Origin of the sequence: Xanthobacter autotrophicus (assembly GCF_029991245.1) — a bacterium.
In the GTDB taxonomy this organism is placed as follows: Bacteria; Pseudomonadota; Alphaproteobacteria; order Rhizobiales; family Xanthobacteraceae; genus Xanthobacter; species Xanthobacter autotrophicus_C.
Genome location: NZ_JAIVFO010000002.1, coordinates 1 through 54683 on the forward strand (window position 1 = coordinate 1; position 54683 = coordinate 54683).

The window sequence follows — 54683 nt, forward strand, 5'->3', positions numbered from 1 at the left end:
CCCGCGCCCCTGACGCCCGCGCTCCAGAAGCTGCTCTACGACGGCTACCAGCATCAGTTGCGCGGCCAGTACGAGGACGCGGCGCGGCACTACCGCAAGATCCTGCGGGCGGCGCCGGACCAGATGGACGTGGTGCACCTGCTCGGCATCGTCCGCGCCCGCCAGAGCCGGGAGGCCGAGGCCATCGAGCTGTACAAGAAGGTGCTGGCGCGCCGGCCGGACGACGCCAAGGCCTGGCACAACCTCTCCCTCGCCTACGGGGCGCTGGAGCAGACGGCGGACTCGCTGGCCGCCATGGACCGGGCGTTCGACCTCGACCCCAGCCTGCCGCTCGCCGCCAACCTGCTGCTGCCGGCCCGGCGCGCGATCTGGGACTGGCGCGGCCACGACCGTCTGTTCGACAGCATGAAGCGCGGCGGTGTGCTGCCGGACGTGCCGGCCCTGCCCTTCGCTACCCTCTATGTGGACGACCCCGCCCTCCACCTCGCCACCGCCCGGCGCAAGGTGGTGGAAGAGAAGATGCCGGCCCGCCCGCGCGTCTTCGACCATTCCGCCCGGCGCACCGCCTCGGGGCCGATCCGCATCGCCTATCTGTCAGCGGACTTCCGCACCCACGCCACCACCTTCCTCATCTCGAAGCTCCTGGCCCGGCATGATCGCAGCCGGTTCGAGGTGACCGCCATATCGGTCAGCTTCAACGACGGCTCCCCCCAGCGCCAGAGCATCATCGACGCGGTGGACCATTTCCTCGACCGGGAGAAGGCCTCCCCCTCCGCCATCGCCGAGGAGGTCGCCGCCCTCGGCATCGACGTGTTCGTGGATCTCATGGGCCATACCAGCGGCGAACGTCTTGCCGCCTTCGCCGACCATCCGGCACCGGTGCAGGTGAACTTCCTCGGCTATCCGGGCACCAGCGGCGCGCCCTTCATGGACTATGTGATCGCGGACCCGGTGGTGGTGCCGTTCTCGGATGCCGCATACTTCACCGAGAAGATCGTCCATCTGCCGGACTGCTACCAGCCCAACGACTCGGACCTGCCGGTGGGCGAGCGCCCGACCCGGACGGACTGCGGCCTGCCGGACGACGCCTTCGTGTTCTGCGCCTTCAATTCCGCCTGGAAGCTCGATCCGGAGGTCTTCTCCGCCTACATCCGCATCCTCGGGGCGGTGCCCGGCTCGGTCCTGTGGGTGCTGGAAAGCCGGGAGAACAGCGCCGACAACCTGCGCCGGGAGGCCGAGGCACGGGGCCTCGATCCCGCCCGCCTCGTGTTCGCGCCCATGGTGCCGCTGAAAGACCATTTCGCGCGGCTGCCGCTGGCTGACCTCTTCCTCGACACCTTCCCCTACACCGCACACACCACGGCCAGCGACATGCTCCGCATGGGCCTGCCCATGGTGACCCGCACCGGCCGTTCGTTCGCGTCGCGGGTCGCGGCCAGCATCATGACGCAGATGAACCTGGCGGACCTCATCACCACCGATGTGGACGGCTTCGTGACCAAGGCCGTGGCCCTCGCCAACGATCCCGCCGCGCTGGCGGATGCCCGCGCGCGCCTGGTGGCCGCCCGCTCCACCTCGCCCCTGTTCGACATCGACCGCTATGCCCGCCACATGGAACGGGCGTTCGAGACCATGGTGGCCCGCTTCCGCGCCGGACTGCCGCCCGAAGCCTTCGCCGTGGAGCCGCTGCCCCGCGGCTGATCGCGTGGCGTGCTCAGGCCTTCGCGCCAGCCGGATCGGCGGGCGAAGGACCTGCCACCTCCGGCCCGGCGCCGGAATCCTGGCTCGCGCGCGCCTTGTCCGCCAGCAGGGCGTATTCGAGACGCAGGCGCTCCAGCGTCGCCTCGTCCAGATCCTCCAGATCGAGCAGTATTTCGCGCGGCCCGTCGAGACGCGCGATCAGTTCGTCGAGCTTGATCTGGAGCGCCGCCGTATCCCGGTTCTGGCTGTTCTGGATCAGGAACACCATGAGGAAGGTGACGATGGAGGTGGAGGTATTGATGACCAGCTGCCAGGTGTCGTTGAAGCCGAACAGCGGCCCCGTCATCCCCCACGCCACGATGATCGCCATCGCACCGATGAAGGTGGCGGGCTTGCCGGTGTAGCGGGCCGCCATCTGGGAGAAGCGGGTGAACAGCGGGCGCGGGGCGCGGCCTGCCTCCACCCGGCGCCGCAGCTCCTTCATCGATGCCTGTGCACCCATAACATCTCCTCCACACCTTGGAGGGAACGAACGGCCACGGCCGCGGTTCCCGTTCTTGGTGACGCTTGAGCTGGCGACGCGTGAGCTTGAGCTTGAGCTTGCGCGTCCCGCGACGGAGACCCCCATGACGGTGCAGATGATCCTTCTTCCCCTTTTCGTGCACGTGGCGCTGGTGCTCGCGGTGCTGCTGCGCGCGATCAAATCCACCGAGGTGACGGCCGACGGCCTGCGCGCCGGGCTTGCGGCGGTGCTGTTCTACACCCTGACCACGCTGGCCCTGTACACCCGCAAGGCGGACGTGGCGTTCGTGGTGCTGGCCTGGGTCTTCGTGCTGCTGCGCATCATCTCCGCCTTCCCGCACCTGCTGTCCGCCGCGGCGCGCGGGCGCATGAATTTCGGGGTCAGCTTCGACCTGGCGAGCCTCGCGGTGCTGGCGCTCATGTGGGGCCTGTTCGCCTTCGCCATCCTGCTGAGCATCTGATTGCACGGCGGTTGACAGGCGAAGCCGGCCGGTCGAGGAGTTGGACTTTATGCTCCAGCCTTGCGCCTCAGGTGACCTTTGATGACCGACCCCGCCCGCCACCTGTCTTCCATCGGCGGCCGTTCCATCCTGTTCGTGATGGCCACCAGCCAGGAATACGGCCCCCATCTGAAGTCCCGCATCACCCCCCTCATCACCGGGGTGGGGCCGGTGGAGGCGGCGGTGGAGACGGCGCGGGCGCTCGCCCTCCTCGCCCATCGGGACCTGCTGCCGGACCTCGTCTTCACCCTGGGCTCGGCGGGCTCGCGCCGGCTCGACCATGCGGAGGTCTACCAGGTGGCGCGGGTCGCCTATCGCGACATGGACGCCTCGGCCCTGGGCTTCGAGAAGGGGCGCACCCCCTTCCTGGACGAGCCGGCGGTGATCGAGCTGGCCCACCGCATCGCCGGCGTGCCGGAAGCCTCCCTCTCCACCGGCGGCGCCATCATCTCGGGCGCGGCCTATGATGCCATCGCCGAGGACATGGTGGACATGGAGAGCTTCGCCGTATTGCGCGCCGCCCGGCGCCATGGCCTGCCCATGATCGGCCTGCGCGGCATCAGCGACGGCAAGGCCGAGCTGACCGGCTATGGCGACTGGACCGAATATCTCCATGTGATCGACGAGAAGCTGGGCTTGGCCCTCGACCTCTTTGCCCGGCAGCTGGAGGCGGAAGGCCTTCAGCCCGCCCCCGCGCGCGCCTGACGGATAGAAAATGACCCCCGCCGCCCGTATCTCCGCCGCCATCGAGGTCCTCGCCGACCTCATCACCCGCCGCCGGCCCGCCGCCGATGCCCTGAAGGACTGGGGGCTCTCCCACCGCTTCGCCGGCTCCGGCGACCGTGCCGCCATCGCCGGCATCGTCTACGACACCCTGCGCCGGCGCGCCTCGGCCGCCCATGTGTTGGGCTCCGAGGAGCCGCGGGCGCTGGTGCTGGGCATGCTGGTGCTCATGCGGGCGCTGGACGGCGAGGCCATCGCGGCGCTGGCGGACGGCTCCCGCTTCGCCCCGGCGCCCTTGAGCGAGGACGAGCGCACCCGTCTCGCCGACCCGAGCATCAAGGGCGCGCCGCCCTTCGTGCGCGGCGACTATCCCCAATGGCTCCACGCCTCCTTGCGCCACGTCTTCGGCGAGGACGTGGTGGCGGAAGGCGCGGCGCTCGCCACCCGCGCGCCGCTGGACCTGCGCGTCAACACCCTGAAGGGCGAGCCGGAGGCGGTGCGCGCCGAACTCTCCCATCTCAACCCGGCGCCCGGCCGCTTCTCGCCGCTCGCCCTGCGCATCCTGCTGGATTCCGAGGGCAAGGCCCCGCCGGTCTCCGCCGAGCCCGCCTTCCTGCGGGGCGAGGTGGAGGTGCAGGACGAGGGCTCGCAGCTCGCCGCCATCCTCGCCCGCCCGGTGCCCGGATCCCAGGTGCTGGACCTGTGCGCCGGCGCCGGCGGCAAGACGCTGGAATTTGCCGCCCTCATGGACAACAAGGGCCAGCTCTACGCCCACGACAGCGACATCCGCCGCCTGAAGCCCATGCATGAGCGCCTCGCCCGCGCCGGCGTGCGCAACGTGCAGGTGCGCAGCCCGCGCGGCGCCGAGGACGTGCTCCACGATCTGGAAGGCCACATGGACCTCGTGCTGGTGGATGCGCCCTGCACCGGCACCGGCACCTGGCGCCGCAACCCCGACGCCAAATGGCGGGTGCGCCCCGGCGCGCTGGCCCAGCGCACCTCCGAGCAGGCCAAGATCCTGGAAGAGGCCGCCCATTATGTGCGCCCGGGCGGGCGGCTCGCCTATGTCACCTGCTCGCTGCTGGACGAGGAAAACGGCGCGCAGGTGCGTGCCCTGCTCTCCAAGCGGGAGGATTTCCACGTGGTGCCGCCCAACGAGACGGTGCTCTCGCTGGGCGCGCAGGGGGCCGCCCTTGCGGACGCCGCCCTCACCAGCCGCGAGGGCATCCTGATGACCCCCCGCCGGACAGGAACGGACGGCTTCTTCGTCAGCGTGATGAAGCGGGCGGGGTGACTCCAGCTTCACCGAAATGAACCTTCAGCGCGAGCGCAGCGTTGTTGCTGCAATCCTGCTGAAGCGCGCGCGTCGCCAGCCTCCAGACTCCGAAGAAGGAACAAGACATGGGCATTATCCGCCTGCTGCTGATCGCCGTGCTCCTCGTGGGCGGCTACTGGGCCTTCTACGTCTACGCCTCCGGCGAGCCCTATGACGAGATCGGCACCGCCATCAATTCCAAGCTCCCCGCCGATGCCCGCGCCTTCGCCTGCGCCGAGCTGAAGCGCCGCCACGGGGCCGCCGCCGCCACGCCGCCGGCCGGCTGCGAGGCCTATTGGTCCAGCCTCTGATCCGGGCCTCGTCCGGTGCAAGGCCGACCTGCGCCGGCCTTGACTTTTTAAATGGCCGCTTTGCCGCTAAAGGAGGGCACAACATTTCCTCCTTCGCGCGCAAGGTGCCCCTTCATGTCCTCTTCCGCCCCGGATACTGCCGCCCAGGAAACCGTCCTCATCATCGATTTCGGCAGCCAGGTGACCCAGCTCATCGCCCGGCGGGTGCGTGAGGAAGGCGTCTATTCCGAGGTCGTGCCGTTCCAGAAGGCCGCGGAGGCGTTCCGCACGCTGAAGCCGAAGGCGGTCATCCTGTCCGGAGGCCCGGCCTCCGTCCCGGACGGCGACAGCCCCCGCGCGCCACAGGAGGTGTTCGAGGCCGGCATCCCCGTGCTCGGCATCTGCTATGGTCAGATGACCATGGCCGAGCAGTTGGGCGGACAGGTTGAAAGCGGCCACCATCGCGAATTCGGTCGCGCCACCCTGCAGGTCGAGGCCACATCCGACCTGTTCGACGGCCTGTGGCACCCCGGCGAGGGCCACACCGTGTGGATGAGCCACGGCGACCGCATCACCGCCCTGCCCCCCGGCTTCAAGGTGATGGGCACGTCGGCCAACGCCCCCTTCGCCGCCATCGAGGACGAAGCGAGGCGCTTCTACGGCCTCATGTTCCACCCCGAGGTGGTGCATACGCCGGATGGCGCGCGCCTTCTTTCCAATTTCGTGCGCAAGGTGGCCCGGCTGGAGGGCACCTGGACCATGGGCGCCTTCCGCGAGCGCGCCATCGCCCGCATCCGGGAACAGGTGGGCACCGGGCGCGTCATCTGCGGCCTGTCCGGCGGCGTGGATTCGTCCGTTGCGGCGGTTCTCATCCACGAGGCCATCGGCGACCAGCTCACCTGCGTGTTCGTGGACCACGGCCTGATGCGCCAGGCCGAGGCGGACGAGGTGGTCTCCCTGTTCCGCGGCCACTACAACATCCCGCTGGTGCACGTGGACGCCTCCGAGCTGTTCCTGAAGGAATTGGAAGGCGTCGAGGACCCGGAAGCGAAGCGCAAGACCATCGGGCGGCTGTTCATCGACGTGTTCGACGCCGAGGCCAAGAAGGTGGGCGGCGCCGATTTCCTCGCCCAGGGCACGCTCTATCCAGACGTAATCGAGAGCGTCTCCTTTGCCGGCGGCCCCTCGGTGACCATCAAGAGCCACCACAATGTGGGCGGTCTGCCCGAGCGCATGAACATGAAGCTGGTGGAGCCCCTGCGCGACCTGTTCAAGGACGAGGTGCGCGCGCTCGGCCGGGAACTCGGCCTGCCCGAGAGCTTCGTGGGCCGCCACCCCTTCCCCGGCCCCGGCCTTGCCATCCGCTGCCCCGGCGCCATCAGCCGCGAGAAGCTGGACATCCTGCGCAAGGCCGACGCCATCTATCTGGAAGAGATCCGCTATGCCGGGCTCTACGACGTGATCTGGCAGGCCTTCGCCGTGCTGCTGCCGGTGCGCACCGTGGGCGTCATGGGCGACGGGCGCACCTACGACCACGTCCTCGCCCTGCGCGCGGTGACCTCCGTGGACGGCATGACGGCCGACTTCTACCCCTTCGACATGGCCTTCCTCGGCCGCACCGCGACACGCATCATCAACGAGGTGAAGGGCGTCAACCGCGTCGTCTACGACGTCACCAGCAAGCCGCCGGGCACCATCGAGTGGGAATGATTTTGGCCCATCCGGACGTATCCAGAACTACGCTAGGGCACGACACAAGCCATTGAAAACAAAAATTAATTCCTTCTAAGACAGTCAGCAGCTATCGGTACGCAGAGTTTGGCTCTGGCGGCCTGCCTGACGGACCTCCGGTATATTGCTTGGGCGAGTTTTTCAAAGTACCGTCACGGTCAACGAGGCTCGTGACGGTACTTATTTTTCTTTAAGTCATTGAAGATAAAAGAAATTATCTGCCACGAATCCTCGAAATTGTGCTGACGGTACTTTTCAGGAGGCAGTAAGGATGCTGACGGACGTCGCCCTCAAGGCATTGAAGCCAAAAGAGAAAATCTACAAGATTGCGGACCGTGACGGTATGTATGTGCGCGTCATGCCCAGTGGCGCGATCTCGTTTCGCCTGGACTACAGGCTCAACGGCCGTCGGGAGACCGTCTATCTGGGCAGGTACGGACGCGACGGAATCTCGCTCGCCCGGGCCCGAGAGAAGTGCATCGACGCGAGGCGCGCCATTGGCGAAGGACGGTCGCCGGCGATAGAGAAGCAGCGCGATAAGCGACGCCTGAAAGAAGCGAAGAGTTTTGGCGAGTTCGGGGAGAAGTGGCTCACCGCCGCGCCGATGGCCGACAGCACGCGCGCCATGCGGCGTTCCATCTTCGAGCGAGAGCTTCTGCCGGTCTGGCGCAATCGCCTCCTCACGGAAATCACGCCCGACGACCTCAGAACCCACTGCGGCAAAATCGTTGAACGCGGTGCCCCAGCGACGGCTATCCATGTGCGAGATATCCTGAAGCAGATCTACGGATTTGCGATCCTGCACGGTGAAAAGGTCGCCAATCCAGCCGACGATGTCGGCCCATCTTCGATCGCTACATTCGCTCCAAGAGACCGGTCACTATCGCCGTCCGAAATCCGGGTGATGCTGAATCAGATCGAGCATGTCGCGACCTTACCCACGATCCGCCTCGGGATGCGGCTTTACCTCCTGACGATGGTGCGCAAGAGCGAGCTACAGAACGCGATCTGGGATGAGGTTGATTTCGAGAACGCCGTGTGGACCATTCCAAAGGAAAGAATGAAGCGCTCGAAGGCGCACAACGTCTACCTGTCGCGCCAGGTGCTCGACATCATGATCGCCTTGAAGACCTGTGCGGGAAATTCAAGATACCTTCTGCCGTCGCGGTACGACGCAGACGCTCCGATGTCGCGCGCCACCTTCAACCGCGTGACCTACTCCGTTGTCGAAAGGGCAATGAAGGAGGGCATGCCCCTGGAGCCGTTCACGGTCCACGATCTTCGCCGGACCGGATCCACACTGCTCAACGAACTTGGCTTCAATAGTGATTGGATCGAAAAGTGTCTGGCGCACGAGGACGGCCGCTCCTCACGCGGAGTCTACAACAAGGCCGAGTATAAGACGCAACGGCGCCACATGATGCAGGAATGGTCAGATATTGTTGATGCGTGGGTTGCAGGGCGGAAACGTGCACCTGTCCTTATCCCGTCGTCGATGCCGATCTTTGAGCCCGACCCGAGTCTTTGACTGGTCGCGTGCGGCGTTGGTTCACGTCAGGGTGTGGTGCGCGCACTATGGGTGCGGCTCTACGAGAGACCAACCAGGCTTCGACCTCACCCAGGTCCCAGACGACGCATCGCGGCGACAGCGCGAAGCGCCGGGGGAATTCTCCTCGCTGCTCCATTTCGTAAATTGTACTGTCTGCAAGCGGCACCATTTCGCGCAACTGGTGACGGCGGATGGTTCGCTTGATCGGAATGTCGTTTCGATGTGCCATCAGCATTCTCCCAAAAACTCGGATCTGGAGAGAATGAAGACAATAGTTCCTGAAAGGTGAAGACGTAAAATTCGATCGTCGGACAATGGAGCATCGTAGCGTAGAAATAGAAAGTTTGCGTCCACTACATGCGTGGGCACCTCGTTGGGAAAAGGAGGCCAAGATCACATTTGGCTAGGCGCGCCATAGGAGCAGGCTGCGGTTCACCCCCTTCAAAATCCAGTTCCGAAAGGAGTGCCGGTTCGACCCCGACCACCCGCACCAAATCTTCTCAAGTGCCGGACTCTTTCGACTGGTCTTCGCCGCGCCAGTTTGTATCTGAGTGTGAGGAGACCTGATTACTCCGACACCTTCTGAGGCTGCTTCATGGCCTGAAATCGAGCACGTGTACGCGCGTCGGCGCCAGGACCCGGCCTGAAACGCAGATCCCGCGGGCCGACCTCCGCCCCATCGCCGTCAACCAGCTTGACCCTCGGCAAGGGGCGCCCGCGTTGATCCGTCACCACCACGGGCGGGCGGTTCTCGGAGGCGAATTGGTCGCCCCATTGCTGAAGGGCGACCAACGCCGGAGCAAGCGCGCGGCCCTTCTCGGTCAGGCAATAGAGCGGGCGCGCCGGCGTGCCGCCTCGCAGCAGGACACCAGCCGCACAGAGGCGATCGAGCCGATCCGACAGGGTATTTCGCGCCATGCCGAGGCTGCGCTGAAACTCGGAGAACCTCTGCGCCCCCAGGAAAGCATCGCGAATGATGAGGAGTGTCCACCAGTCACCCACGTCGTTGAGCGCGCGGGCAAGCGAGCAGTTGAACGTCGCGAGATCGGTCTTTCCGGGCATGGTTGCAAGTCGGCCTTGTCGAAGTTATGGTCTCACTCTGCAACCATTATGGATACCGGACAAGCATCATGACCGAAGGCAGGCAGGTCGAGACGAAGGACGCCGCAAGCGCCGCGATCCGGATTGGCGGCGTCGGGGTGGTGCTCGGCGCGGTCATGATTGCCATCGTCAGCGGACTCTATGCGGCCTCGCCCACGGCGGCGACGATGCCCGTGGTGACAGTGCGGCTGCCGGAGGCGCTCGAAGCCCTGAGAGCGAGCGACGGCATGCAGCTGTGGTGGATTGGCGTGGTGGGGTTGACGGGGGACGTCATCTTCGCCGCGGCCGCGATGATGGTCGCCTTTGGTCTCGTATTGCGCGGGCAGTCGATCAAGGCGGCGGGATGGCTCGGGATCGCTCTCAGCAACATCATCTTCGTCAGTGTCGACGCGCTCGTTGGGCGAACCTTCGTGACGGCTGCGTCGAGCGGCACTTCGGAGGCCGGGTTCGTCGCGGCCAAGAGTTTCTCCGATGCTCTGTTCATTTCTGGAACCTTCGCCTTCGGAGCAGGGGCATTGCTCGTGTTCGGGCCGGCGCTGGTCCGGAGTGGGACGTCTTCATCGCGCGCGATCTCGTTCCTCGGAACGGCCGTCGGATTGCTCGGTGCAGGCGCCGCGCTGATCTGCCTGTTTGGCGCCGACGCCGGCCAACTGCTCGGCCTTGCGATCGCCGCAGGCTCGGCAATTTTCTTGATCGTTGGTCTGCGCGCGGCGACGCGCGCCGTTGTCTAGGGTGAGGCACGTAGGCCTGGGACGAACCTCAGAATAACTCGTCGAGAGGGCCGTAGATGGCGGGTCGCTCGACGTCCACCGGGGGGCTGTCGCGAATTCTGTGAGCGAGGCCATGATGATGGAAGGGAGAGACTCGTCACATAGCTTCGAATTGTTGACGATAAGCCGAAGCCTGCGCGTCGAACGGCACACCGATGGGCCGGCGTCCATCGGGTGCACGAGGGGGCTGGCCAGAATGAAGACTAAACTTTGGCCCGGATCGCCTGACTGTAATTGCCGGCGGGCGGAGGCGCGCTAGGGGGGCGATAGATTCGGAGACTGCGACCCGCTCCGGCAAACCGTCTCGCACCAGTACTTCAGCACAGCCGGAAGCGAGGGCTGGGATTGTAAAGGCGAAGATGTATCCGATATGCGGACGTTAATCGTCCCTGAAAAGACTTTCCGATAGAAAATAGACGAATACCCTAAGCTTGGGTGATAGGTGTCGGCTCGATGGTCACATGGAGAAGAATTGGCCGAGATCGGCAAGATGCCCGTTGAGCATCGTGCGCAGGCTTCCGCTCTCGACGGCGTTGCGTGTGAGAAAGTCGGGCATATAGCCGATGCTGCCCCCCCGATCGCTGCGCCGCTAAGGGCTTCCATATTTTCCCATCAGGGTTTCTGTACGGTTAGAGACTCTGAAAGAAAGTCGACAAAGGCCTGAATTTTAGGACTTGCCGACCGACGAAGAGGAAAAATCGCATAGACGGGGATTGGAGGGGGGCGAAGGTTTGGAAGAACAGGAACTAGCGCCCTTGTTTGCACGGATTCCTGCGCCAGGAAGGACGGCAACCAACCCACGCCAACGCCCTGGCGAAGCGCAAATGCGACGGCAAGCATATCATTCAGCAATAGTCTTGGCCTGATCGGGATCTGCCGGACGCCCGAGCCGAACTGAACATCCCAAGGTGCGGCGCCGCGCGTCCAGTGCTTGTCCACGATATCGTGATCGCCTAGGTCCGCAACAATCTGGGGAGTGCCACGGCGGGCTATGTATTCGGGACTTGCGTAAAGACCGAGCCTCATTTCAGCGATCTTGCGCGCGGCATGGCTCGAATCATCGAGCGCGCCCGCCGCGAATAATATGTCCCAATCGCGAGTCGACGGGCTTCCATGGTTTTCGAGCTCAAGAATGACATCGACACCGGGAAATCGTTCCATGAACGACGCCATGAGCGGCATGAGCACGCTATACCCTAACACGTAGGTCGCCTGGACGGTGAGCACGCCATGCGGGACGGCTGTGCTTGTCGCAACAGCATCGGTCGCATCCTCGATCCGGGCCAATATCTGCGTTGCATGGTCGGCAAAGAGAGCCCCAGCTTCGGTCAGCACAATCCGACGGCCAACGCGCGACAAGAGGAGCGCGCCGAGGGCCTTCTCCAATCGAACGACATCACGGCTCACGGTCGACTTCGGCATGCCAAGGACTCGCGCTGCCTCGGTGACGCTCAGGGTACGGGCAACCTCGGCGAAGACACGAAGTTGGTTGAGATCGGCAATGGAGGAATGTTCACGCATGGGAACAACATGTTCGATCTGATGGCAATTGTCTAGTGGTGGCAACAACGGCATAATGCGAGGAGATAAAGAGATCGGAGCGGTTTGAATGACCCAGATACTCATAAGCGGCGGCGCTGTTCTCACAATGGATCCGAGCGTTCCGGATCTACAACAAGGCGACGTTCTCATCGACGCCGATCGCATTGTCGCCGTTGGTCGCAACCTCAGCGCCGAAGGCGCAACGCGGATCGACGCGTCGGGATTGGTGGTCATGCCCGGGCTGGTGAATGCGCATCTTCATTGCTGGCAAACGCCTCTGCGCGGCGTCGCCGCCGATTGGACGCTCAAGGACTATCTGCAGAAAGTGCTCGGCGAGTTCGGTCCACGCTTCTCGCCGGAAGACATCTATTGGGCGACCTTGGCCGCGGCTCTCGATCAGATCGACGCCGGCGTCACGACTCTTGTTGACTGGTGCCACAACGCGCCGACGCCCGCGCATGCCCAAGCGGCGCTGGAAGCGTTGCGCGATGCGGGCATCCGGGCGCTGTTCCTGAGGGGCGCCTTCACCTTCCAGCCGGGCGGCTTTACCACTCTAAACGATGGCTCTTCAACAGAAGGTGGTCAATGGAAGGAGATCGGCGTCCCTTCTGGAGCTGACGGCTTGCTTACAATTGGAATGTCGATCCTGGGGCCTGCTTATGCGCCGCTCGAATTGGTACGCTTTGAACTGAATCGAGCGAATGTGCTTGACCAGATCGTGAGTATGCATTTCTCAAGTTCGTCGGACACAGATGTTTTTCGGACACTTGCGGCCGAAGGGCTTGTTACGCCGAAGGTCAACATTGTCCACGGCAATGGATTGGCCGCTGAGGAAGTCCGGGCACTCATTGATTGCGGCGCGACTTTCACTGTTACACCGGAGATCGAGATGCAGATGGGCTTCAGCCCGTGCACTACCGGGCTGATCCGCGCCCACGGCGCTAAACCCTCTCTCGGCGTCGATACCGAATCGTCTTCCTCTTCCGATCTGTTTCAGGTCATGCGCTTCACCTTGCAATTGCAGAGGTATATGGATCACCAACTTGCAAGGGCGAATACTACAGAACCGCTTGAGACCGTATCGATCGGAGCGCGCGAGGCGCTTCAATGGGCGACGATCGAGGGGGCACGCGCAGCCGGCCTCGAAGCGAGCGTAGGCACTCTGACGCCGGGAAAGCGGGCCGATATCATCTTGGTCCGTGTGCCTGAGGTACAGTCGGGCCTCGATCCTATCCAACTCATCGTATCGAGAGCAGCAGCTGCGGATGTTGACACAGTCTTCGTTGGCGGACGGCTGAAGAAGCGATCCGGCCAACGGCTTGGCGCCGCGCGGGATGAGGTCGGAAAGAACCTCGCGCAGATATCGCGTCGAATACTGTCCCCATTGTCGTCGTCCTTGTAGCCAGAGGCATCGCCGCGTCCTGCTGGCACGGCGTTGCCTTCACGGAACTCGCGACCATCGCCGGCATGAACCATGTCGGCGCCGTGCTCGGCCTCGGCAACACCTTCGCCTTCGGCGCTTACTTCCTGACGCCGCTCGCCATTCCGTTCGTCCTGACGCTATCGATCTGGACGGGCGTCTGGCTCACCGCCGCCGTGTCAGATTGATATATGTCAGCTTCAACGACAGGAGAGCCCATGACGCTCCGCCATATAGGATTGATGACCCTGCTCATGGCTTGCGGCTTCCTCATCGTAGGCCAGCTCTATGTAACGATCCCGTTCGTTGGTGATATCACAAGCCGCTTCGGTGTCTCGTCCGGCAGCGCCGCGTTGGCCGGATCGGCCTTCGGCTTCGCCTATGCTGCGGGGTTCCTTGTTTTTGGTCCTCTGTCCGACCGCTATGGCCGACGGCGCGTGCTCGGCTTCGGTTTGATCGCGACCGCTTTGGCGACGGCTCTGGTCGGCGTCGTTCCGGGCTTCGCCTGGATGCTGTTCGCTCGGGCCGTTCAGGGCTTCGCCGCCTCGACCTTTCCGCCGACGGCGCTGTCGCTCGTCGCCGAGACATTGCCGCCCGAGCAGCGTCCCCTCGGCGTATCGCTGATGAGCTTCGCCTTTCTCGGCGCGGCACCTCTCGCGCCGTTCCTCGCCGCCCAATCGGGTGCGGGGCTGGCGACAATCATGCTCGATCTGGCGCCGCTCTATCTGTTGGGCGCCGTCGGTCTGGTGCTTGCCGCTCGCAGCGGCGTCACGAACCAGTCGGCTCCTAGCGGTACGCCCGGCGGAGGAGTCGCTTCGCTGCTTCGTGATCCCGGCATTCTGGCGGCCTGGGGCGCCGCCACCACGGTCCTCTTCGGCTTCGTTTGCTTCCATGCTGGTGCGCAGGCTCTTGGGCCTGCGTCCATCGGTGCCGATCTCCAGACGCTTCGTCTCGTCGGGCTTCCACCCCTAGCCCTGACCTTCGCGGCCGCGCCGCTCACGCGCCGCCACGGCGCGCCGTTCACCGCCCTGGTCGGCCTTCTTCTCGCGGCACTTGCACTCGGGTTCGCTGCGGCGGGGACGCCGATGGTTCTCATAGTGGCGAGCGTGCTCGTCAGCGCCGGCGTCGCGCTAGCCGTTCCCGGCCTGATCGCAATGGTCGCCGGACGGGCCTCCAACACCAATCGCGGCCTAGCGCTTGCCGTCTACAGCTTCACCCTGTTCCTCGGCGCCAGCATCGCGCCGCCGGTGGCGCAGGTTCTGGCGCCGGTTGGAACGGAGCCCTTGTGGCTGTTGCCGACCTTTCTTCTGGTGATCGCCGCCATCGGTCTTTCAATCGCCTGCAAACTGCGACCTGCAACCGCACCATGAGGAGACCGATCATGCTTCGAATAGGAACAGCGTTCGCCACCGTCGTCCTCGGCTTGATCGCCGGGACGGCCGCCGCGGTGCTCGCTGATGCAACGAAAGGAAAGACCATGACCATCGCCGGAACAACGTCCGGACCATCCACGACGCTCGTCGCCCTGCCGATCCCTGAGAACTACAGGATGGTCGACGAGCGCTCGGTCGCCGTCGATGGCGAGGGGATCGAACTCGTCCGCTATGAGCGCATCGATGGCCGCAACGCCGGCATCGGCGGTGAGCATTTCAGTACGGTCGTCGACGGCACGGGACGCCTAAAGGGCTTCACTCGCATGGATCTCGCTGTCGCCGGGGGGCAATTGCCCTCGCGTGACGAGGCCCGCGAGATCGCCATGAGCTTCCTCCGACAGGCTGCGCCCGATCTGCTTCCGGTCCTGAAGATCAGCCGGATCGAGCCGCACGACGAGCCGCTGCAGGCTACCCACAAGGGCCAATCGGAAACAGTCACGCTCACCGGCATGAAGGTGAAGATGCTCAACACGGCGGATGGCCGCTGGTTCTAGATCATCGTCGGCTCCGACCGCGAGATCATGGTGTTTGAGCGCGACATCGCATGGGTGACGTTCCCCGGGCACCGCAAAACCGAGAAACGGCTGCACGATTCTTGGCTGGCCGAACGCGGCGGGTTCGCTAACGCGATTTAACGAAAGGCATCAGAATGAAAATATATCCAGTCAACCCACCCGAGGCGAAAATACCTGGGATTTCGCAAGGTGTGATCATCGATGGTGGCAATCCACTTTTGCTGTCCGGTCATGTTCCGATGCGAAATGATGGTTCGGTAGTCACCTCTCACTCGGAGGCGCAACTGGAACAGGTTTTCAAGAACATTCAGGAAACGTTGGCTGCGGTCGGCCGAGATTTCCAAAACGCGCCTCGGCTGAGGATCTATGTTCGTGACTTTCACCCGGATCATCTGCGAATAGTACGAGCCGTGCGCGATCGCTATGTCGATCCGGCTTGCCCACCAGCCAGTGCGCTCATAGGAGTTGCAAGCCTCTTTCATCCTGACGTTCTCGTTGAAATCGACGCTATCGCAGCAGTTCCAGCCCGCCTTGAGCAAAGATCGGGAACGATAGACGGTTCAGGTACTAATGGGGCCCTGGATGAGCATTGAGCTGCGTCAGCTTCGGTATGTCCTGAAAGCTACCGAGACTGGCAGCTTCCGATGTGCGGCACGGGAGTTAGGCATTCATGAATCGGCAGTGAGCCGACGCATTCGCGATCTGGAAGACGAAATCGGCGCGTCCCTCTTCATTCGACACCATGGCGGAGTATGCCTCACCTATGCGGGACAACGGTTCGTCTCCCGCGCCCGCAAGGCAATCAACCTGATCGGATACGCAAAGAAGGACGCCGGTGTGATCGGCCGCGGCGAAGATGGCGTGGTGCGCATCGGGTTATTTTCGTCTCTCGCTTCCGGCTTTCTCACTGAGCTGCTTCGCGCCTACATGGCCGCGAACCCCGGTGTCCGACCGGATCTCGTCGAGGACGGGCCGAGCGAACACATCGCTGCGGTCCAAAGGCATCAGACGGATGTCGCCTTCCTGACCGGCGAGCCGATCGCGGACGGCTGCGATAGGACGCACCTGTGGAATGAACGGGTCTATGTTACTTTGCCGAGCGATCACGAACTGGCGCCGAGCGACGAAATCTCTTGGGCCGATCTTCGTGACCGGCACTTCATCGTCAGCGAGGCCGACCCTGGACCCGAGATTCACGATTATCTGGTCAAACATCTCGCGGACTTGGGCCATCATCCTAGCGTCGAGCGTCACGGCGTCGGCCGGGACAATCTGATGCACCTGGTTGCCATAGGCCGAGGTCTCACCCTGACCAGCGAGGCGACCACGGCCGCGTGCTTTCCAGGCGTGGTTTACCGGCCGCTGGCCGGCGAAATCCTGCCGTTCAGCGCGATCTGGTCGCCGCAGAACGATAATCCGGCCCTTCGGCGGTTGTTGAGCCTTGCAAGGGTCATGTCCAAGCGTGGCAAGTTCTCGCCGATGGCCGGATCAGCGACTAATCCTTTGGCTGGGCAGGCATAGGTATCGATTGGCGACCATTTTGAGGGTCGCGCCGCGCTTTCGCAAAACCTCGGTCGGTTGCCATGAAGCGCTCGATCATCGGTGAGATCAGCTTCACAGGATCGCCGACAGATCGTCCCGTCTCTCTCGCCAGCACTTCAGCATAGGCGGCAAGATCCCGATGGACGGCCGCCGGCAGATCGATCGACACCTTGACCGGCTTGTCGTCGGCAATGGCCCCAAGTTTCAGCTTCGCCATGGATCACCCCCCATAGGGTTCGAGGACCAGATCGCGGGTGACGATCACGCGGACGGGGAAGCCCGGCCGGATGGTAAGCGTCGGGGCGATGTTGAGCTGTCGGCGGACGATCTGTTGGCCGGCGTCGTTGATGGTGTCCTGGCCGCCGTTGCGGATGGCTTGGACAAGTCGGTCATTGTCGTCAGTAGCCAGTTCCGCGCCGACGCCGAGTAGCGTCGAAAGCGCGGCCGCCTTGGCGATATCCCACCAATGATAGTCGACACCATCCTCCAGGCCGGCAAAGCCCTCGGCATCCGCTCCAGGCTGGCGCTCGAGCACGATGGAGCGGCCATTGGGCAGGATGAGCCGGTTCCAGACCAGCAGAACCCTGCGTTGCCCGAAACCTACGCCATTGTCGTACTGACCGATCAACCGTGTGCCCTGCGGCACCAGCAAGATGCGGCCGGTCGGGCTGTCATAAACGTTTTCCGTCACCTGCGCGGTGATCTGGCCCGGCAGGTCGGATCGAATGCCAGTGATCAATGCAGCCGCGATGACGGCTCCCGCCTGCAGGATGTTGGGCGAAGCGGGCGCGGCCACGCGATCCGGCGAAACCGTTCGACGGTCGACGGCGGCGTTGAGAAAGGCGAGCTGGCGATCCTGTGCCGAAGGCGTCGCCGGTTGCGGCGCGAGGCCAAGACCGGTGAGATCAGGTGTTGGCGGGGGCGCCACCGCCGCGGACCCGGCAGTACCCGCCGACGCGGTGCGGTTTTCCGTTCCAGAAAACAGGCGGCTCGTTCGGGCCGTCTCGATCTCTTGAAGCCGGCGCTGTTCCTCGGCGCTGGGGCCAGCATTTGGCGTCGCGATGCCGGGCGTCGGGATGGGCTGCCCGCGGTTCTGCGCATCGAGGATCGGTCGGCCGAGGTCGCCTGGGAGCGGCGGTCCCAGCCGAGGCACACTGCCATAGTCGCGCGGCAAGCCAGCCAGCCCGTCGGCCGTAGAGCGGTTCTCAGTCGAATAAAGCTCTTCCCTGGTCCCGCTGCCGTCGCGGGTCTGGAGCGCATAGATCAGCGCTCCGCCAAGGCCGACGCTGGCGACCAGACCGATCCCGGCCAGCGCCTTGCGCGACAGCCGGGTGACGCGCGGCGCGTCTGCGCCAAGCCGCATGGGGGCGGCCGCCTTAGCCGCCGATCCGGTGAGCGGCGCATCCTCTTCCTCGTCCGGGATATCATTGTCGCTCACGACGCCGGCCTCCCGTCAGTGCGCACGATCCGGACGCGGCGCTGTGAATCACCATTGCCGAAGCGCAGTTCGGCGGCGGCGAATAGCCGGTCGACGATTATGTGATTGCCGCGAACGCGGTAGTTCACCAACTCGGAGGTGTTGCCCTCCGAACCGACGATGAAGAGCGGCGGCATCTCGCCCTGAGCGATGCCGCGCGGGAATTCGATGAACACCTGCCGGCCGTCGTCATAGGCGCGCAGCGGTCGCCACGGCGCGCGATCGCCTTCGATCGTATAGCGGAAGTTGATGTTGGCGAGATCGACGCCGGTGGCGATGGGCCGTGTGGCCTGAGCCTCTGCGTTCTGCCGGCGCAATGCGATCAACTGGTCCTGTGGATACTGCCAGGAGACAGACGCCATGTAGGTCCGTTCGGTCGAGCGCAGCTCCATATGGTAGGTGCGCAGGTTGGTGTTGATGACGAGGTTGGTCATCAGGTCCGCGCGAGACGGCTTCACCAGGATGTGGACCTGGCGCGTCGCGCCGGAACCGCTTTCGGTGTCGCCGATGATCCAGCGCACGGTATCGCCGGCGGCGACCGGACCGGCGCCCACGAGCTGCTCGCCGGGCTGGAGCGCGATGTCGGTGATTTGACCGATAGCGGTATAGACTTGATAGAGCGCGCCGCCTGTATAGAGATAGACCTGCATGGCGTTGATGAAGCCATCCCGGACGGGCTGAATCCGTGCTGCCGCATTGGCCTGGTTTACGCGGGCCGCCGGATCTGTGGGCTCCGGCGTCCGGCGAGAGGTCTCGACCGGCTTCATTTGACCCGGCAGCGGCAGCGGGCGCGGCAGTTCGACAATGGTGACGGGCGCCGGAGGATCGACCGCGATCACAGCGGGCGCCGCATCGTCGTAGGAGATCTCGGGCGGCTTTTGCGTCGTCGCGCAGCCGGCGAGCGCCGTTGCCGCGAGCAGGACAAGCGGCAACGCGGATTTGCGGAATGTCGGATGTGCGATTGAGGGTAAGGCCGGATTTCCGGCTTTACGGAAAGACGGCTTCATTGCCCAAGCTCCCGTGACCAGTTGATGGCGTTGACGAAGATGCCGAGCGGATTTTTCCGCAGGCGTTCGGCGTCGCGCGGCGGCTGCACGACGACGGTGAGGATCGCGGTCCAGCGCGAGGTTTCTGCAAGCGAGCCGTCCTGATATCGCCGCTCTGTCCAGGCGACCCGGAAGCTGTCGGGCGACGCCCGGATGACGCTGGAGACGTCGACGGCGATCTGCTGTTTGCCGACCTTGGTGAAAGGGTCGTTGGATCGCGCATAGTCGTTGAGCGCCAGCGCGCCGCGATCGGTCGTGAAGTCATAGGCCCGAAGCCAGTTCTGCCGGACGATGATGGGGTCGGCCGGGATCGAGCGGACCTGCTCGGTGAAGCGGGCCAGGTGCCAGGCGATCTGAGGATCGGTCGGGCGATAGTCCGCGACGGCGGGCGCTACCGCCTGCGACTGGCCAAGACGGTCGACCTGCACCACCCAGGGTACGATGTTGCCCCGTGCTGACTGCCAGACGAGCGCGGAGGCGAAGCCGGCCGACAGGATCAGCGAGCCGAAGGCCATCAGGCGCCAGTTCTTTGCCTGCACGCGGGCCGAGCCGATGCGGTCGTCCCAGACCTGGGCCGCCTTCTGGTAAGGCGTGTCGGGTTGCGGCGTCTTGCCGTAGTGGGTTGAAGGTCGTTTGAACATTAGCGGTCACTTTCGGAGAGATTGACGGAAGAGCCGCCGCCATGGGCGTCGCCGGAACGGACGGCGTGGGCCGCGGCCTGGACGCCGTGGGTCATGCTCTGGGAGCGCTTCATGCGCTTGGCCCATGCGGGCGCACCGCTCGCGGCGGCTGACGAAGACGACGCGGCTTCGCTGGCGTCGCCGCCGATGGTGCCCATGGTCGAGGATCCGCCCGTCGCTTCGAAGGCCGACTTGGCGCCTTCCGAGAAGCTGGAGCGCATGCTTTCGCTGGCGCGGGACGCGGCCCGGCGAAGCGGCGACGTGGCGGCGCCGGCTCCGGCGCGCGCGACGCCGCCGAGACCGGACGCAACACCGGATGCGCCGGACTGACCAGCGGAAGCGAGGCTGTAGGCGGTCGAGGCTCCGCCCGCCATCGCAGCGCCGCCACGAGCGGCAGCAGCGGCTCCTCCAGCCAGGGCGGCGCCACCCGATGCGACAGCGCCGACGGCGGCGGCGCCCGCAGCAACCATGCCGCCTGCGGCGAGGCCCGTGCCGATGGCGGCTCCCGCGCCGAGCTGCGGGCCGCCGGAGACGAGACCGTTGGCGATACCTGGACCGAAGATACCGAGGCCGAGCAGCGAGAGCGCCGCCAGCACGATCGCCATGGCCTGGTCGATGGTTGGCGTTGCGCCGCCGAAACCGGCTGTGAACTCGGAGAACAGTGTCGAGCCGATACCGATGATGATGGCAAGTACCAGCACCTTGATGCCGGACGAGATGACGTTGCCGAGCACGCGCTCGGCCATGAAGGCGGATTTGCCGAACAGGCCGAACGGGATGAGCACGAAGCCGGCGAGCGTCGTCAGCTTGAATTCGATCAGCGTCACGAAGAGCTGGATCGCGAGAATGAAGAAAGCGAGCAGCACCAGCGCCCAGGCGAAGAGCATGCAGGCGATCTGGATGAAGTTCTCGAAGAACGACCAGTAACCCATCAGGCTGGAGATCGACTCCAGCAGCGGCCGCCCGGCGTCGAGCCCGGTCTGCGCCACCTTGCCAGGCCGAAGGAGATCGGCCGTGGTGAAGCTGGTGCCGGATGCCTTCAGGCCGAGGCCGGCGAAGCTCTCGAAGATGATCCTGGCGAGGTTGTTCCAATTGCCGATCAGATAGGCGAAGACGCCGACGAACAGGGTTTTCTTGACCAGCCGCGCGAGAATGTCGTCGTCGGCGCCCCAGCTCCAGAACAGCGCGGCGAGCGTCACGTCGATGACGATCAGCGTGGTGGCGATGAAGGCGACCTCGCCACCGAGCAGGCCGAAGCCGCTGTCGATGTAACGGGTGAAGACCTCGAGGAAATGGTCGATGACGCCGGTGCCCCCCACGATGTTATCGAGCCTCGCCGGGTTCGGGCGCCATCAGGGGCGCTGTTTCCTTGCGGATGTGCTCGTCTTCGGCCGGCGCGGCCGGCGCCGAATTCTCGTTCTGTCGGGGCGCCTGCGGGGGCTCGGGCAAGCGCTCGGCGGGGCGTGCGCCGGGGGCGAGGAAGCGCTCGCGGTTTTGTGCCCAGGCGCGCAGACATGCCGCGTCGCGCGTGCCCGCCTCGCCGAGGAACTGGCAACGGATCAGCTCGTCCCGAAGCGGATCGACCGAGACGCTCTCGGTCGGACGCGCGGACGGAGAAACCGGCGCTTCTTCCTTCCGGGTCAGCTCGATCGCGGTCGCCGTAATGGCGACCGCGACGAACACGACAGCGCCGAGCCGGGCGAACATCTTTCCGTCCATCGCTCCGCCCTCAGTTGCCGTTGTTGAACATCTTGGCGTTGCCCGGCTGGTAGCCGGCGCCGGGCGTGAGGAAGCGTTGGCGCTGCTCACGGCCCTGTTCGGCCGCGGCGGCCTGCTCGGCCGATTGCAGCGACTGCGCGCGCCCGTTCGCCGCGACGACCGCGGTGAGGTCGGCAAGTTGCTGCGCCTGGAGCGCGAGGAGCTGGTTGCCGGCCTGGCTCGCCTGCAACGCGCCGGTGGCGCCCTGGCTCTGGCCGATCAGTGCCGACATCTGCGTGCGGTTGGTGTCGATGTTGCCGACGACGCCGGCCTGCACCCGCATGGCGTCCTGCAGCCCGCCCACCGTGTTCTGCCAGCGCTCGCGCGCCTGGGTGACGAGTTGCTGGTCGGTGGCCGAGAGCGACGCGCTCCCATAGGTTGTTTGGAACGCCCGGTCGATCTGCTGCACGTCGAAGGCGATGCTCTGCGCTTGGGCAAGGAGCTGTTGCGTCCGCTGCACCGACTGCTGAAGCTGTTGGAGCGAGGAAAAGGGCAGGCTTGCGAGGTTGCGGGCCTGATTGATCAGGCCCTGCGCCTGGTTCTGCAGCGCGGTGATCTGGTTGTTGATCTGCTGCAGCGACCGCGCCGCGGTGAGGACGTTCTGCGTGTAGTTGGTCGGGTCCCAAACGGTCACCTGGGCGGCAACTGGCTGAACGAGGACCGGCGACAACGCGGCCGGAATGGCGAGAATGGACGCGGCGAGAAGCGCCGCGCGTGAGCGACGGAAAGTCATGACGATATCTCCAGGTTGGTGAGGTCGGGGATGAGGTCGGCGGCCCACGCGACGTCGCGGTGGCGCAGCCAGGCGGACAGGAACTCGTCGCGGCCATGCTCGGCCATGATCCGCGCGATGGCGGTCTGGTCGGTCTTCGACGACGCCGCGCAGAGCGCGAGGGCAACGTCGCCCAGCCCCAGCTCGAACAGCCGGTTGCCGCGGCGCGACTGGCAGTAGTAGTCGCGCTTGGGCATGGCGCGGGCGAGGATCTCGATCTGTCGGTCGTTGAGCCCGAAGCGCCGATAGATCGCCATGATCTGCGGCTCGATGGCGCGTTCGTTCGGCAGCAATAGCCGGGTCGGGCAACTCTCGATGATCGCGGGCGCGATCGCCGAACCGTCGATGTCGGAGAGGCTCTGGGTGGCGAAGATGACACTGGCGTTCTTCTTGCGCAGCGTCTTCAGCCATTCGCGGAGCTGGCCGGCGAAGCCTTCATCGTCGAGCGCGAGCCAGCCCTCATCGACGATCAGCAGTGTCGGCCGGCCGTCGAGACGGTCCTCGATGCGATGGAAGAGATAGGCGAGAACAGCCGCGGCCGCCCCGGTGCCGATCAGGCCCTCGGTCTCAAAGACCTGCACCTCCGCTTCACCGAGGCGCTCGCTTTCGGCGTCGAGCAACCGACCATAGGGACCGCCGACGCAATAGGGTTGCAGGGCGCGCTTGAGCGTCTGCGATTGAAGCAGGACCGACAGGCCGGTCAGGGTGCGCTCGGCGACCGGCGCGGAGGCGAGCGAGGTCAGCGACGACCAGAGATGCTCTTTCACCTCTGGCGTGATGGTGATGCCTTCGCGCATCAGGATCGCGACGATCCAGTCGGCGGCCCAGGCGCGCTCGGGCGTGTCATGAATACGGGCGAGCGGCTGGAGCGAGACGGAGGTTTCCGCGCCATCGGTCAGGCCGCCGCCGAGATCGTGCCAGTCGCCGCCCATGGCGAGCGCCGCCGCCCGGATTGAACCGCCGAAGTCGAAGGCGAAGACTTGGCTCCCAGCGTAGCGACGGAACTGAAGCGCCATCAGCGCCAGCAGCACCGACTTGCCGGCGCCGGTTGGGCCGACGACCAGCGTGTGACCGACGTCGCCGACATGAAGGGAAAACCGGAACGGGGTCGAGCCTTCGGTCTTGCCGAAGAGCAGCGGGGGTGCTGCAAAATGCTCGTCCCGTTCCGGCCCCGCCCACACCGCAGAGAGCGGGATCATGTGGGCGAGATTGAGCGTCGAGATCGGCGGCTGCCGAACATTGGCGTAGACGTGGCCGGGCAGCGAGCCGAGCCAGGCATCGGCGGCGTTGATCGTCTCGGGCATCGCGGTGAAGTCGCGGCCCTGGATGACCTTCTCGACCAGACGCAGCTTCTCGGCGGCGATGCGTGGATCGTTGTCCCAGACGGTGATGGTCGCGGTGACATAGGCTTGGCCGGCATAGTCGGCGCCGAGTTCCTGCAGCGCCATGTCGGCGTCGGCCGCCTTGTTGGCCGCGTCGGTGTCGACCAGGGCCGAAGCCTCATTGGTCATCACCTCTTTCAGAATCGCGGCGATCGACTTGCGCTTGGCGAACCACTGCCGCCGGATCTTGGTCAGCAGCTTGGTGGCGTCGGTCTTGTCGAGCAGGATGGCGCGGGTGGACCAGCGGTAGGGAAAGGCCAGCCGGTTGAGGTCGTCGAGCAGACCCGGCGTCGTCGCCGTCGGGAATCCGACGATGGTCAGCACACGGAGGTGGGCGTTGCCGAGACGCGGCTCAAGGCCGCCGGTGAGCGGCTGATCGGCCAGCAGCGCGTCGAGATACATCGGGATTTCGGGAACGCGCACGCGCTGATGCTTCGTCGAGACGCACGAGTGCAGATAGGTCAGCGTCTCACCGTCATCGAGCCAGCGGCATTCCGGCATGAAGCCTTCGACGAGCTGGAGGACGCGGTCGGTGCGATCGGCGAAGCCGCGCAGGATCTCGTGGGGGTCGACGCCCTTTTCGGCCTTGCCCTCGTAGAGCCAGGTCTCGGCGCGGGCCGCATCCTCGGCCGGCGGCAGATAGACGAAGCTGAGGAAGTAGCTCGACTCGTAGTGCGAGGCATCTTCCTCGAAGTCGGCCTTGCGCTCGGCGTCGACCAGGGCCGATGCGGCGTCGGGGAAGCGGCCGGCCGGATAGGCGTCCACGCCATGGCGCCGCGCTTCGACGAAGATCGCCCAGCCGGAGCCGAGGCGGCGGAAGGCGTTGTTGAGGCGACCGGCCACTGCGACCAACTCGGCGGCGACCGCGGAATCGAGGTCGGGCCCGCGAAAGCGCGCCGTGCGCTGCAGCGATCCGTCCTTGTTGAGCACAACACCGTCGCCGGCGAGCGCCGCCCACGGCAGGAAATCCGCGAGGCGGGTCGAGGTGCGGCGATATTCGGCAAGGTTCATCATGGCAGGACCTTCAGACGCTCAGGTGGCCGGGGATGCGCAGATGCCGGCGCACGACATCGACGAACATCGGATCGCGCTTGGCCGCCCAGACGGCGGCGAAATGCCCAACCACCCAAAGGCCCAGGCCGACCAGCCAGAGGCGCAGGCCTAAGCCGAGTGCCGCGGCCAGCGTGCCGTTGAGGATGGCGATCGCGCGCGGCGCTCCGCCGAGCAGGATGTGCTCGGTCAGCGCCCGGTGAACCGGCACGGTGAATCCGGGGACGGGCTCTTCTCCGGCAAACAGGGCCATCAGACGAGCGCCCCGCCGCCGAAGGAGAAGAAGCTCAGGAAGAACGAACTGGCGGCGAAGGCGATCGATAGCCCGAACACGATCTGGATCAGCTTGCGGGCGCCGCCCGACGTGTCGCCGAAGGCGAGCGTCAGGCCGGTGATGATGATGATCATCACCGCGATGATCTTGGAGACAGGGCCTTCGATCGACTCCAGTATCTTCTGAAGAGGGGCTTCCCACGGCATGGAGGAGCCGGCGGCGTGAGCGGCGGGCGCCATCATCATGCTGACGAAGGTGACAGAGGCGACCGTCGCGATGTGACGACGAAGGCGCAGAGCGTGACGGATCATGAAGGATCTCCTGTGTGGCCGGGGGCTGCGGGGATGACGCGGTAGTCGCCGTCGGGACCGAGGCCGTCGACACGGGCGAGTTCCACGAGGCGGCGGTGCGAGCCGCGGCCGGCGAGGACGGCGACGAGATCGATGGTCTCGGCGATCAGCGCGCGCGGGACCGTGACGACCGCTTCCTGGATCAGTTGCTCCATCCGGCGCAGCGCGCCGATCGCCGAGCCGGAATGGATCGTGCCGACGCCGCCGGGATGGCCGGTGCCCCAGGCCTTGAGGAGATCGAGGGCTTCGGCGCCCCGGACCTCGCCGATCGGAATGCGGTCGGGGCGCAAGCGCAGCGAGGAGCGCACCAGATCCGACAGCGAGGCGACGCCGTCCTTGGTGCGCAGAGCGACCAGGTTCGGCGCGGCGCATTGCAGCTCGCGGGTGTCCTCGATGAGCACGACGCGGTCGTCGGTCTTGGCGACCTCGGCCAGGAGCGCGTTGGTGAGCGTGGTCTTGCCGGTCGATGTGCCGCCGGCGACCAGGATGTTCTTTCGCTCAGTGACCGCGATGCGCAGCGTCTCGGCCTGGCCCTCATTCATGATGCCGGCGGCGACATAATCATCGAGGGTGAAGACGGCGACGGCCGGCTTGCGGATGGCAAAGGCCGGGGCTGTAACGACTGGGGGCAACAGCCCCTCGAACCGCTCTCCCGTTTCGGGTAGCTCCGCTGAGACGCGCGGCGAACCGGCATGAACCTCCGCGCCGACATGGTGGGCGACGAGGCGGACGATGCGTTCGCCGTCGGCCGGGGACAGCCGCTCACCCGTGTCGGACAGACCTTCGGAGAGCCGGTCGATCCAGAGTCGCCCGTCGGGGTTGAGCATCACCTCGACGACGCTGGGGTCTTCCAGAAACCGGGCGATCGCGGGGCCGAGGGCGGTGCGCAACATGCGCGCGCCTCGGAGTGTCGCCTCGGATTGCTGGTGAGAAGCCGCCATGTCGTCCCCTTGCGTTCAGGGACCGTTCGGCCGGCCCGGGATCGGGGATCAGTAGAAGAGGCAGGAAATGGGGCGTTGCAACAACCAGAGTATGGTCATCGTAGCCTGGCGTAGAAATACAGGGGAACGGCGGAACGTCCGAATACTTGAGATCGATTGGGTGAAGACTATTCGGCCTCGTCGGCGCCGGGAACGTCTTCGGAAATCTCCTGCCGGAGCTTCGGGCCTTTGGCGAGTCGGCGGGCGAGCGCGACGACGAAGGCGTCATAGCGCTCGCCCGCCTTGGCGCGAGCGGCGGCCTGCGCGGGTTCCGGCAGCGGCGGGTTGGTGGTCAGCCAGAACCGCACGAACACGGCCAGCGTCTCGACCGAGATGCCGAGGTCGCGTTCCATCCGGGTCATGCGGCGGTCGAGCTGGTCGAGGCGCTTGGTGGTCGCCGCCTCCTGGCGATCTGCGGCGTCCGGCGACAGGAAGGAGGCAATGGCCGCCTCGGCGATCAGCGAGCGCGACTGATCCCGCCGCGCGGCGTAGTCGGCCAGGTTCTTCATCACGTCGGGGTCGACATAGACGGACAGGCGCTGTTTCTTCGGGGTCTTGATCATGGCCGGCCTCATAGATCGACGCCGTCGCCGGGATCGAGCGACGCCTGACGGGCGACCTGGCGCATGGTCCGATCCATCCGGCTGATGCGGGCGGTGTCGTCCTCGATGTCGTCGGCGGGGTCGGGTGAGAACTCGTTGTCGATCGGCTCTCTCTTTTCGATGGTCTTCGCCTTGTTCAATTCGGGCTGGTGGCGACGCTCCGAATCCGTGGGATCGTCGTCATTTTCCCGTGCGTCTCGCGGCTCCTGCTCCTGCTCTTCGATCGCGAGACGCGGTGGCAGCGGCAGAGCGCTCCAGTCGTCGGGTTTCGCGTTCTTCGGTTTGGTGAGCACGGGCGGCGGCAGGATGCGTTCCTGGAGTCTCGCATCCTCGTAGTAGCGCGCCTTCTTCGCCAGGATCGGCGGGGCGCCCGCCACCATGACGATCTCGTCCGCGGGCGGAAGCTGCATCACTTCCCCCGGCGTCAGCAATTGTCGCGCGGTTTCGGAACGCGAGACCATCAGATGACCGAGCCAGGGCGAGAGCCGATGGCCGGCATAGTTCTTCATCACCCGCATCTCGGTCGCGGCGCCGAGTGCGTCGGACACCCGCTTGGCGGTGCGCTCGTCGTTGGTCGCGAAACTCACACGGACATGGCAGTTGTCGAGGATCGAGTTGTTCGGGCCATAGGCCTTCTCGATCTGGTTCAGCGATTGCGCGATCAGGAACGCCTTCAGACCGTATCCCGCCATGAAGGCCAGCGCGGACTCGAAGAAGTCGAGGCGGCCGAGCGCCGGAAATTCGTCGAGCATGAGGAGCACCCGATGCCGATCCGCCCTTGCATGAAGATCCTCGGTGAGCCGTCGCCCGATCTGGTTGAGGATCAGGCGGATCAGCGGCTTGGTGCGGTTGATGTCGGATGGCGGCACCACGAGGTAGAGTGTGGCGGGGCGCGCGGCGCCGACAATATCGCTGATGCGCCAATCGCAGCGCCGCGTCACCTCGGCCACCACGGGATCGCGATAGAGGCCGAGGAACGACATGGCGGTGGAGAGGACGCCGGATCGTTCGTTGTCGGATTTGTTCAGGAGCTCACGCGCGGCGCTGGCGATGACGGGATGCGTGCCGGCTTCGCCGAGATGCGCCGTCTTCATCATGGCGGCGAGCGTGGATTCGATCGGGCGCTTGGGGTCAGAGAGGAAGCCCGCGACGCCAGCCAGCGTCTTGTCGGTCTCCGCGTAGAGGACATGGAGGATGGCGCCGACGAGAAGCGCGTGGCTGGTCTTTTCCCAGTGATTGCGCTTCTCCAGTGAGCCCTCGGGGTCGACCAGGATGTCGGCGATGTTCTGGACGTCGCGCACCTCCCATTCGCCGCGGCGCACCTCCAGCAGTGGATTATAGGCCGACGATTTCGCATTGGTCGGATCGAACAGCAGCACCCGGCCATGCTTTGCACGGAAGCCGGCGGTGAGCTGCCAGTTCTCCCCTTTGATGTCGTGGACGATCGCCGAGCCGGGCCAGGTCAAGAGCGATGGCACCACGAGGCCGACGCCCTTGCCGCTCCTCGTCGGGGCGAAACACAGCACATGCTCCGGCCCGTCGTGACGGAGATAGGCGCGATCGAGCTTGCCGAGCACCACGCCGTCTGGACCGAGCAGCCCCGCGCTCTTCACCTCGTCGGGGCGAGCCCATCGCGCCGAGCCATAGGTCTGGACGTTCTTCGCCTCGCGGGCGCGCCAGACCGACATACCGATGGCGACGGCAATCGAGATGAAGCCACCTGACGCTGCGATATAGGCGCCCTCGACGAAGATCGACGGCGCATAGGCGTCGTAGAAATACCACCACCAGAAAAACGCCGGGGGATAGTAGACGGGAATCCCAATCAGCCTGAACCATGGCTCGCCGAGCTGCGGCTGAAAGCCGAGCTGCCAGGCCGTCCACTGCGTCGCCGCCCAGGTCGTGAACAGCACGATCAGGACGACGGTGAGAACTTGGCCCCAAAGGATTTTCGTGGCGGACATCGTGTTGGTCCCTTCTGTTCCAGATGACGGGCGGGCTACAGTCCCAGCCCGCGTTTGCGGCCGAAGCTCCAGTCGATGCCGCCGTCGCCGCGGGCGATGCCGGAAACGTGGCGACCGAGTTGCTTTTCGAGTGACGGTGACCAGGGCACGAGCTGGAAGCCGAGCCCGTCGTCGATCATCGCGTACCGGCCGGACGCGAGCGCGAAACGCTGCCGATAAGTGCCGGCGACATACTCACCATTCGCGGATCGGCCGAGCGTCCGTCCGGTCTCGGCGGCAAGCTTCTCGCCGAGGGCTTCAACATCGCGGCGACGAAGCGTGTCGATGAGGTTGCGCGCGAAGATCACGCCGCGCCCCTGGCGCTCGGCGAAACCCTGTTCGATCAGATGCTCCGCGCGTCGATCCAGGGCGCCGCTCACCTCCGCCCCGAATCCCCCGCCGCCGAGCGCGACGGGCTCGCGGGCGATCGCCTGCCGATCAAGCCAGGTCGCGCCTGTCGCAGAAATCTGACGTTCGATGGAGAGATCGGAGCGGACTGCGAGCGCCACGCGTCGTCGCCCCTGCGCATCGTCGAACTTGCGCAGTTCGACGATGGAGCCCGGCGCACTGTCGCCAGCGGCGTCGAGGTCGGGCAGCTTGATGTGATGGGTGCGGCCGTCGACGCCGTCGACCACGGCATAGGCCGTGCCCTTCAACTCGTCGTCGAGGCCGCGATCGACCAGACGCCCGATAACCGGATCGTCGAGGCTCTCGCCGGCCAGCACATAGCTCGACGCACCACGTTCGATGCCCCGCTCGGTGAGCCCGCGATGGATGCGCTTGATGATGTCGCCGCGCTCGCCGAGTTCGCGTAGCGTCGCCTCGGCGTTCTCCGCCATCACCCATTGGCCCGGGCCGATCTGGTCGGCGAGGCCGAGGGATTCGAGCTTGCGTAGCCGGCCGACCTTGAGCGCATGGAATTCGTCGGGCTGGCGATCAGCGCGCGGGGCGAGATCGACGGCGCCGGTGCGGTAGCTGTCGCGCGCGAGCTGGCGGTCAAGATTGGTCCAGCGCTCGCTATCGATCTGGCGTTCGAGTGTCCGGCGGATTTCCTGATCGGTGCGCGGACCCAACTCCTGGGTGATCAGATCCTGGGCGCGAGCCCGCATGCCCTCCTTGATGTAGTCGCGGGAGATGACGAGGTCCTGGCCATCATCGGCGCGGCCCCGCACGATGACGTGGATATGCGGATGCTCGGTGTTCCAGTGATCGACGCCGACCCAATCCAGTTTCGTGCCGAGATCCTTCTCCATCTGACCCATGAGGTCGCGGGTGAAGGTCTTGAGGTCCGACATCTCCACCGCATCCTCGGGCGAGACGATGAACCGGAAATGATGCCGGTCGTCCTCGCACCGCTCCGCGAAACCCTTCGCATCGACGTCGTCGGCTTCCGGGCCGAACAGATGGGCCTTCTCTCCATCACGGGTGACGCCTTCGCGCTTCAGATATCCAAGATGGGCGGCGAGCGGCGCGGACCGGGCCGAATGCCGGACCACACGGGTCTTGATGACGGCGCCCCGCGAACGGCTGGTCAGCAGCCGGTTGGCCTGGACGCTGGCGCGCACGCCACGTCCGAAGCGCGAGCGATTGCCGGAGGTGATCTTGCCGGAGCGGGAGACACGGCCGCCGGCCTTCTGGGCGGCGGCGAGCGCCTGGGCGATGAAGGGCCGCGCGCGCTGATTGCCGGATGAGCGGATGCGGCCAGGCCGGATGCGGAAATCGTCCTCGCCGCTCATGGCAGGGAACCCGCACATCGCGCAAAAGCCCTGAAATCCTTATGAAAACGCGGAAGCCGCAGGCTGCGCCAGTCAGGCGTGCCTCGCGAAATCGTCGCGTAAACCCTTGAAAACACACGACCGAACCAAGGCGCACATCGCGCCCTTTTATCCCGCCATCTCCCGGTCGTGTTCCCAGCCTTCCACCTCCGCGCCCTCCATGACACGCCATGACACGCCAGACCCGGAATCCAGGATGATCGACTCATCGCGGACCTTCCTCGCCGGATCGCGCAACGAACATGCCGTTTGACCGCGGCGTGGTGGTGGAAGAATCGCGAACATGTGCCGTAGCCAGATCGTCGCCGGATCGACGATTGGGCTGCTCAGGATCGGCGGTCGATGGGCGTTCGGACTGCCCGACGAAGAGCGGCGCTCGTGTCCACGAAAGCGGGTCGGCGACAGCGACCCTGATAGCGCCGGAAAGATCTTCACCGCCGACAAAGGGCGCAAGTGCGGCGACATAGGCGCGTGTCTCGGCCGGCAGCGCGCGGCCCGTAGCGAGATATTCCTCGTAACGTCCGGACCCTGCATTGTAGGCTGCCAGGAAGCCGGGCGATCCGTAGCGGTCGTACATCTCGCGCAGATACGCCGCGCCCCCGAGAATGTTGTCGCGTGCGTCATAGGGATCGCCGCCGAGCCGGTGGCGGATACGCAGCTCGGCCCAGGTCGCCGGCATGATCTGCATCAGGCCCATCGCACCTGCGGGGGACAAAGCCCGCACCTCGCCGTGGCTTTCAACCCGCATCACCGCGCGAATCCAGCCCTCCGGAATGCCGAAACGCTGCGAGGCCTCGGCGATGATCACCGCGTAAGGGTCGGCGATAGCGGCCCGTTCGATCGGGGCACTCTGCGCCAGCGTGGCGGCAGGCAAAGCGGCGATCGAAAGAAGGCCGGAAAGGAGAAGGAGGGCGGAACGGCGGGCGACCTTGGGACCGCCGGCGGCGGAGCGGTGGTGAGTGATCGGCATGGCGTCACTCCCGCTCGCCGCGCTTGGGCGGACGATTCCAGTGCAGCGACCACGATGCTTTGTCGGCGTCGGAGCGGAACAGGTTGGCGCGGATCGGCTGCATGAAGACGGGATCGTCGAGCAGCAGCGAGAGGTATTCGCCAGCCTTCTCTCCGGTGCGCTTCCAGGCGGCTCCAACCTCTGGGCCGACCTCCGACCCATCGCCGTCGTCGCCGAGGTGAACGCGGTAATCCGGCGCGTTCTCGGCATCGGACGGATCGGCCGGAACGAGGGCGAGCCGCACGTCAAGAGTGAGCGTGCGGACGTGGCCGGAATATCCGGACTTCGTGCGGGTGAACTCTCCGATCTGTGGCATTGGTGTTCCTTTCTGCGGTGGGGTTGATGAAATCCGGGCCAATCAATGGGTCGGAGCGCGCCATTCGTAGCGGCCGGTCCCGTCCTCGTCGGTCCAGAGCGGGGTGGCGCGGCCGATGATCGAGCTGGCTTGAAGCGGCCCGAAGTAGCGGCCGTCGAGGCTGTCGCGGACGTCCCAGTTCATGAGGAAGACCTCGCCGCTGAGGATGCGGCGGCACCCCCGCCAGACCGGCAACGGTCGGCCGAGCCGGTCGCGTTCGAGCGCCGTACCCATCTCGTTGCCGTCGACGGTGATGGCGCCGCCGGTGCGGCAGACTTCTTGCCCGGGAAGGCCGACGACCCGCTTCATCAGCGGCACACCGCGCGGCAGGTATCCGCGTTCAGCCATGAAGCCAGCCAGCGGATCGGGCGCGTCTACGGCGACCAGGTCCGTGACTTCGAGGTGCTCGGCCGGATGGATCGCATAGAGGCCGATCGGCGTACTGGCCGATGCGTTCCAGATCAGCCTCGGCGCGACATGGACAAAGGACAGTCCACCGATCGCGAGCACGCAAAAGTACGTCGTCATGACGTAACCGAAGCGGGTCATGGCGCGACCCTCCGGCGCTGGAGCCAGGCGTCGTGGCGCTCGCGGGTGTAGGCGCGCGGTTCATGGCCGGCGCTCAGACGGTTGTGGACGTGTCGCCAATGATCGGGCGCGGCGTCGATCGGATCGACGCCGAGCGCCTCGATGGTGTCGATGAACTGGAGCACCCGCTCGACCTTCGGCCAGCCCTCGACCTTGAGCAGGATGTCACCGCCAGGTCGGACGAACGGCAGCGTCTGGAACGGCTCGCCGGATCGAACCGCGCGCACGATGTCGATGCGCGAGATGACCGTGCCGAAGTCGTTCGCGGCCCAACGGACGAAGGCGAAGGTCGTGTTCGGGGCGAAGCCGACGATGCGCCTGCGCCGGTCGAGGATCTGTTCGTGAACCTCGCGGCCGAACCTGATCCAGTGCTCGATCTTCTTTTCGAGCCAGGTCAGTTCGACGAGTGTGGTGAAAGGTGCGGCGACGGCCGGCAACGGGCCGCCGCGCACGCGGGGGGCCGCGTTGCCGGTCATGGAGTGCCTCCTTGGCTCTCGGGAAATTCGCGGGCGAGCAGGTCGCGCAGCATGTCGGCGACGGTCTGACCGCGCCCAAAGGCGGTGATCTTGATGCGGCCGCGCAACTCCGGCGTGACGTCGATCGTCAGCCGGGCGGTGAACGTCGAGGCGTCATCGCTTCGACCCGGCGCCGTCCCGGATTCCTTTATCCAGTCCTCGGCGGTGCCGGGACGTGCGGCGAAGCCGCGCTTCGGGGATCGCCCGTTCATGGCGCGATCCTCCCGACCTCGGTGGCGAAGATCGCGATCTCGCGTGCCGCCGGGCTGTCCTCGTCTGTTTCAAAGACGAGGCGGCCCGATCGCGCGGCATCGGCGAAGGCGACGCGCTGGCCGATGGTCGTGGCGAGCAAGGGCGGATCGTGATCGGCGAGGGTCTCGGCTGTTTCGCGGGCGATGACGGTGCGCGTGGCGCAGCGATTCAGCACGAAGCGGGCGGCAAGCTCCGGACGGTAGATCCGCGCCTCCCGGATCAGCGACAGCATCTCGGCTGACGCCCAGCCATCGAAGGGCGACGGTTGTACGGGGATCAGCGCGAGATCGGCGGCGAGCAGCGCCGAGCGCATCAACCCGGCGATACGGGGCGGCCCGTCGATGACGACGTGATCGGCGTCACGCGCCAACTCGGGCGCTTCGCGATGCAGCGTGTCACGCGCCAGGCCGACGACACCGAACAGCCGCGGCAGACCTTCATGCGCCCGCTGTTCAGACCAGTCGAGCGCCGAACCCTGCGGGTCGGCATCGATCAGCGTGACGCGCTTTCCCGTTCTGGCCCATTGTCCGGCGAGGTGCAGCGCAAGCGTCGTCTTGCCGACGCCGCCTTTCTGATTGAGGAGGGCCACGATCATTGTGCCCCCCGCGGTTTGCGGTCGAAGGGCAGTTCGGGAAATACCGGGGCATCGGGGTGCGCGGCGCCGGATTTACTGAAAGACGCGGCGTGCTTGAGTTTGCCCGATAGCCTCGATGTTCTGGCGTTACTGCCACCTTCGGCGGAGTTTTCAACAACGCCGCGCGCTCTATAAGAGTTAGATTCTGTGTTAGATTCTAAGTTAAGGGCGCGATTTCCGCTTGCTGTCGAGGGGCTTAACCCCTGTTTTAGTTCCCGATAGCACGAGCCTGCGGTTCCCGATGGCACGATAGTTCGGGTTCCTGATAGCACGAGGCCGTCCACAGGTTTTCCACAGGGCGATGGTTCGAAGGCGAGCAGCACCCGGCCGCCGATCTGGACCTCGATGAACAGCGTGTATCCGGGCAGCGGTTGGCGGCGGACGATGTCACGCAGCTCGAAGGCAAATCGCTTGAAGGGCGAGAGGCTGCCGGACTTCAGGTAGAGATGGCGGAAGTCGAAGCGCCAGCCGGCGCGCTGGCGGCCGCCATGCTTGCGCACGATCCGATAGAGCCAGCGGTCGAGCCCGCCCGTCAGCGAAAAGTAGGCGCGGTCGATGGTGAGCACGAGGGCATCGTCGAGGACTGCCTGGTAGAACCAGTCGGGGACGATCAGTTCGATACCGGCGGGACGGCCGCGCCGGTCCGTGCGCTCGACCCATTCGTTGATCCAGGAGAAGCGGTGCCGGCGGCCTTCCGCGGGCTGGCGGATCGTCGTCGCCACCGTTGTCGATTGCAGGCGATCGAGCGCCGCCTTGAGGCGCAGGTAGTCGCGAGCGCCGACGCCACGTCCGATGAAGGTGAGGATTTCGTAGGGCGTCGCCGCCATCAGGCGCGAGGTGCGCAGCCCGGCGTCGCGCGCCTCGACGAGCTGGCTCGCGGCCCAGATCAGGATATCGGCGTCCCAGATGGTCGCCATGCCGTGATCGGGCACGGCCTCGACGCGGATGGATACGTCGCCGGCGACGAACTCGATCGGCTGGGTCCGATGGGATTTGGAGAGGCTGAAGAAGGGATAGGCCATGAGATCCTGCGCGTCTCGGGGTGCGAGATCGCCGCCGCGCGCGCGGAACAGTTCGAGCTGTCCACGTTCCGACAGGGGGCGATGGCGCACCGGCATTGAGGGAACCGCCGCGACGGTCAGCGGGCGTGCCGGCCGGCAAAGGCGGGCGGCACGGTCTCTTGGCGCTTGGCGGGCAGGACGGTGCCGCGAGGATCGGAGGTCGAGGTGACGGCGCCGCGGTCGGCCCAGGCCTGCAGGTCGTCGATCGCGTAGACGACGCGCCCTCCGAGCTTGCGATAGCCGGGACCGGTCCCATAGGTCCGGTGCTTCTCCAGGGTGCGGCCGGACAGGCCCAGGAATCGGGCGGCTTCGGGAGTACGCAGGTAGCGTGGCGGCAAGCCGGCGAGATTAGGCGTCATGATCGGGCCTCCATGCGTTTCGCTGGGGCCGCTGGCGGTTAGCGGCGGACGAAGGACATGGTGGCGAAGCAGGACAGCGCAGATGCAGTGGGAAGATTGGGGGGCCTAAATGCCCACACCAGTCGCGTGTCGGGCCTATGATCGACGGCGATGACGCAGAAGTTTGCGATAGCCGCCCGCGACCATGGCAAGGCCATCCTTGATCAGATCCATGGTGGCGTAGCGTTCCGGCGCGGCCTGCCATTCGTCACGGGTGGGTTTTTTCAAGCGGAAGATCACGTCGGCGATCTCCTGTTGGTTCGCGCCGTTGCGATGCCCATCGACTGCCTGCAGCATGCGGCGCGCGCGGGCCAGTTGCTGGCGCGTGAGGCGGGTATCCGGCGGGATGGCGCGGGCGTACAGGGATTTGAGCAGCCGCGTGACGGCCTCGATGCGGCCGAAGCCATCGAGGTCGAGCGGCACGATCGCAGCGAGAGCGCCGTCGGCGGCGGCGCCAGCGAGGCGCACCACATGGAGCCGCTGGCCGTTGCCAAGATCATGCAGGGTGTGAGCGCCCTGTTCGTCGAGATACGCGGCGGCCTCGCTCAGGGTCGCGAGGACGTCGCTATCGGCTGGCAGAATGGGCGGGGCGCTCGTCAGCAGGACGGCGCCCGTATCGTCCTCCGCGGACCAGAACACCGGGGCTTCTGTGGCCTTGAGCGACGGCCTCACCGGGAAATCGCAACCCCCAGCGTTGGCGAGCGCCACCGATCAATCGCTCAAGGTCGCCCGCCGGATGCGCGATTTCAGCGTAGTCGCGCTGATAGTCGTCATTGCGCCGTAGATATTCCCAGCCGACGTCGGACGCCGTCAGATGGTCGAGGTAGTCGTAGGTCGATGAAGTTTGCCACCTGGATATATCAGGGGTCATCTCCGTCCTCCTGGCTCGCATTATTCTTGCGTGTCGAGCCAAGTACGATCCCCGGTTGAGCAATCTGGCGGAAGTCCCCGAACCGGCAACAGGCGATGCCACAGCGGCATCGCGGCCGATCAATGCTGGTGGCTCTCCCGCACGAGTTGGCGGTAGCCGTGCTCGGTCATCCAGCGGGCGCGGGCGAGATGGGTGTCGTGGATATGGCGGGCCCGTTCCGGTTCCCGACCGGGGTCGAGGCCGAACAGGATCGAGACCGCCTCACGCCAGTCGGCGCCGTCCGCCGCGGCGTCAAGCAGGCGCAGATAGAGCTTCCCGTGCTCGCGATCATAGGCCGTGAGCACCGCGCCCTCTGGTGGCTCGTCCAGGAATTTGACGTGCGTCACACCGACCCCCATTGGCCAACCATAATTGCCTTTGAAGCAATTGTTAACTGTATCTCTCTTGACAGACGGAGGCCCCAGGGCCGGGAAAGTCGGACACTACGCCGCGCCCGCGAAAAGGCTTTCGCGAGCCTGATGTCAGGATGAGTGGCTACTTTCGATCTTGGCACGGACAAGCATCACCCCTTCGCCCTGGTCGGAGGTGAGGAAGACGATGCCGTTGCCCTCGAGCACCTTGCTGACTTGATCGCGCGTTGTTTCGTACACCTCGAGCCCGTTCTCGGACTCGAGACGCTTCAACGCGGTCAGCGATACCAGGGCCTTTTCAGCGAGCGTCTCCTGCGTCCAACCAAGCAACGCGCGCGCGGCCCGCGTTTGTCGGGCGGTGATCATGCATGATCACCTCCTACAAACCCAAATGCGCACGCCAGAACTACGGCTAAAATAGTCGTTCTTGACCGATTAGGCGAGAGGAAAGTGCGTCACAGAGCAGGTGTTTGGCGAATCACGGCCGAACTGATTCGGTCGCCCGGCAAAGAGCTTGGCCCCGCCCGGGGGTATCCGGGCGGGGCGTTGCTGTGGTGGCTTATTCGCCCCGGCGACTGGGGCGGGACCAGATGAGGCTGTAGCCTTCGTCCTCGTCGTCGAAGAGGTTGGCGTAGATCGGAGCATTGAAGCTCGGGTCGTCCAGCTTCACACCCAGATAGTCGCGGCCCTCGGTGGAACGCTTGGCCCAAGCGGCGCCGATTTCAGCGCGTCCCACGAAGATCCGGTGGGAAGGGGCGTTCTCGCTGGCCTGGCTGGCCTCGGGGACGATGCGGACGCCCTTGGCCTGGACGCTGAGGGTGACGATCTCGCCGGCGAACTCGTTGGTGCTGGTCTTCTTGAAGGTGCCGATGGTGGCCATGATAAGTCTCCGTTGCTCTCTGTTTCGAGCCCGCGCCCATCGCGGCCTCGATGGCGATCGGCAGGCCGGAGGCGATCGACGGCGCATCGCTTGCGACCGCAGCGTCAGCGGAGGATGGCGACAGGCGACTTTCTTGTTTCGCGAGGAATGACGGCGCAGCCGGTAGGGGAAGAAAGTCGATCGGCGCCGTTGCGTCATAGGCGATCGAGGCTTCAGCCGTCCTTCGGCCAGATCAAGCCGTTGAGAGGCCGCAGGGGAGCGCGCGACCCGACAGAGGACCGTCAAGGGAGCTTGGCCCACCGACCTGACCCGAAAGCGGACCTGGCACGCGGCGCGCGTTGGTGATGCACCCGCTCCCGCCGGAGCCCGCGCCTGCATTGCCCTCTATCCGGCCAGCGCGTCAGACGCCCCCTCGTACCGGGTTGGTAAGCTGGGCACGATGTCGTCGAACCGCCGGGCTTCAGCCTCCACCACTTGCCGTGAAGGTGAGATGTGAAGCGGGTTCGAATCCGATTCATAGCGCCCGACAACCGCTACGCTTCCCAGGACAGGATGATGCGGCGGCGCGCCTTGTCTGGACATGCCCGTCGCCAGGATTGAGGATCAGCGCCGTGCGAGCGCGTGCCCGGATACCTCGGGCGGGGCCATCGCGACCAGGCGCGTCCAGGCTGTTGCGCCTACGGCGACCGCGCCGATCACCGAGAAGGCGATTTGCCAGCCTTCGGAGGGCATGGTGAGTTTGGTGAGGCCGAGCGTGGCGTGATAGCCGGCGACGGCGGCCGGAGCCGCGAAGGCGAAGGCGATCGCCAAGCGGATCCACACTGAACGGACGGACGTGAAGATGAACTGGGCCGTGCCCCACGTCACCCCGGCCGCAAAGGCGCCGATCAGCACCCCGCCAATGGGTCCGGCGCCGGTGTCGTAGGCCCATAGGCCGATGGTGACGCCGGCAAAGAACGGCAGCGCGTAAACGGCGAGCGTGAATAGAAGCCAGCAAAAGAAGCCGATGCCGGCGACTGAAGCAAGAATACCGAGGGCGATCATGAGGGTGGTCTCCGTGACAAAGGTCGAACGGTTGCGCCTCCACCACCACCGCGGCGCAATGGTGAATATAGCCGAAGATGAGCGGCGGCGGGAGCGGAAATCCGGTGGGACTTCCGCTTCCACGGCGAGGCCGGCCCCGGTCAGGGGGCGAAAGGATCGAACTCGTGCACGATGGCGGCTGTATCGCCGTCGTACTCGTTGGCTGGCATGACGCCGAGGCTGCCGTCGCCGGCCTGAAAGATGATGATGGCGACCATGAGGGTGGTGGCGAGGCTGAATGCGAAGGCGTGTGCGTCGTTGAGGGACATTGTTCCGGCTCCTGTCTTGGAGGCGGGGGCCATCCCCCGCGCGACAGGCGCCCGATGTGTCCAGCCGAGGGCCGCGATCACCGCGCAGGCATAGCCGAAGCGGCGGCATGCTCGCATAGCCGACCCTTCACGGGTTGATGGCGTCAGGCCCTCGGCTGGATCAAGGATCAGCGCATTTGGAAGCGGGGGTGGTTTTCCGTCCATCTCAGGAGCCTTGGGGCAGGCCCTCGACGATGCTTCAGTCGGGAGCTGACTTGCTGCGCTCTTGGTCGTGATGTCGCCGTCACGGTTGGCTACAATATCGGCAAGAACAACGGCGGACAGGACGAGTGATGACAAAGCGGTATGAGAAGAACGACCTGCCGGTGGGCCAGGTGCGGCGCTATCTGGAACCGGGTTCGATCGTGCTGGTGTCGTCGGCGTGGGAGGGAAAGACCAACATCATGACGCTGGGCTGGCAGACGGTCATGGAGTTCACGCCTTCGCTCGTCGGCTGCATGATCTCGAGCGGCAATCACAGCTTCCAGATGATCAGAAACAGCCGCGAATGCGTCATCAACCTGCCGACGACGAAGCTCACGGACACGGTGGTCGGCATCGGCAACACGTCCGGCGCCGAGATCGACAAGTTCACGGAGTTCGGCCTGACGGCCGAGGACGCCCATGAAGTCGGAGCGCCGCTGATCCGCGAATGCCATGCAAGCTTCGAATGCCGCCTGCACGACGATGTGCTCGTCGAAAAATATAACTTCTTCATCTTCGAAGTGGTGAAGGCTCATGTCGCGGCGTCGCCGAAACATCCCGAAACGCTGCACTACACTGGTGACGGTGTGTTCATGGTGTCCGGCAAGATCATCAGCCGGAGATCGCTGTTTCGACCGGAGATGTTGTGAGATGACGGCGCTCACGCGCCGCCTCTCTTGCGGAAATCGAACAGCTTGATGCCGAGCTTGCGGGCCTTGTCGGCGAAATTGTCCTGAATGCCGGTGCCCGGGAAGACGATGACGCCGATCGGCAGGACGTCGAGCATGGCGTCGTTGCGCTTGAACGGCGCGGCTTTGGCGTGCTTCGTCCAGTCGGGCTTGAAGGCGACCTGTGGCACTTTGCGCGTGTCGGCCCACTTCGCGGCGATCAGTTCGGCGCCCTTCGGCGATCCACCATGCAACAGAACCATGTCCGGATGCTTGGCGTGAACCTTGTCGAGCGTCTCCCAGATCAGCCGGTGATCGTTGACGTCGAGTCCGCCGGTGAAGGCGACCTTCGGCCCGGTCGGAAGCATCACCTCGGTTTCTGCCCGACGCCTGGCGGTCAGGAAGTCGCGGCTGTCGATCATCGCCGAGGTCAGTGCGCGGTGGTTGACCATCGATCCGGAGCGCGGCCGCCAGGATGAGCGGGTGTGGCGCTCGAATTGCTCGGCGGCCTGGTCACGCATCAGCTCGAAGGCGTCGCGGCGTTCGAGCAGGGTCTGTCCCTCGGCGATGTGGCGCTCCAGCTCGACCGATTTCACCTCGGAGCCATCCTGTTCGCGTTGGCCGCGACGTTGCGCCTGCTCGTTGTCGTCCAGCTCGCGCTCGATCCGGGCGGTGGCGCGGTGGAAGAGATTGACGGTCGACCAAAGGATCTCGTCGAGGTCGGGTTCGAGGCGGGTTTCAGCCATGCTCGTGATCAGGGCGTCGAAGATATCGGCGATGGCGCCGGCGACGACGTTGCCCTCGGGGAGCGGCCTCGGGTCGGGTTCGTCCTGGAAGGGGCGGTAGCCGTAAAGCTGCAGTTCGGACAGGAGGTGGTCGGTGGGGGAAGAAGCGTGGTGAGGTTCGTAGGTGTCGTCGAGATCGGCTGTCATGGGGCTCGTCCTTCGTCGGGTGACCGCGACCGCCGCGGCCTTCATGGCGACGAAAGGCGGCGGGCGGCCCCGACCTGCACCCGGAGCGACGCGCAGGGCCGGAGCGTCAGCGGAGGATGGCGAAGGCCGGCTATTTTGTTTCGCGCTGCAAAGCCCGAAGCCGGGGTCCCCGCGCGGCTTGCCGCGTGGGGTGGAAAGGGCGGCGGAAAATAGCCGGGCGCAGCCATTGCCGGTCGGGACCGCTTGCCGCCCCGATCGCCCTCTCAGAAGGCCGTGGTCGCGGCTCTTTCCGATGGCAGGTGGAGGGGCCCATAACCGATGCGAGACACCGGCCACGACCCTCACTTCACGTCCCCGCTTCGATCTATGCCGCCATCTGCATGAAGCGAGCGACGTCTTCCGGTGCGATCTGAACCCGCACCGCCGCCCGAAGCGCATCGATGCCGAGCGTGCGGAGATCTTCGTTGAAGTCCCCGAGCCGTGGCGACAGGGTGATCGCCTCGATCCCGACCGCCTGCGCCCGTTCGACCAGGCTCGCCATCGCGTTGTCACCGGCCAGATCGTCGTCGCGGGCAATGTAGAGCCGTCGCAGCGTCGCCGGGAACAGGATGGCGGCGAGATGTGCAGCCGAGAGCGCCGCCACCATCGGCATGTGGGGCAGAGTCATTCGCAGCGACAGCATGGTCTCGATGCCTTCCCCGGCCGCCATGACATGCGTCGCGCGGTCGAACCGGACGGCGTTCCCGAGAAGGTCTCCCATCGCCCGCCTCGGCGTGTCGATCGGCGCCTTGCGGCTTCCGTCAGGCGACAGCCAGGTGCGGTGCGCGCCGGTGATCCGGTTGTCGAGATCGGTGACGGACGCGATCATCGCCGGCCAGGTCTCGGTCGGGCTGTAGCTGTCCGGGCGATAGTAGCAGCGTGGATGGAAGCGCAGGGCTCCGGTTCCGTGCAAAGCCGTAATGCCGCGTTTGCGCAGATACGTCTCCACGATGGTGCCCGTAATCGGCTGCGACATGGAAACCAGCCGCCGTGCTGATTCCGGCGATCCCGCCGGTGCGGATGACGGCCGGGGCCGCGGCTGAGGGCCGGGCTCGGGTTGGGGCAGGCTGAGGAAACGTCGGGCCTCGTCGGCGACGTCCTTGAAGTCGAGCAGGCCACAGCTCTCGCGGATAACGTCGAGCAGATCGCCATGGTCGCCGGTGGCGGCGTCGGTCCATTTGCCGGCTGCGCCCTTGCCGGACTCGGTGCCCTTCAGCCGGACGAACATCGAGCGGCCTGGATTGTTCTGGACGTCGCCAACCAGCCAGTAGCGGCCTTCGCGCCGGCCGTTGGAGAGATATTCGCGGCAGACGGCCTCGGCGTTGCGGCCGAGACGTTGTGCAAGGTCGGAAGCGTCACGGGCCATTATACCGCCTCCCGTTCGGCGATCCGCGCGAGCGGATAGCGTTCGAGCACTTTCGCCAGAATGGCGGGGTCAGCGGCGTCGGTCGGCACGAACATGCGCAGCTTCCAAGAGATGATCTCGTGGAACAGGCCATAGGTGCGCAGGCGATCGCGCATCGTGTCGGTGAAGCCGGACAGTTCGATCCGGTTCACGCCCATGACACGGACCCTGCGAAGCTGGAGCCCTTCGGCGAGATCGAGGATCGTCTTGCCATCCATCAGCGCCGTGAAAGCGTCTTCGGGGCTCAAGGTGCTGCTGCCCGCTGCGGTCGCACCCGCGACCCACGCGGATGAGACGCGCCGGCCGACGATGCGTTCGCCGGTGTCGGTCTGGAGCCGATAGACGCGTGTCGATTCATTCGGCAGGCGCTTCCAGATTGGCAGCAGCAGCCCGGAGACGACGTGGATGATGCTGTCGGTAAACGTCGGCACCTCGGTCAGTTCCACCTCCCAGGCGCGAGCGAACACCTGGCGGTCGGCTTCGACCCAATGGGTCTGCGGCATCATCGCCAGCGGCATGGCGGGATGCTCCATCGGTCGGATGAGCCGGACGCGGCGTTCGACCTCGCCGTCGTCGAGCATCAGGCTGCTGGTCGGAACCTGCACGGCGGCGCGGCCCGACTGCCCATTGATGAGCAGCACCGCTCGGGGGTCGGTGAGGTGGTTCAGCGCTTCGTCGAGCGTGACCGGTCGGTTGCGCTCGCGCTGGGTGATGGTGAGAAGCCGGGTCTCGGCGGAGGTGCCCGGATGGGTGTAGATCGCCTGACGGTCGGTGACGACGAAGCTCTCGGCGGTCAGGGTCTCCAGCCCGACGTCATAGACGCCCGACGCGATAGCCCCCTCGATGCGAGACGACAGCAATTGTTCGAACGCCGTGAACAGGATGTTCTGCAATCGAATAGTGAGAGCCAGCAATCGGTTGAGGAAGGTCGTGATCGGCGGCAACTCGTCCTTGATGCCGCCCGAATCCATCAGCGACAGGCCGGTCGCATCCTCGAACATCTGCAGTGAGCAGCCCTCGACCTTGCCCCGCACCAGCAACAGGTAGAGCTGGCGCAGTGCGTCGCGGGCATAGTGGCTCTCCAGATTGTCCTCGGGCCTGAACAGGCCCTGGCCGCCGGTCTGGCGCTGGCCCTTGGTGATGGCGCCGAGCGTGTCGAGCCGACGGGCGATGGTCGAGAGGAAGCGCTTCTCGGCCTTGACGTTGGTCGCGATCGGCCGGAACAGCGGAGGTTGCTGCTGGTTCGTGCGATTGGTGCGACCGAGCCCCTGGATGGCGGCATCCGCCTTCCACCCTGCCTCGAGCAGATAGTGAACCCGCAGCCGGCGGTTCTTCGCCGACAGCTCGGCGTGATAACTGCGCCCGGTGCCACCTGCCTCCGAAAACACGAGGATGCGCTTGGCATCATCCATGAACGCCTGCGTCTCGGCGAGATTGGCGGAGCCGGCGCGGGTCTCGACCATCAGGCGGTCGACGCCACCGGCGCCGGTCTTGCGGATGATGCGGCGCGAGCGGCCCGTCACCTCGGCCACCAGGTCGGTGCCGAAGCGCTGGACGATCTGGTCGAGCGCGCCGGGAACCGGGGTCAGCGACGCCAACCGTTCGATCAATCGGTCACGCCGGGCGACAGCCTCGCGGCTCTCGATCGGTTGGCCGTCGCGATAGACCGGCCGCGATGACAGCTTGCCCTCGCTGTCGGTGAATGGCTCGTAGAGCTGCACCGGGAACGAATGGGCGAGATAGTCGAGGACATACTCCCGCGGCGTGATGTCGACCTGGACGTCGCCCCAATCTTCGGTCGGGATCTCGGCCAGACGCCGTTCCATTAGCGCCTCGCCGGTGGAAACGATCTGGATGACGGCGGCGTGGCCCTCCGCCAGATCGCGCTCGATCGACTGGATTAACGACGGTGTCTTCATGCTGGTGATCAGGTGGGAGAAAAACCGCTGCTTGGCGCCTTCGAAGGCCGACCGCGCGGCGGACTTGGCCTGCGCATTCAGGGTGCCGGTCGAGCCGGTGATGTTCGCCGCCTGCATCGCGGCATCGAGATTGTTGTGAATGATGCCGAACGCCCCGGCATAGGCGTCGTAGATGCGGACCTGCTCAGGCGTCAGCGTGTGCTCGAGCAACTCGTATTCGACACCTTCGTAGGAGAGCGAGCGGGCCGCATAGAGACCGAGCGCCCGGAGATCGCGCGCGAGCACCTCCATCGCCGCGACGCCGCCGGCCTCGATCGCCTCGACGAACTCGGCGCGGGTGGCGAAGGGAAAGTCCTCGCCGCCCCAGAGGCCGAGGCGCTGGGCATAGGCGAGATTGTGGACCGTTGTGGCGCCGGTCGCCGAGACGTAGACGATGCGTGCGTTGGGCAGGGCGTGCTGGAGCCGAAGGCCCGCGCGTCCCTGTTGCGAGGCGGCCTGGTCGCCGCGTTCTCCCTTGCCGCCGGCGGCGTTCTGCATGGCGTGGCTCTCGTCGAAGATGATCACTCCATCGAAGTCGGAGCCCAACCAGTCGACGATCTGTCGGACGCGCGAAACTCGTCCGTCGCGCGCGTCGGACCGCAGCGTGGCGTAGGTGGTGAATAGGACGCCTTCCGCCAGCCGGATCGGCGTGCCCTGGCGAAAACGCGAGAGCGGCGTGACCAGCAGACGCTCCATGCCGAGCGCCGACCAATCGCGTTGAGCATCCTCGATCAGCTTGTCGGACTTCGACACCCAGACGGCGCGGCGGCGGCCTTTCAGCCAGTTGTCGAGCAGGATGCCGGCGACCTGGCGGCCCTTGCCCGCGCCGGTGCCGTCGCCCAGGAACCAGCCGCGACGGAAGCGGACGGCGTTCTCGGCGTCGTCGCGCGCGGCCGAGACGAGGTCGAACGTCTCATCCACCGTCCATGATCCGGCAAGATGACCGGCATGGGACTCGCCTGCGTAGATGACGCTTTCGAGCTGGGCGTCGGACAGCAGGCCGTCGCTGACGACGACGGGTGGCAGGTGTGGCCGATAGGTCGGTGTCGGCGGCGCGACCGAGGCCATGGCCGCCGACTGCACCAGCTTTGTGGGGTGAACCTGAGAGCCGGGAATATGGATCGCCTGCAATCCGTATTCCTCATAAAGCGCCTCGGTGATCCGGCCATCCTCGACCGGCTTCCAGTCGACGGTCTCATAGGCGAGTTCGACGCCTTCTGGCTCCGCCGTTCGCGCTGTACCGGAGGACGGGCGCATCGCGCAGGCGCGCACGGTTCGAGGGATGGCCAAGCCGACAACCGGCGCCACGGTGGCGGCAACAGGCAGCCTCGACGGGACATGATCGGCGACCCAGCCGAGAAGCGTGGCGACGTCGGGTGCGACGCCCGGTGAAGTCGGGAACACGCTCGCATTGTCGGCCGGAGCCTTGTCGATCACGGTCAGGCGGGTGTCGATGGTGGTGCCGTGTTTGGCGTAGACCGCGCCATCGATCGCGGCCGAGAACACGACGCGCCCGCGCTCCTGCAGCCGAATGAAGGCGTCACGCCAGGAAGGGTTGTCGGGGGAAAAGCTCGCCCCGGTGATGGCGACGAGGCGGCCGCCATCGGCAAGGCGCGACAGGCTGGAGGCGACATGGCGCGAGGCGGCGTCCGCCATTCTGCCCTCGACATTGGCCATCACCGAGAACGGCGGGTTCATCAGCACAACGCTCGGCGTGACGCCGGCGTCGAGATGGTCGTCGATCTGCGCCGCGTCGAAGCGGGTGACGCCGATGTTCTGGAACAGGTGGCCGAGCAGCCCGGCGCGTGTCTCCGCCAGCTCGTTGAGGACAAGCGATCCACCGGCAAGCTCGGCCAGAATGGCGAGCAGGCCAGTGCCGGCCGAAGGCTCAAGCACGCGGTCGGCCGGTGTGATCGCGGCGGCAACGCTCGCCGCGAGTCCCAATGCGATCGGTGTCGAGAACTGCTGGAACGTCTGGCTCTCCTCGGAGCGGCGGGTGTGGGTGGGGAGAAGGCCCGCCAGCTTGCCGAGCATCGGCAGCATGGCGGTGGGCGACGCGGCTTTGGCGCGGATCGCCGGGCCAAACTTGCGCAGGAAGAGGACCGTCGCTGCCTCGCAGGCTTCGTAAGCGGTCTTCCAGTCCCAGGCGCCGGACGCGTCGGAGGCGCCGAAAGCGGTCTCCATCGCTTTACGCAGCATGGCTGCGTCGATGCGACGGCCCTGTTCGAGATTGGGGAGGATGAGCCGCGCGGCTGCAAGAATGCGAGCGGCGGGGTCAGCGTCGTCGAGCGCCGCGGGAAGGCGCGCGGCCGGAATGGCGGACGCGGCAGTGGAAGAAGTCGTCATGGTGTGAAGCCTCGGGAGAGCGGGGACGGATCGAACCGCGGGGCGCTCTCTCTCGACCCCGTCGGCTCAAACCCGTCCCGGCATCCCTCTTCCTCTCAGGCTGCGGCGCTGACGCCGCGCCACCACGCGATCCGCTCGTCGCGGCTGGCATTGGCGAGCCGCCGCAGCAGGTCGCCGTGGCAGGCCAGCGGCGCGCAGAAGCAGACGAGGTCGCTACCGCGCAGCTCGTCGAGCGCCCGTAGCAGATGATGCTGATCGGCAAGCCAGCGCTCGTGCTTGGCGATGACGGTGGCGCGATCGCTGTCGGGGCCGATGCGGAACGGATTGCTCCACTTGCTGCCCCGGCCGATGTAGACGGCCCCGGCAGGCACGCCGACCTCCCGTTTGTTCAAAACCCTGCACATCGCCGTCACCTCCTGATCCCGTTGCGGCGACCTGTCGGCCGGGCGCGGTCAGGCGGCGTCGGTCACGCGAGACCGGATGGGCGATGCGGTAACGGCTTGTCCGTTGACCGGCGTTGCGCCGCGTCCAGACAAGAGAGCCGTCATGGGATCGAAAGGGAGGCGAGCGTCAGGGCGAGAGCGATAAGCGGCGTGCCGACCCGAAGGCTATTTCTGTCGCGGGCGCATGGCGGTAGACTCGGGCCTTCATCGCAAGGCACGCGCTTCATCCTGCCCTCGGCCGAGTTGCGTCCGCGCCATCGAGATAAGGCCAGTCGCAAGGAGGCGGACTATGAAGGGTAGCGTGATCGCAATTGCCGTGGTGGCTCTGGTGGTGGGGTTCGCTGCTGGATTTGCTCTACGGCCCGTCCTTGCGCCGGCGGGAGTATCGGCAGCGGCAGCCGCCGGCGTTGCGCAGCCAACGGAAGAGGAAGCGATTGCGGCAGTTCGGCGTCATAAGCTGTTCACGGGCACGTCGCTTACCAGCGCGACGCTGAAACTCGGCGACTGCGCGCCGGGCGGCGTCGGGCCGGGCGTCACCTGCATGACGCAACTCACGATGGATGCCAGCAAGCCCAACGCGACGCCGCAGAACCGCCCCGTCGGCTTCGCCCGCGTCAATGGACAATGGGAGGTCGCGGTCTGGTAGCTGGTCAGCCGGGCGCGGCGCCGTTGATCTCGCCGGACGGCTCTGGTGGACGATAAGCGTCGTAGGGATTTCCGTCCGCGAGATGGCCGAACGGTGTGAACACATAGTCGCCGTCGTCCCGACCCACGGCACAGATGACATAGCGCGGCTCGCCGGTCACGGCGTCCGTGCATTTCATCAGGGCGAGACTGCCGTCTTCTGCCGCGCGCAGCAGCGTGTTGAAGTTGGCGCGGGCATGGTGGGGGATGCTCATGGTTTTCCTCCCTGTCCTGCGTCGAGCATCTCGGCGAGCCAGCGATGCGTGCTGATCCATGCAACGGTCTCGCCGGCGTCGAGATCGAGCACATGCGCGCCGCCTGCGAAGGCGTTGACGCGCGGGCGCGAGCAGGTGTTGGACCATTGAAAGCCCCAACGGCCGGTGAGGCCGAAGGTCTTGGCGCACACCAACACGAAGTCGATGACACGCTGGGGATCGCCAGTCGCCTCGTCCCGCATCCAGAGCTGTGTGCCGCCATGCTCCGGCTGGATCGAGAGAAGGAAGCCGTCGGATGGCGGGTCTTCCTCTGCGCCCTCCAAGGAAAGTGCATTGTAGAGATCGAGGGCGCGAGCAGCGTTGTCGGGTGTGCCGACATCGAGCAGGCACGAGAAATGGGTAAAGTAATCAGCCATCGGAGGGCTCCTGAAACGTCGAAAGCCCGGCTGATCCCTGTCACGCAGGGGGCCGGGCTTTCTGATCGATCTGGTGATGAAAACGAATGCGGAGCGACCGGAGCCGCCCCGCACAAGGCTACTCGGCCGCGATCATGCGGGTCGGGTCGTCGTCGGTCTCGACTGCCGCGTCCTCGTCATCGCTGGCGAGGAAGTCGGGCAACGCCCCGGTCTCGCCAGTCGGCGTATCGGCAGCGGTCTCGATGTCGGCCAGGCGCAGCGGCTCGGGCAGCCAGCCGGTGCCGTCGAGCAACCGTTCGGCCTCCCGCGCCATGTCGCCCTTCTTGAGGTGATCGATGAGCTGGGCCGACTGCTCGCCCTTCGCCTCGCGCACCGCCTCGAGAATGCGGGGCTTGGTGACACGGCTAAGATAGTTGTCGACGGTGGGCCGCCACCCGGCGTCGACCATGTCGAGACCAACGGCGCGGGCCAGGCGATCGGCGTGCTTCAGGCGGCGTTCGAGGCCGTGCTGCGAAAGCCCGGCGCCGCCGTAGCGGTCGACCTTCTCGTAGAGCGCGTTCACGCCGTAGGAGACGCAATGCGCGAGCAAGGCCGAGCGACTGGCGTCGTCGAGGCCGACCAGCCAATCCCACAGCGCATCCTCGTCGGCGGGCAGATCGGTCTTCCAGTCGTCCTGCCGCGCGGCGATGGCCTTTGCGGATGGGCTGTCCTTCAGGTCGGCGGCCTGAACGGAGAAGAAGACGTGCCGAACCGAGGCCTCCAGGCATCCACCCGAAGACGAAGTACGCTGGAAGGTGTCGAGCACCAGCTTGTGCAGCAGCGCCGTCAGAGCAACGTGCGGATTGGTGGCGAGGGCGTCGCGCAAGGCCAGCGTCCGATGTGCGGTCAGCTCGGTGACCAGACGCTCCGGCAGCGGCTTGATGACGTCGTCATCGTCGTCCTCCGGCTCGACCTGACCGCCGATGGTAATGATCGCGCGCTGGACCATTGGCGTTGACGGGGCGGATGCCTCGGGCGTCGCGCCCTCGGCTCCGGTATCGTCTTCGCCATCCACCGTGACCGGCGCCTCGTCCTCGGGGCGGACATAGCCGCGATCGACCGACAGCTTGCCGTCGCCGTCGATGCTGACGAACACGCCGGCACGGACGATGTCGCTCAGGTCGTAGATGAGAGGGCGATCGTCGAAGGCGGCCAGCGCCGTCTCGATCTCGCCAAGCCGTTCATCCGCTTCGTCCGGCAGCTCGTCGGCGCCTTCATACTCGGCTTCAAGCTTGGCGTATTCGGCGTTCAGCGCCTCGATCGTCGCCTTTTCCTCGACACGGAGATCGGCAGTCGTGCCGGACAGCTCGCGCAGGCCGTGGGCGTGTCCGTAGGGCGTCTCGACCGCGACCGAGATCCACTTCCAGCCCTCGGCGGCGATGGCCTCGGCCTCCACCTTCAGCTTGTCGGCGACCAGGCGGTCGAGGAGAGCGACATCCTCCAGCCAGCCGCCATCATCGTTCTGGAACAGGTCGCGCATGACGACGCCCCCGGCCTCGGCATAGGCGTCCAGGCCGACGAACTGCGCGCGCTTGTCGGAGGCGCGGACCGTCGTCTCCGTCAGCATGCGACGGATCTGATAGGCCTCCTTGCTATAGGAGCGCTGGACCACCTCCCAGACCTGTGCCTGACGGGCGTGGTCATGGGTGACGGTGAACGCCATCAGTTGCTCCAGCGTAATGCCGTCCTCGGCGTAGAGGTCGAGCAGGCTCGGAGCGACGGCGGCAAGGCGCAGACGCTGCTTCACGACATTGACCGGGACAAAGAAGGCCGCGGCGATGTCCTCCTCGGGCTGGCCCTTCTCGCGCATCGCCAGGAACGCCCGGAACTGGTCGAGGGGATGCAGAGCCACACGCTGGACGTTTTCCGCCAAGGAATCCTCCTCAGCCGAGGTGGCGGCGTCGGCGGCTTTCGGGATGCACGGCACGGGCGCGGTCTTGGCGAGACGCTTCTGCTTGACGAGGCGTTCGAGCGCCCGGTAGCGGCGACCGCCGGCCGGGACCTCGAACATGCCGGTCTCGGCGCCTTCGGCATCGAGCACCGGCCGGACGTTGAGGCCCTGAAGCAAGCCGCGCCGGGCGATGTCCTCGGACAGCTCCTCGATCGAGACGCCGGCCTTCACGCGCCGGACGTTGGACTGGCTGAGCACCAGCTTGTTGAAGGGAATGTCGCGCGAGGACGACAGGGTGATTTTCTGAACGACAGTAGCCATCGGGGTAGTCTCCGCGACGGGCGCCGAGAGACTCTCTCTCAGCCCTAAACCCGTCACGGAGCGAAGCGCCGCCCTCTTCCTCTAAGGGGGCAGCGCCACGGAACGGAATTGGGGACACGCGTGAAGCGCAAAGCCGGAGACACGGAAAACCGCATCCCCGGCTTCACGGAAATCAGGCCGCTCGGTCGAGCAGCTTCTTCGCCTTGCCCTCCATGTCGAGGCGGGCATCCTGATGGGGCTTGTCGCGCGCGAGGGCGGTGATGCCCTGCACGAAATCGAAGACGCTCTCGGGCGGGCGACCTTCTTCGGCCAGCACCGTGTCGATGATCTTGCCGGTCTCGGCCTTCGAGAAACCACGGCGGCGCAGGAAGTCGGTGCGATCCTCGTCACTGCGCGCCACGATCCGCTCCCGGGCCGCCTTGATGCCGTTGACGAAAGGCAGCGGTGAGGAATTGGCGAAGTTCGCCAGCGCTGGTGCCGCCTCATGAGCGAAGCGGTTGGCGGCATATTTGGAATGGCGGATGGTGATCTCCTCGAAATCCTCCACGCCCCAGAGATTTCGATTCTGGCAAACCGCGCGCAGATAGAAGCTCGCCATGCCAAGCGTCTTGGCGCCGACCTCGGAATTCCAGCAGTAGAAGCCCCGGAAGTAGAGATCCGGCGAGCCGTCCGGCAGACGGCCGGCCTCGATCGGGTTCAGGTCATCGACGAGGAAGAGGAAGACGTCGCGGTCCGAGGCGTAGAGCGTCGTGGTGTCCTTGGTGATGTCGATGCGCGGATTGTAGGTGCCGGTCGACCAATCGAGCACGCCGGGCACTTTCCAGCGTGTGTCGCCCGTGCCGTTGCCGGCAATGCGCTGCACGGCCTCGACCAGCTCGTGATCGTAGATGCGGCCGTAGTCCGGGCCGGTGACGGCGCGCAGTTCGATACGGCCGTTATCGGTTTCCAGCGTCTTGATCTGCTCCGCCCGATTGGACGTTAGGCCATATTGCAGGTTGATCGCGGCGAGCGGCGCGGGAAGCTGGCGTAGATAGGCTGCCGGCGCGCCGACCAGGCTCGCGAGTTGGCCGAAGCTCCAATGGGTCGGGGCGATGGGCGTATCCGTGCCGGGCAGGATTAGCGCCAGCCGTTCCGGGTCGCTGCGGTTCGCCTCGACATGGATGAGCGCGCTCTCCACTACGCGCGTCCGGCTGCGATCGGCGCGGTCACGGACGGCCCGCGCCAGCTCGGACAGCGACAGGTAGCGCTCGTCTGCGGGCCGGGAAAACCATTCCGACGAGACGCGGCCGATCCGGTCGCCGCGGCCGACATCCACTTTGTAGCCGCCGCTGGTGTCGCGGCGGGCCTCTAGAACTGAAACCTGAGTCATGGGACCAATCTCCATGACGGTCGCCGGAGAACTCTTCTCCAGCCCTCAACCCGTCACGGCAAAGCCGGTCCGTCCTCTTCCTCTCAAAGGGGCGTTGCGGGGCCTCCCGCAGAAGGGGTCGGCCGAGACGCAAGGCTCGGGCGCAGGGGAAGGCTTTCCCCAATATCTCGACTTCCAATCAGCTAGCGGCTGACTCCTAGTCCGCCGGTCGAAACCCTCGTCGAATGACATGCATGCAGGTTTACGCCGCGTAGCTCTGAGGCACCTTCATCCCCCGACTCGGACAGATCGCACACGTGATTGTCGAGTGTCGATTATCACTATAGGGTCTGATTGATGGGGTTTGAACGAGTCGATTTGGCGATGCATCCAGGATCAGCGGTTCGGCAGGAATGTCTTGAGAAGCACGGGTTGAGCGTCACCGACGCCGCCCGGGTGCTTGGCGTGGATCGGCAGACACTCAGCAACCTGTTGAACGCACGATCGGGGATTTCGCCTGAAATGGCGATCCGGCTGGAGAAGGCTTTCGGGACACCGGCCCGGGAGTGGCTGATGCGGCAGCTGGATCATGAACTGGCCGAGGCGATGCACAAGGCCGACAGCATAGACATCCAACCCCTTCCTAGCGCCCCGGACGAGATGCGGGAGCGCTCATGAACGCCGTCGAAATCGAAGAAGCTATCTCGGCGCTGGCAGAGCGGCCTTTCGACGTCTCGGAATTTCCCTACGCGTTCCTCGAAGCTTTCGGGAACAAGGAGACCACGCTCAAGCGCTTGCGCAAGGGCGAGTCCAACAAGTCCGATCTGGGCGGCGTGCTGCAGACAAACAATATCCACATCGCCACCTGCAAGCCCGGTGACGTGACGCGCACGCTGGAAGCATTGAAGGCCAGCCCGGCCACGGCGCGGGCGAAGGCGCGCTTTGTGCTCGCGACGGACGGCGACCTGTTTGAGGCCGAAGATCTCACGACTGATGACGCGCCGCTCTCCTGCACCTATGCCGATTTTCCGAACCACTTCGGCTTCTTCCTGCCATTGGCGGGCATCACCACGGTCAAGCAGGTCCGCGAAAGCTCGTTCGACATCCGGGCGACCAGCCGCCTGAACCGGCTCTATGTTGAGCTGCTGAAGGACAATCCCGACTGGGGCACCGCGCAGCGCCGCCACGACGTGAACCACTTCATGGCCCGGCTGATCTTCTGCTTCTTTGCGGAGGATACCGACATCTTCAACGGCATCGGCGTGTTCACGTCGGCCATCGAGAGAATGAGCGCGAAGGATTCGTCCAACACCCATGAGGTGATCAGCGAACTGTTCCGCGCCATGAACACGAAGGCAACGAAACGGGTTGCGGCGGGCATCCCGCGCTGGGCCGATGGCTTCCCGTATGTGAACGGCGGGCTGTTTTCTGGCAGCACGGATGTACCGCGGTTCAGCCGCATCGCTCGGTCCTATCTGCTGCATATCGGCAGCCTCGACTGGAGGAAGATCAACCCGGATATTTTCGGGTCGATGATCCAGGCGGTAGCCGATGATGACGAGCGCGGCGCGCTCGGCATGCACTACACCAGCGTGCCGAACATCCTGAAGGTGCTGAACCCGCTCTTTCTGGATGACCTTCGTGAGAAGCTGGATGAAGCTAGCGACAATGCGCGCATGTTGCTCAACCTGCGCAAGCGCATGTCTAAGATCCGCGTGTTCGATCCGGCCTGCGGTTCGGGCAATTTCCTTGTCATCGCCTACAAGGAGATGCGGGCTATCGAGGCGGAGATCAAGCGCCGCCGTGATGAAGCCGACCAACGGACGGAAATTCCGCTAACGAACTTTCGCGGGATCGAACTGCGCGACTTTCCAGCCGAGATCGCGCGCTTGGCGCTCATTATCGCCGAATACCAGTGCGATGTGCTCTATCGCGGCCAGAAAGAGGCCCTGCGAGATTTCCTGCCGCTCGATGCGCAGAACTGGATCACCTGCGGCAACGCCCTGCGGCTCGATTGGCTGAGCATCTGCCCGCCGACGGGAACGGGCGTGAGGCACCACGCCGACGACCTGTTTCATACGCCGCTCAATCAGGCGCAGATCGATTTCGAGAATGAGGGCGGCGAGACTTACATTTGCGGAAATCCGCCGTACATCGGCGGAAAGAAACAAAGTGCTGAACAGAAAAGCGACCTCGCGGCCATTTTTTCCGGAGGGCAGCATAAGAACTTAGATTACGTATGCGGGTTCGTTGTTAAAGCTTGCAGATTCATAGATTCTTTTGACAAGGCTGCATTGGTTACTACTAATTCGATCAATCAGGGCACCCATGTCCCAGTGCTCTGGCCAGAGGTTTTCCGAGCCAATTGCGAGTTGGAGTTTGCATACGCACCATTCAAATGGGCGAACAACGCGGCGAACAACGCCGGCGTTTCCTGCACAATTTTGGGTTTGAGAGTACGTAAACCGGGCCCGAAATACATCTGTAACGGAAATACCCGGCGCGAAGTGTCCAATATCAGTCCTTATCTCGTCGAGGGACCGGATCGGATCGTGCAGTCGGAAACGAAGCCGATTTCTGGTCTCTCCAAGATGATCACTGGCAACG

Annotated in this window: 59 protein-coding genes (1 of these 59 running past the window's edge); 18 read left to right on the plus strand and 41 right to left on the minus strand. The window is 65.4% G+C overall.

The genetic code is table 11. From position 1 onward, the window contains the following. On the plus strand, positions 1-1701 hold a 1701-nt coding region (locus tag K9U41_RS00705; protein ID WP_432715706.1), incomplete at its 5' end, for a tetratricopeptide repeat protein. A gap of 13 nt (positions 1702-1714) precedes the next feature. Here the strand turns inward: K9U41_RS00705 and K9U41_RS00710 are convergent. Next, positions 1715-2203 carry a low affinity iron permease family protein gene (locus K9U41_RS00710; RefSeq protein WP_282638925.1) on the minus strand — a complete coding sequence of 163 codons (489 nt, stop codon included), beginning with the start codon at positions 2201-2203 and terminating at the stop codon, positions 1715-1717. 124 nt (positions 2204-2327) lie between these two features. Here K9U41_RS00710 and K9U41_RS00715 point away from each other — a divergent pair, with 124 nt between their 5' ends. The 6 genes from K9U41_RS00715 to K9U41_RS00740 all read left to right on the plus strand — a co-directional run bounded on the left by K9U41_RS00715 (position 2328) and on the right by K9U41_RS00740 (position 8310). Next, positions 2328-2684, plus strand: a complete 357-nt coding sequence (locus K9U41_RS00715) for a hypothetical protein (RefSeq protein ID WP_282638926.1) — start codon at positions 2328-2330, stop codon at positions 2682-2684. An 81-nt stretch (positions 2685-2765) separates the two neighbouring features. Beyond that, complete coding sequence (locus tag K9U41_RS00720) at positions 2766-3428, plus strand: 5'-methylthioadenosine/S-adenosylhomocysteine nucleosidase (protein WP_282638927.1); 663 nt, start codon at positions 2766-2768, stop codon at positions 3426-3428. Between the two features lie 10 nt (positions 3429-3438). Beyond that, positions 3439-4740: an RsmB/NOP family class I SAM-dependent RNA methyltransferase gene (locus K9U41_RS00725; protein ID WP_282638929.1), complete on the plus strand. Its 1302-nt coding sequence runs from the start codon at positions 3439-3441 to the stop codon at positions 4738-4740. Positions 4741-4847: 107 nt separating this feature from the next. After that, positions 4848-5072, plus strand: a complete 225-nt coding sequence (locus K9U41_RS00730; RefSeq protein WP_282638930.1) for a hypothetical protein — start codon at positions 4848-4850, stop codon at positions 5070-5072. 114 nt (positions 5073-5186) lie between these two features. Next, entirely contained in the window at positions 5187-6761 is a 1575-nt protein-coding gene (gene guaA / locus K9U41_RS00735) for a glutamine-hydrolyzing GMP synthase (RefSeq protein WP_282638931.1), read from the plus strand. Between the two features lie 292 nt (positions 6762-7053). Next, complete coding sequence (locus K9U41_RS00740; protein WP_282638932.1) at positions 7054-8310, plus strand: tyrosine-type recombinase/integrase; 1257 nt, start codon at positions 7054-7056, stop codon at positions 8308-8310. Here K9U41_RS00740 and K9U41_RS00745 read toward each other — a convergent pair. Continuing rightward, positions 8264-8560 carry a helix-turn-helix transcriptional regulator gene (locus tag K9U41_RS00745; protein WP_282638933.1) on the minus strand — a complete coding sequence of 99 codons (297 nt, stop codon included), beginning with the start codon at positions 8558-8560 and terminating at the stop codon, positions 8264-8266. The two genes, K9U41_RS00740 and K9U41_RS00745, sit on opposite strands and share 47 nt — an antisense overlap. A gap of 338 nt (positions 8561-8898) precedes the next feature. Next, on the minus strand, positions 8899-9393 hold the full coding sequence (locus K9U41_RS00750) for a winged helix-turn-helix transcriptional regulator (protein WP_282638934.1): 495 nt from the start codon (positions 9391-9393) through the stop codon (positions 8899-8901). 68 nt (positions 9394-9461) lie between these two features. Between K9U41_RS00750 and K9U41_RS00755 the strand changes: the two genes are divergently transcribed. Beyond that, complete coding sequence (locus K9U41_RS00755; RefSeq protein WP_282638935.1) at positions 9462-10163, plus strand: hypothetical protein; 702 nt, start codon at positions 9462-9464, stop codon at positions 10161-10163. Positions 10164-10814: 651 nt separating this feature from the next. Here the strand turns inward: K9U41_RS00755 and K9U41_RS00760 are convergent. Next, positions 10815-11828, minus strand: coding sequence for a LysR family transcriptional regulator (locus tag K9U41_RS00760; RefSeq protein ID WP_282638936.1), 1014 nt, complete (start codon positions 11826-11828; stop codon positions 10815-10817). Between K9U41_RS00760 and K9U41_RS00765 the strand changes: the two genes are divergently transcribed. From K9U41_RS00765 to K9U41_RS00790, 6 genes are all read left to right on the plus strand, one after another. Beyond that, positions 11812-13146: an amidohydrolase family protein gene (locus K9U41_RS00765; RefSeq protein WP_282638937.1), complete on the plus strand. Its 1335-nt coding sequence runs from the start codon at positions 11812-11814 to the stop codon at positions 13144-13146. The two genes, K9U41_RS00760 and K9U41_RS00765, sit on opposite strands and share 17 nt — an antisense overlap. 65 nt (positions 13147-13211) lie before the next feature. Then, positions 13212-13352 (plus strand): hypothetical protein, encoded by a 141-nt coding sequence (locus tag K9U41_RS00770; RefSeq protein ID WP_282638938.1) that lies wholly within the window; start codon positions 13212-13214, stop codon positions 13350-13352. A 30-nt stretch (positions 13353-13382) separates the two neighbouring features. Continuing rightward, positions 13383-14534, plus strand: coding sequence for an MFS transporter (locus K9U41_RS00775; RefSeq protein WP_282638939.1), 1152 nt, complete (start codon positions 13383-13385; stop codon positions 14532-14534). An 11-nt stretch (positions 14535-14545) separates the two neighbouring features. Beyond that, entirely contained in the window at positions 14546-15091 is a 546-nt protein-coding gene (locus K9U41_RS00780; RefSeq protein ID WP_282638940.1) for a hypothetical protein, read from the plus strand. A gap of 155 nt (positions 15092-15246) precedes the next feature. Continuing rightward, a complete protein-coding gene (locus K9U41_RS00785) occupies positions 15247-15705 on the plus strand; it encodes a RidA family protein (protein WP_282638941.1) in 459 nt (152 codons plus the stop codon). Next, a complete protein-coding gene (locus tag K9U41_RS00790; RefSeq protein ID WP_282638943.1) occupies positions 15695-16633 on the plus strand; it encodes a LysR family transcriptional regulator in 939 nt (312 codons plus the stop codon). The genes K9U41_RS00785 and K9U41_RS00790 overlap by 11 nt, the downstream gene beginning before the upstream one ends. On the opposite strand, the gene K9U41_RS00795 is transcribed toward K9U41_RS00790, so the two are convergent. The 29 genes from K9U41_RS00795 to K9U41_RS00930 all read right to left on the minus strand — a co-directional run bounded on the left by K9U41_RS00795 (position 16608) and on the right by K9U41_RS00930 (position 39128). Further along, on the minus strand, positions 16608-16871 hold the full coding sequence (locus tag K9U41_RS00795; RefSeq protein ID WP_282638944.1) for a DUF2274 domain-containing protein: 264 nt from the start codon (positions 16869-16871) through the stop codon (positions 16608-16610). The genes K9U41_RS00790 and K9U41_RS00795 overlap by 26 nt on opposite strands. A 3-nt stretch (positions 16872-16874) precedes the next feature. Then, entirely contained in the window at positions 16875-18092 is a 1218-nt protein-coding gene (locus K9U41_RS00800; RefSeq protein ID WP_282638945.1) for a TrbI/VirB10 family protein, read from the minus strand. Then, positions 18089-19138 (minus strand): P-type conjugative transfer protein TrbG, encoded by a 1050-nt coding sequence (gene trbG, locus K9U41_RS00805; protein ID WP_282638946.1) that lies wholly within the window; start codon positions 19136-19138, stop codon positions 18089-18091. The genes K9U41_RS00800 and trbG overlap by 4 nt, the downstream gene beginning before the upstream one ends. Beyond that, a complete protein-coding gene (gene trbF / locus K9U41_RS00810; RefSeq protein ID WP_282638947.1) occupies positions 19135-19818 on the minus strand; it encodes a conjugal transfer protein TrbF in 684 nt (227 codons plus the stop codon). The genes trbG and trbF overlap by 4 nt, the downstream gene beginning before the upstream one ends. After that, the gene (trbL, locus tag K9U41_RS00815; protein WP_282638948.1) at positions 19818-21176 is read right to left on the minus strand and encodes a P-type conjugative transfer protein TrbL; all 1359 of its coding nucleotides are present in this window, start codon (positions 21174-21176) and stop codon (positions 19818-19820) included. Before trbL ends, trbF begins: the two co-directional genes overlap by 1 nt. Positions 21177-21180: 4 nt before the next feature. Next, on the minus strand, positions 21181-21564 hold the full coding sequence (trbK-alt, locus tag K9U41_RS00820; protein WP_282638949.1) for a putative entry exclusion protein TrbK-alt: 384 nt from the start codon (positions 21562-21564) through the stop codon (positions 21181-21183). A gap of 22 nt (positions 21565-21586) precedes the next feature. Beyond that, positions 21587-22348: a P-type conjugative transfer protein TrbJ gene (trbJ, locus tag K9U41_RS00825; protein WP_282638950.1), complete on the minus strand. Its 762-nt coding sequence runs from the start codon at positions 22346-22348 to the stop codon at positions 21587-21589. Further along, on the minus strand, positions 22345-24783 hold the full coding sequence (trbE, locus tag K9U41_RS00830; RefSeq protein WP_282638951.1) for a conjugal transfer protein TrbE: 2439 nt from the start codon (positions 24781-24783) through the stop codon (positions 22345-22347). The genes trbJ and trbE overlap by 4 nt, the downstream gene beginning before the upstream one ends. A 10-nt stretch (positions 24784-24793) precedes the next feature. Continuing rightward, on the minus strand, positions 24794-25072 hold the full coding sequence (locus K9U41_RS00835) for a VirB3 family type IV secretion system protein (protein WP_282638952.1): 279 nt from the start codon (positions 25070-25072) through the stop codon (positions 24794-24796). Continuing rightward, entirely contained in the window at positions 25072-25404 is a 333-nt protein-coding gene (locus tag K9U41_RS00840) for a TrbC/VirB2 family protein (protein ID WP_282638953.1), read from the minus strand. Before K9U41_RS00840 ends, K9U41_RS00835 begins: the two co-directional genes overlap by 1 nt. After that, positions 25401-26384, minus strand: coding sequence for a P-type conjugative transfer ATPase TrbB (gene trbB / locus K9U41_RS00845; RefSeq protein ID WP_282638954.1), 984 nt, complete (start codon positions 26382-26384; stop codon positions 25401-25403). The genes K9U41_RS00840 and trbB overlap by 4 nt, the downstream gene beginning before the upstream one ends. A gap of 167 nt (positions 26385-26551) precedes the next feature. After that, positions 26552-26986 (minus strand): CopG family transcriptional regulator, encoded by a 435-nt coding sequence (locus K9U41_RS00850; RefSeq protein WP_282638955.1) that lies wholly within the window; start codon positions 26984-26986, stop codon positions 26552-26554. Between the two features lie 8 nt (positions 26987-26994). Then, the gene (locus K9U41_RS00855; protein ID WP_282638956.1) at positions 26995-28989 is read right to left on the minus strand and encodes a conjugal transfer protein TraG; all 1995 of its coding nucleotides are present in this window, start codon (positions 28987-28989) and stop codon (positions 26995-26997) included. Between the two features lie 35 nt (positions 28990-29024). Then, a complete protein-coding gene (locus K9U41_RS00860; RefSeq protein WP_282638957.1) occupies positions 29025-30764 on the minus strand; it encodes a relaxase/mobilization nuclease domain-containing protein in 1740 nt (579 codons plus the stop codon). A 244-nt stretch (positions 30765-31008) separates the two neighbouring features. Continuing rightward, positions 31009-31773, minus strand: a complete 765-nt coding sequence (locus tag K9U41_RS00865) for a lytic transglycosylase domain-containing protein (protein WP_282638958.1) — start codon at positions 31771-31773, stop codon at positions 31009-31011. A gap of 4 nt (positions 31774-31777) precedes the next feature. Beyond that, positions 31778-32128 carry a DUF736 domain-containing protein gene (locus K9U41_RS00870; RefSeq protein WP_282638959.1) on the minus strand — a complete coding sequence of 117 codons (351 nt, stop codon included), beginning with the start codon at positions 32126-32128 and terminating at the stop codon, positions 31778-31780. 42 nt (positions 32129-32170) lie between these two features. Next, entirely contained in the window at positions 32171-32716 is a 546-nt protein-coding gene (locus tag K9U41_RS00875; RefSeq protein WP_282638960.1) for a S26 family signal peptidase, read from the minus strand. Then, positions 32713-33231 carry a DUF2840 domain-containing protein gene (locus K9U41_RS00880; protein WP_282638961.1) on the minus strand — a complete coding sequence of 173 codons (519 nt, stop codon included), beginning with the start codon at positions 33229-33231 and terminating at the stop codon, positions 32713-32715. Before K9U41_RS00880 ends, K9U41_RS00875 begins: the two co-directional genes overlap by 4 nt. Further along, on the minus strand, positions 33228-33482 hold the full coding sequence (locus K9U41_RS00885; protein ID WP_282638962.1) for a hypothetical protein: 255 nt from the start codon (positions 33480-33482) through the stop codon (positions 33228-33230). The genes K9U41_RS00880 and K9U41_RS00885 overlap by 4 nt, the downstream gene beginning before the upstream one ends. Further along, positions 33479-34117: a ParA family partition ATPase gene (gene parA / locus K9U41_RS00890; RefSeq protein WP_282638963.1), complete on the minus strand. Its 639-nt coding sequence runs from the start codon at positions 34115-34117 to the stop codon at positions 33479-33481. Before parA ends, K9U41_RS00885 begins: the two co-directional genes overlap by 4 nt. Then, positions 34114-35274: a replication initiator protein A gene (locus K9U41_RS00895; RefSeq protein ID WP_282638964.1), complete on the minus strand. Its 1161-nt coding sequence runs from the start codon at positions 35272-35274 to the stop codon at positions 34114-34116. The genes parA and K9U41_RS00895 overlap by 4 nt, the downstream gene beginning before the upstream one ends. A gap of 20 nt (positions 35275-35294) precedes the next feature. Next, positions 35295-35576, minus strand: coding sequence for a helix-turn-helix transcriptional regulator (locus K9U41_RS00900; protein WP_282638965.1), 282 nt, complete (start codon positions 35574-35576; stop codon positions 35295-35297). Between the two features lie 135 nt (positions 35577-35711). After that, entirely contained in the window at positions 35712-36287 is a 576-nt protein-coding gene (locus K9U41_RS00905) for a DUF2285 domain-containing protein (protein WP_432715707.1), read from the minus strand. Then, on the minus strand, positions 36181-36507 hold the full coding sequence (locus tag K9U41_RS23895) for a transcriptional regulator domain-containing protein (protein ID WP_432715709.1): 327 nt from the start codon (positions 36505-36507) through the stop codon (positions 36181-36183). Before K9U41_RS23895 ends, K9U41_RS00905 begins: the two co-directional genes overlap by 107 nt. A 98-nt stretch (positions 36508-36605) precedes the next feature. Further along, positions 36606-36884 carry a DNA -binding domain-containing protein gene (locus tag K9U41_RS00910; RefSeq protein ID WP_282638967.1) on the minus strand — a complete coding sequence of 93 codons (279 nt, stop codon included), beginning with the start codon at positions 36882-36884 and terminating at the stop codon, positions 36606-36608. A gap of 123 nt (positions 36885-37007) precedes the next feature. Continuing rightward, on the minus strand, positions 37008-37262 hold the full coding sequence (locus K9U41_RS00915) for a helix-turn-helix domain-containing protein (RefSeq protein ID WP_282638968.1): 255 nt from the start codon (positions 37260-37262) through the stop codon (positions 37008-37010). Between the two features lie 193 nt (positions 37263-37455). After that, positions 37456-37776 (minus strand): DUF736 domain-containing protein, encoded by a 321-nt coding sequence (locus K9U41_RS00920; RefSeq protein ID WP_282638969.1) that lies wholly within the window; start codon positions 37774-37776, stop codon positions 37456-37458. Between the two features lie 603 nt (positions 37777-38379). Beyond that, complete coding sequence (locus K9U41_RS00925) at positions 38380-38820, minus strand: hypothetical protein (protein ID WP_282638970.1); 441 nt, start codon at positions 38818-38820, stop codon at positions 38380-38382. 140 nt (positions 38821-38960) lie between these two features. Continuing rightward, entirely contained in the window at positions 38961-39128 is a 168-nt protein-coding gene (locus tag K9U41_RS00930) for a hypothetical protein (protein ID WP_206455665.1), read from the minus strand. A 332-nt stretch (positions 39129-39460) separates the two neighbouring features. On the opposite strand from K9U41_RS00930, the gene K9U41_RS00935 reads away from it, so the two are divergent. Continuing rightward, on the plus strand, positions 39461-40021 hold the full coding sequence (locus tag K9U41_RS00935) for a flavin reductase family protein (RefSeq protein ID WP_282638971.1): 561 nt from the start codon (positions 39461-39463) through the stop codon (positions 40019-40021). A gap of 11 nt (positions 40022-40032) precedes the next feature. On the opposite strand, the gene K9U41_RS00940 is transcribed toward K9U41_RS00935, so the two are convergent. From K9U41_RS00940 to K9U41_RS00955, 4 genes are all read right to left on the minus strand, one after another. Further along, the gene (locus K9U41_RS00940) at positions 40033-40971 is read right to left on the minus strand and encodes a DUF2493 domain-containing protein (protein ID WP_282638972.1); all 939 of its coding nucleotides are present in this window, start codon (positions 40969-40971) and stop codon (positions 40033-40035) included. 364 nt (positions 40972-41335) lie between these two features. After that, on the minus strand, positions 41336-42376 hold the full coding sequence (locus K9U41_RS00945) for a DUF7146 domain-containing protein (protein ID WP_282638973.1): 1041 nt from the start codon (positions 42374-42376) through the stop codon (positions 41336-41338). Beyond that, positions 42376-46719: a strawberry notch-like NTP hydrolase domain-containing protein gene (locus tag K9U41_RS00950; RefSeq protein ID WP_282638974.1), complete on the minus strand. Its 4344-nt coding sequence runs from the start codon at positions 46717-46719 to the stop codon at positions 42376-42378. Before K9U41_RS00950 ends, K9U41_RS00945 begins: the two co-directional genes overlap by 1 nt. Positions 46720-46814: 95 nt before the next feature. Further along, positions 46815-47123, minus strand: coding sequence for a DUF4326 domain-containing protein (locus tag K9U41_RS00955; RefSeq protein ID WP_282639037.1), 309 nt, complete (start codon positions 47121-47123; stop codon positions 46815-46817). Positions 47124-47451: 328 nt separating this feature from the next. Between K9U41_RS00955 and K9U41_RS00960 the strand changes: the two genes are divergently transcribed. Further along, on the plus strand, positions 47452-47808 hold the full coding sequence (locus tag K9U41_RS00960; RefSeq protein ID WP_282638975.1) for a hypothetical protein: 357 nt from the start codon (positions 47452-47454) through the stop codon (positions 47806-47808). Between the two features lie 4 nt (positions 47809-47812). Here the strand turns inward: K9U41_RS00960 and K9U41_RS00965 are convergent, their stop codons facing one another. From K9U41_RS00965 to K9U41_RS00980, 4 genes are all read right to left on the minus strand, one after another. Continuing rightward, positions 47813-48061: a DUF6117 family protein gene (locus tag K9U41_RS00965; RefSeq protein WP_282638976.1), complete on the minus strand. Its 249-nt coding sequence runs from the start codon at positions 48059-48061 to the stop codon at positions 47813-47815. Further along, a complete protein-coding gene (locus K9U41_RS00970) occupies positions 48058-48477 on the minus strand; it encodes a hypothetical protein (protein ID WP_282638977.1) in 420 nt (139 codons plus the stop codon). The genes K9U41_RS00965 and K9U41_RS00970 overlap by 4 nt, the downstream gene beginning before the upstream one ends. A gap of 118 nt (positions 48478-48595) precedes the next feature. Continuing rightward, the gene (locus K9U41_RS00975) at positions 48596-50728 is read right to left on the minus strand and encodes a ParB/RepB/Spo0J family partition protein (protein ID WP_282638978.1); all 2133 of its coding nucleotides are present in this window, start codon (positions 50726-50728) and stop codon (positions 48596-48598) included. A 172-nt stretch (positions 50729-50900) separates the two neighbouring features. Further along, positions 50901-52112, minus strand: coding sequence for a DUF932 domain-containing protein (locus tag K9U41_RS00980; protein ID WP_282638979.1), 1212 nt, complete (start codon positions 52110-52112; stop codon positions 50901-50903). 348 nt (positions 52113-52460) lie between these two features. Between K9U41_RS00980 and K9U41_RS00985 the strand changes: the two genes are divergently transcribed. Both K9U41_RS00985 and K9U41_RS00990 read left to right on the plus strand, forming a co-directional pair. Then, the gene (locus K9U41_RS00985; RefSeq protein ID WP_282639038.1) at positions 52461-52754 is read left to right on the plus strand and encodes a HigA family addiction module antitoxin; all 294 of its coding nucleotides are present in this window, start codon (positions 52461-52463) and stop codon (positions 52752-52754) included. Further along, a protein-coding gene (locus tag K9U41_RS00990; RefSeq protein WP_282638980.1) for a class I SAM-dependent DNA methyltransferase crosses the window boundary here: on the plus strand, positions 52751-54683 show its 5' portion. It continues 821 nt past the right edge of the window; the window shows 1933 of its 2754 coding nt (coding positions 1-1933); it begins with the start codon at positions 52751-52753; its stop codon lies off the right edge, out of view. Before K9U41_RS00985 ends, K9U41_RS00990 begins: the two co-directional genes overlap by 4 nt.

What these genes read in the sequence shown, in the direction of transcription:
- K9U41_RS00710 (WP_282638925.1), bottom strand. Translation starts at nt 2,203, where the DNA reads ATGGGTGCACAGGCATCGATGAAGGAGCTGCGGCGCCGGGTGGAGGCA.
- K9U41_RS00715 (WP_282638926.1), top strand. Translation starts at nt 2,328, where the DNA reads ATGACGGTGCAGATGATCCTTCTTCCCCTTTTCGTGCACGTGGCGCTG.
- K9U41_RS00720 (WP_282638927.1), top strand. Translation starts at nt 2,766, where the DNA reads ATGACCGACCCCGCCCGCCACCTGTCTTCCATCGGCGGCCGTTCCATC.
- K9U41_RS00725 (WP_282638929.1), top strand. Translation starts at nt 3,439, where the DNA reads ATGACCCCCGCCGCCCGTATCTCCGCCGCCATCGAGGTCCTCGCCGAC.
- K9U41_RS00730 (WP_282638930.1), top strand. Translation starts at nt 4,848, where the DNA reads ATGGGCATTATCCGCCTGCTGCTGATCGCCGTGCTCCTCGTGGGCGGC.
- guaA (WP_282638931.1), top strand. Translation starts at nt 5,187, where the DNA reads ATGTCCTCTTCCGCCCCGGATACTGCCGCCCAGGAAACCGTCCTCATC.
- K9U41_RS00740 (WP_282638932.1), top strand. Translation starts at nt 7,054, where the DNA reads ATGCTGACGGACGTCGCCCTCAAGGCATTGAAGCCAAAAGAGAAAATC.
- K9U41_RS00745 (WP_282638933.1), bottom strand. Translation starts at nt 8,560, where the DNA reads ATGGCACATCGAAACGACATTCCGATCAAGCGAACCATCCGCCGTCAC.
- K9U41_RS00750 (WP_282638934.1), bottom strand. Translation starts at nt 9,393, where the DNA reads ATGCCCGGAAAGACCGATCTCGCGACGTTCAACTGCTCGCTTGCCCGC.
- K9U41_RS00755 (WP_282638935.1), top strand. Translation starts at nt 9,462, where the DNA reads ATGACCGAAGGCAGGCAGGTCGAGACGAAGGACGCCGCAAGCGCCGCG.
- K9U41_RS00765 (WP_282638937.1), top strand. Translation starts at nt 11,812, where the DNA reads ATGACCCAGATACTCATAAGCGGCGGCGCTGTTCTCACAATGGATCCG.
- K9U41_RS00760 (WP_282638936.1), bottom strand. Translation starts at nt 11,828, where the DNA reads ATGAGTATCTGGGTCATTCAAACCGCTCCGATCTCTTTATCTCCTCGC.
- K9U41_RS00770 (WP_282638938.1), top strand. Translation starts at nt 13,212, where the DNA reads ATGAACCATGTCGGCGCCGTGCTCGGCCTCGGCAACACCTTCGCCTTC.
- K9U41_RS00775 (WP_282638939.1), top strand. Translation starts at nt 13,383, where the DNA reads ATGACGCTCCGCCATATAGGATTGATGACCCTGCTCATGGCTTGCGGC.
- K9U41_RS00780 (WP_282638940.1), top strand. Translation starts at nt 14,546, where the DNA reads ATGCTTCGAATAGGAACAGCGTTCGCCACCGTCGTCCTCGGCTTGATC.
- K9U41_RS00785 (WP_282638941.1), top strand. Translation starts at nt 15,247, where the DNA reads ATGAAAATATATCCAGTCAACCCACCCGAGGCGAAAATACCTGGGATT.
- K9U41_RS00790 (WP_282638943.1), top strand. Translation starts at nt 15,695, where the DNA reads ATGAGCATTGAGCTGCGTCAGCTTCGGTATGTCCTGAAAGCTACCGAG.
- K9U41_RS00795 (WP_282638944.1), bottom strand. Translation starts at nt 16,871, where the DNA reads ATGGCGAAGCTGAAACTTGGGGCCATTGCCGACGACAAGCCGGTCAAG.
- trbG (WP_282638946.1), bottom strand. Translation starts at nt 19,138, where the DNA reads ATGAAGCCGTCTTTCCGTAAAGCCGGAAATCCGGCCTTACCCTCAATC.
- trbF (WP_282638947.1), bottom strand. Translation starts at nt 19,818, where the DNA reads ATGTTCAAACGACCTTCAACCCACTACGGCAAGACGCCGCAACCCGAC.
- trbK-alt (WP_282638949.1), bottom strand. Translation starts at nt 21,564, where the DNA reads ATGTTCGCCCGGCTCGGCGCTGTCGTGTTCGTCGCGGTCGCCATTACG.
- trbJ (WP_282638950.1), bottom strand. Translation starts at nt 22,348, where the DNA reads ATGACTTTCCGTCGCTCACGCGCGGCGCTTCTCGCCGCGTCCATTCTC.
- trbE (WP_282638951.1), bottom strand. Translation starts at nt 24,783, where the DNA reads ATGATGAACCTTGCCGAATATCGCCGCACCTCGACCCGCCTCGCGGAT.
- K9U41_RS00835 (WP_282638952.1), bottom strand. Translation starts at nt 25,072, where the DNA reads ATGGCCCTGTTTGCCGGAGAAGAGCCCGTCCCCGGATTCACCGTGCCG.
- K9U41_RS00840 (WP_282638953.1), bottom strand. Translation starts at nt 25,404, where the DNA reads ATGATCCGTCACGCTCTGCGCCTTCGTCGTCACATCGCGACGGTCGCC.
- trbB (WP_282638954.1), bottom strand. Translation starts at nt 26,384, where the DNA reads ATGGCGGCTTCTCACCAGCAATCCGAGGCGACACTCCGAGGCGCGCGC.
- K9U41_RS00850 (WP_282638955.1), bottom strand. Translation starts at nt 26,986, where the DNA reads ATGATCAAGACCCCGAAGAAACAGCGCCTGTCCGTCTATGTCGACCCC.
- K9U41_RS00855 (WP_282638956.1), bottom strand. Translation starts at nt 28,989, where the DNA reads ATGTCCGCCACGAAAATCCTTTGGGGCCAAGTTCTCACCGTCGTCCTG.
- K9U41_RS00860 (WP_282638957.1), bottom strand. Translation starts at nt 30,764, where the DNA reads ATGAGCGGCGAGGACGATTTCCGCATCCGGCCTGGCCGCATCCGCTCA.
- K9U41_RS00865 (WP_282638958.1), bottom strand. Translation starts at nt 31,773, where the DNA reads ATGCCGATCACTCACCACCGCTCCGCCGCCGGCGGTCCCAAGGTCGCC.
- K9U41_RS00870 (WP_282638959.1), bottom strand. Translation starts at nt 32,128, where the DNA reads ATGCCACAGATCGGAGAGTTCACCCGCACGAAGTCCGGATATTCCGGC.
- K9U41_RS00875 (WP_282638960.1), bottom strand. Translation starts at nt 32,716, where the DNA reads ATGACCCGCTTCGGTTACGTCATGACGACGTACTTTTGCGTGCTCGCG.
- K9U41_RS00880 (WP_282638961.1), bottom strand. Translation starts at nt 33,231, where the DNA reads ATGACCGGCAACGCGGCCCCCCGCGTGCGCGGCGGCCCGTTGCCGGCC.
- K9U41_RS00885 (WP_282638962.1), bottom strand. Translation starts at nt 33,482, where the DNA reads ATGAACGGGCGATCCCCGAAGCGCGGCTTCGCCGCACGTCCCGGCACC.
- parA (WP_282638963.1), bottom strand. Translation starts at nt 34,117, where the DNA reads ATGATCGTGGCCCTCCTCAATCAGAAAGGCGGCGTCGGCAAGACGACG.
- K9U41_RS00895 (WP_282638964.1), bottom strand. Translation starts at nt 35,274, where the DNA reads ATGCCGGTGCGCCATCGCCCCCTGTCGGAACGTGGACAGCTCGAACTG.
- K9U41_RS00900 (WP_282638965.1), bottom strand. Translation starts at nt 35,576, where the DNA reads ATGACGCCTAATCTCGCCGGCTTGCCGCCACGCTACCTGCGTACTCCC.
- K9U41_RS23895 (WP_432715709.1), bottom strand. Translation starts at nt 36,507, where the DNA reads ATGCGAGCCAGGAGGACGGAGATGACCCCTGATATATCCAGGTGGCAA.
- K9U41_RS00910 (WP_282638967.1), bottom strand. Translation starts at nt 36,884, where the DNA reads ATGGGGGTCGGTGTGACGCACGTCAAATTCCTGGACGAGCCACCAGAG.
- K9U41_RS00915 (WP_282638968.1), bottom strand. Translation starts at nt 37,262, where the DNA reads ATGATCACCGCCCGACAAACGCGGGCCGCGCGCGCGTTGCTTGGTTGG.
- K9U41_RS00920 (WP_282638969.1), bottom strand. Translation starts at nt 37,776, where the DNA reads ATGGCCACCATCGGCACCTTCAAGAAGACCAGCACCAACGAGTTCGCC.
- K9U41_RS00925 (WP_282638970.1), bottom strand. Translation starts at nt 38,820, where the DNA reads ATGATCGCCCTCGGTATTCTTGCTTCAGTCGCCGGCATCGGCTTCTTT.
- K9U41_RS00930 (WP_206455665.1), bottom strand. Translation starts at nt 39,128, where the DNA reads ATGTCCCTCAACGACGCACACGCCTTCGCATTCAGCCTCGCCACCACC.
- K9U41_RS00935 (WP_282638971.1), top strand. Translation starts at nt 39,461, where the DNA reads ATGACAAAGCGGTATGAGAAGAACGACCTGCCGGTGGGCCAGGTGCGG.
- K9U41_RS00940 (WP_282638972.1), bottom strand. Translation starts at nt 40,971, where the DNA reads ATGACAGCCGATCTCGACGACACCTACGAACCTCACCACGCTTCTTCC.
- K9U41_RS00945 (WP_282638973.1), bottom strand. Translation starts at nt 42,376, where the DNA reads ATGGCCCGTGACGCTTCCGACCTTGCACAACGTCTCGGCCGCAACGCC.
- K9U41_RS00950 (WP_282638974.1), bottom strand. Translation starts at nt 46,719, where the DNA reads ATGACGACTTCTTCCACTGCCGCGTCCGCCATTCCGGCCGCGCGCCTT.
- K9U41_RS00955 (WP_282639037.1), bottom strand. Translation starts at nt 47,123, where the DNA reads ATGTGCAGGGTTTTGAACAAACGGGAGGTCGGCGTGCCTGCCGGGGCC.
- K9U41_RS00960 (WP_282638975.1), top strand. Translation starts at nt 47,452, where the DNA reads ATGAAGGGTAGCGTGATCGCAATTGCCGTGGTGGCTCTGGTGGTGGGG.
- K9U41_RS00965 (WP_282638976.1), bottom strand. Translation starts at nt 48,061, where the DNA reads ATGAGCATCCCCCACCATGCCCGCGCCAACTTCAACACGCTGCTGCGC.
- K9U41_RS00970 (WP_282638977.1), bottom strand. Translation starts at nt 48,477, where the DNA reads ATGGCTGATTACTTTACCCATTTCTCGTGCCTGCTCGATGTCGGCACA.
- K9U41_RS00975 (WP_282638978.1), bottom strand. Translation starts at nt 50,728, where the DNA reads ATGGCTACTGTCGTTCAGAAAATCACCCTGTCGTCCTCGCGCGACATT.
- K9U41_RS00980 (WP_282638979.1), bottom strand. Translation starts at nt 52,112, where the DNA reads ATGGAGATTGGTCCCATGACTCAGGTTTCAGTTCTAGAGGCCCGCCGC.
- K9U41_RS00985 (WP_282639038.1), top strand. Translation starts at nt 52,461, where the DNA reads ATGCATCCAGGATCAGCGGTTCGGCAGGAATGTCTTGAGAAGCACGGG.